We start from the raw sequence: 41,075 nt of genomic DNA on the forward strand, positions 1-41,075 counted from the left end.
GCCGTGGCGCCGCTGGAGCAGGCCAGGGAGATCTACCGCAGCCTCGGCAACGAGGCCGGCATGCGCCGTACCCTCGAGCTGCTCAGGCGCGCGGTGCCCCAGGTGTAGGCGCGCAGGGCGTAGCCGCTAGGTGAGCGGGGTCCTGAGCAGCTCTCCGGCCGCCAGCCTGGCCTGGGTGATGCTCTCCTCGAACATCTTGCGCGCATGCGCGGCCTGGTCGGCGAGCTCCCTGATGTGCTGGCGAGCCAGTTGGTCGTGCACGGTCTCGGCGATCAGCTGCTGGTACTCCGGGGTCTTGGCGGCCAGCGCCTCCAGCCGCTTGTGCGTGTGGTAGACCTTGTCGGCCTTGATCACCTGCTTGGCGTACTTCTCCAGGTGGCGCACCCGCTGCGACAACGACGTCCAGGCGGCGTCCAGCGCGCTCGTGTACGGCTTGAACGCGTCCTCCATGCCGGGCGGCAGCTCGCGGGGGATGAGCTTGCCGTGCTCGGCGTGCATGGACGACAACTTGCGGAGCCGCTGCGCGATCTGCCAGACCTCCTCCGGCAGCGTCACCTGGTTGTCGATGCTGTCGATCAGACCCGCCCGGTGCACCTTGGAGTTGAGTATCGCCTCGACCGCGTTCTGCGCGCGGCGCAGCAACATCTGGCAGGGATAGTCGAGGTCCTCGGCCATGATGTAGTGCTCGGCATGCGTCTGCGCCAGCCGGAGTCTTCGTTTGGTCGTGCGATGGGAGCTGTCCAACGCCATCCACCGGAGCAGCACGATCATGCCGATGCCGAGACTCGCCCCGAAAACGCCCTTCCAGTCGGTCACCAGGAAGATCATCAAGAGGAAGCCGGGGAGCACGAACAGCAGGGCGGGGTTGTACGTGGTGTCCATTCGCTTGCCGGTTCGAGCCATGCGGAGGATGTGCGGGCTCGACCGCAGCTCTACCGAGATCTCCGGGGGCAGCGAGGGATCGATCACCAGCCTTGGAGGCAGAGCTCGTGGATCCATACGTTCATGCTGCGTTATGAACCTCGAATCCGCTCATATTTGGTGGACATATAGGGTCGAGATAATGAGCGAGATGACAAGGTGGATTGATCTTGAAGGCGCGGTCAACGCGCGTGACCTGGGCGGGCTTCCCACACGTGACGGCGGCGTCACGCAGCGCGGGCGGATCTACCGCGCCGACAATCTCCAGGGGCTCACGCCCCGGGACGTGGGCCTGCTCGTCGGCGAGCTGAAACTGCGGCACGTCGTGGACCTCCGCTCCAACGCGGAGGTCTCGCTGGAGGGCCCGGGTCCGCTGACCCTGGTGCCGGAGGTGCGGCATCACCATTTGACGCTGTTCGCCGAGGGCGGCCGGCACACCGACGTCGAGGCCGATACCGCTCCTGGCACCATCGACGGTGACCGGGTGCTGCCGTGGGCGGAGCGGGTGCTGGACGAGGAGCTGCGGGTGACCGGCTTCTACTTCGGCTACCTGCGTGACCGCCCGTCCGCGGTGGTGGCGGCCCTGCGTACGATGGCGCTGGACGACGGGGCGGCGCTGGTGCACTGCGCGGCGGGCAAAGACCGCACGGGTGTGCTGTCGGCGCTGGCGCTCGAGGTGGCCGGCGCCACCAGGGAGGCCATCGTGGAGGACTACGTCGCCACGGGGGAGCGGCTGGAGCTGATTCTCAAGCGGCTGCGGGGCAGCGACACCTACCGCGGCGACCTGGACTCCAGGCCGGCCGACGACCACAGGCCCCGGGCGAAGTACATCGAGCAGTTCCTGGGCGTCCTGGACGACCGCTTCGGCGGCCCGATGGGCTGGCTTACCCAGCACGGCTGGACGACCACCGACAGCGAGGTTCTGCGCTCCCGCCTGCGGGACTGACCTTCGGCAGGTTCAGGGCAGCCGGACGACGACGCGCCGCTCGGCCGACATCCGCGCCGCCTCGATGACGGAGAGCGCCTCGACGACGCTCTCCGGATCCACGGGCGGCGCGGCACCGTCCCGCAAGGCCGCCACGACGCCGCGGTAGAAGTCCAGGTACGCCCCCGGCTCGGTACGCACGACCCGGTGCTCGTCGTCCGTGCCCAGCATCCCCCAGTGTGCCTCCTCGTCCTCCCCGAACCCGGTCGAGTCGGGCGCGACCCCCGCCCGCAACCGCTCCTCCTGCACATCCATCCCGTACTTCACGTACGCCGCCGCCGAGCCCAGCACCCGAAAGCGCGGCCCATGCTGCGCCGCCACGGAACTGACCCACAGATGCGAGCGCACTCCACCGGCATGCGTCAACGCGACGAACGTGTCGTCATCCGCGGCCACCCCGTCACGCCGGACGTCACTCTCGCAGTAGACCTCCCGCACCGGCCCGAACACCTGCAGGGCCTGATCGACGAGATGGCTCCCGAGGTCGTAGAGCAGCCCGCCGACCTCCTCCTGGCCACCGGACTCCCGCCATCCGCCTTTGGGCACCGGCCGCCACCGCTCGAACCGCGACTCGAACCGCCGCACCCCACCCAGCGCCCCCTCACCGATCATCCGCCGCACCGTGAGGAAGTCGCCGTCCCACCGCCGGTTCTGGAACACGGTGAGCATGACCCCACGCTCCTTGGCCAGCCGCACCAGCCCCCACCCTTCCTCGGCGGTCCTGGCGAGCGGCTTGTCCACGACGACAGGCAGTCCCCGCTCCATGGCCGCCGCGGCAAGGGAAACATGCGTCCTGTTGGGCGAAGCAACCACTACAAGATCACACCGCCCCCAAAGCTCCTCAACCTCCGCCAGCCCAAAGGCCCCGTATCGAGCACCGACTTCAGCCTGCCGCTCCACATTCCTGGTCACGACAGCAGCCAACGACAGCCCCGGCGTGGCATGGATCAAGGGCGCGTGAAAGTAGGCCCCCGCAACGCCATATCCGACAAGCCCCACCCGGATCTCACTCATCGGCCCAGGCTATCGAAACCACGTAGTCGGCCCAGAATGCGCTCCGTAACGGCGGCCCGCCGGTGAAGGGCTCAGAGGCCGTGTTCCTGGAGGGCCCTGAGCCGAAGTACGCCGAGCGGCGGCCCACGTGGCACCGCCGTAAAGGAAGAAAGGTTTTATGGGTTTTGGGGGTCGTCACGTTCTGCGAGGAAGCGCTCGAACTGGGCAGCGAGTTCATCCCCCGTCGGCATCGGGGTCGATTCGGCGATGAGGTTTTCGCGGTCGGTGCCCCCGGCGAAGGCGTCGTACTGCTGCTCGAGCCCCTTGATCGCCGTGGACAGCTCGGCGGAGGCCTGGATCTGCTCCTCGATCTCCACGTTCGTACGCTGTGCCGCGTCACGCAGCGCGTCCATCGGGAACACCAGCCCCGTCCCCCGCGTCACGGCCTCCAACGCGGCCACGGCGGCCGTCGGGTACTCGGCCTGGGACAGGTAGTGCGGCACGTGCACCGCGTACCCCAGCGCGTCGTGCCCCTCTGCCCCGAGCCGGAACTCGATCACCGCCGCCACGCTCCCCGGCACCTGGACACGCCCGAACGCGCTCGTTTGCGAATTTATTAGCTCGGGCCTGCTCGCGTGCATCGTGAGACCCAGCGGCCGGGTGTGCGGCACCGCCATCGGGATGCCGTGCATCGTCACCAGCTTGCTCACCCCCAGCCGCGCCACCAGCGTCCCCACGGCCTTGGCGAACAGCTCCCACTCCCTGTCGGGCTCGGGCCCGCTCATCACCAGGAACTGCGTCCCCGTCGAGTCCCTCATGACATGAACGGCCAGCTCCGGGCTCTCACACTCGACCCAGCGGTCGGTGTCGAAGGTCATGATGGGCCGGCGTGACCGGTAGTCGAGCAACCGGTCCACGTCGAACGTCGCCACGACCCGGTGCTCCAGCTCGGCCAGCAGGTGGCCCAGTGCGAGACGTCCGGCGCCGCCCGCGTCGACAAAGCCGTCGAAGTGGTACAGCAACACCGGATCATGCAGCTCGGGCGCGTCATCTGCGAGCTGGTATAGATCCTTCGGGTCGAACACGGTTGGACAGCCTTTCCGTAGGTACTTCACTCACAGAACCTATGGCGAGCCAGAACGATTCCGCGTCTATGGTGGGGCGGAACGATTCCGTGGGGGGCAACCCTACCGGGGCACAATGGGTGCATGGACGGGGACCCGGAGCTGGAGGAGTTCGCCACCAGGATGTTCGACCTGGCCAGGGTGGGCGACACCGAGACGCTGCGCGCGTACGTCGAGGCCGGCGTGCCGGTCAACCTGACCAACGGCAAAGGTGACACTTTGCTGATGCTGGCGGCTTACTACGGTCACGCGCCGACGGTGCGGATGCTCATCGAGCTGGGCGCCGAGGTCGACCGGCCCAACGACCGCGGCCAGACCCCCTTGGCCGGAGCGGTCTTCAAGAAGGAGCTCGAGGTGGTCAAAGCGCTGGTAGACGCGGGCGCCGACCCCCATGCGGGCGTGCCCTCGGCCGTGGACACCGCCCGCATGTTCGGGATAGAGGGCTTGTTCTAATCGAACGGGGCTTGTTCCAGTCGAACGGGGTCTAGTCGACTAACTCGCGCTGGAAGCCGGTGACCTGGCCTCGCAGCACCGGGTCGGCGAAGCGGCGCGTCTCCTTGGCCCAGTCGAGGTAGCCGCGCATCCAGTTCTCGAGCCCCATGACGCAGCGCAGGGTCCCGTGTCGCCGGTTGCGGTCGGTGCCGAGCTCGTCGAAGACGCGCAGGAGGTCTGCCTTGGCCCCCTCGAAGACGCCGATGCGCTCGGAGATCTTCTGGTTGACCATCTCGACGGCCTCCTGGAGGGGGCAGCTCAAGGCCTTCCAGTAGACGATGACGAGGTTGTGGAACTCGCCCTGCAGCAGCTCGCGCCGCAGGCCGATGAGGTCGTTGGTGCAGACGACCACGTGCCCGGCCTCGTGGACGAGAGTGCGGTACGCGGCCGATGCGCGGATCTCGTCCGGCACCTCGAACTGCTCGGCGAGCTCGATGAGGTCGAACGAGGGCGGGACGTAGGCGATGTTGAGCTTGTGCTCGACATAGCTGTCGGGGTCGGGGATCCGGCCCGTCGTGCGGTTGTCCACCTCCCACTGGGCGGTCTCGAAGCAGTCCTGGAGGTGGGTGGCGAAGCGGTGCCACCACTGCGCACCGGCGTGCAGACGCATGCGGTCGCGGATGTCGGCCAGCCCGTGCAATATCGGGCCTGCGGTGGTGTCGAGCGGCGCGCCGTCCAGGACCGCGCGGAACTTGTCGGCCATGCGCCGCGCCAGATCCGGGTCTGAGCCCACCTCGGCGAGCTCGAACTGGTCGTCGTAGACGTGGAACCAGCTGTTCAGATCGGCGGCCAGCGCGAGCACCGGCACCGAGGCCTCCGGGTAGAGCCTTGCGACGAGCCGGGAGTAGGACTCGCCTGCGAAGCGCGAGGTTGCGGTCTCGTCTTCGATGAGCTTCAACTTCCGAGCCCAGGCGATGGTGTGCTCGGCCACTACAGCCTCGAAGGGGTTGAGCTTGGCCGGGTACGGGATGAAAAGGTCAGGTAGGGATATAGGTGGGATTTCGGGCATGGGTGCGCAGCCTCCCCATGAGAAACAGTGGCAAATGCCCCCTCATCGGGACAAGATGTCGTTCTCGTGGGGCGTACCCGGAGCCGAATTTGCCCAATCGCTCACCTATTTACGGGCTATGGGCCGAAAGTATTGCGGTCTGGGCCCTGGAGATCGTCGAACTCTTCCTGTGCAAGAGTGACGGCTTCGTCCAGGTCTAGTTTTGTGCCCGCCTCGAATTCCAGTTTGTAGCCGTCCTCGCCGAGAGTCCTCTTGCACTCTTGGACGCACTTCTCGTGCTCGGCCGTGAGGAAAGGAGCGCCCAGCATGGGCAGGCCGGAGGAGCGCCAGTTCTGATGCAGCGCCCCGAGCAGCCGCGAGGCGCGCTCGATCTGGCCCTGAGTCGAGTAGATCTTGGCGACCGTCTCGAGCACCATGAGCGTGCCGACGGTGTCGTGGAAGTGACGCTTGATCCGCAACCCCTCCAGGGCGGTGCGCAACGCCTCGTCCGCCCTGCCCATCGCCAGCATCGGCAGCGACAGCGCCCAATGCGCGTACGAGCTCAGCCAGAGCTCGCCGCGCTCGCGGCAGACCTGGAGGCAGTCCTGCAGCAGCGACTCGGCCTCATTCAGCTCCCCTTGGGTGGTGAGGACGATGGACAGTTCGACAATGGCGGGGAGCAGCCCCGGGTTGAGCTCCTTGTTGTCGGGGTTGAACTCGATCGCCACGCCCAGCAGGGCGCTGGCCTTCTGGAGGTCGCCTTGCAGCATCGCGGCCGTGCCTTGCATCTTGGAGGCCAGGATCACGGCCCGGGAGTCCCCGACCCGGACGGCCTCGGTGCTGCACGTCTCGGCCGCCTCCCGCGCGCCAACGCTGTCGCCCTGGGCGCTGCGCACGTAGGAGAGCACCCACAGCGCCTTGCAGCGTTCCCTGCTGAGATCCGGGTTGGCCTCCAGCGCCCGCTCGAGGTAGAGGCGGCCCTCGCGGGCGAAGCCGCAGCACACCCACATGAACCACAACGACGACAGCAGGGTCAGCGCCAGGACCTCCTTGCCCGGCGTCTTGAGCGCATGCTCCAGGGCCACCCGCACGTTGTCGTGTTCCTGGCGCATGCGGACGAACCAGTAGATCTGCCGCGGCCCCGACCAGGCGTCCTCGCTGCGCTGGGCCAGGCTCAGGTAGTACTCCAGATGGCGCTGGCGCATCCGGTCCTTCTCCCCGAGCTTGTCCAGCCACTCGTCGCCGTAGTCCGCCAGGGTGTCGATCAACTTGTATCTGACCCCGGCGTGGTTGCTCCTGATCAGCAGGATCGACTTCTCCACCAGGCCGGTGACGAGGTCGGTGATCCGCCCGGACGGCAGTCGCGCGTCCGAGCACACGAAGCGCGCCGCGTCGAGCTCGAAGTCGTTGGCGAACACCGACAACCGCGCCCACAGCAGCCGCTCGGCCGGCTCGCACAGCTCGTGGCTCCAGCCGATGGCCGCACGCAGCGTCTGGTGCCGCGGCAGCGCCGTACGGCTGGCGCCGGCCAGCAGGCTGAACCGGTCGGCCAGCAGCCCCAGGATCTGCTCCACCGACAGCGCCCGCAGCCGCACCGCCGCCAGTTCGATCGCCAGCGGGATGCCGTCGAGCCGCCGGCACAGCTCGGCCACCGCGTTGATGTTGTCCTCGTCCAGGTGGAAGTCGGGCACGCTCGCCCCGGCCCTGGCCGCGAACAGCTGCACGGACTCGTTGACGAAATAGGTCTCGGCCGGGTCCTCTCCCGGAATCTGCAGCGGTGGCACGGGGAGCACGTGTTCGTAGGGCAGGTTGAGCGACTGCCGGCTGGTGGCCAGCACCTTGAGATTGGGCGCGGCCTCGAGCAGCTCCTGCACCAGCTCCGCGGCTCCCTGCACCACGCGGTCGCAGGTGTCGATGATGAGCAGCATGTCCCGCTCGCCCACCCACTCCGACAGCGTCTCGGACTCCGCGCGCGTGGACTGGTCGGCGATGCGCAGAGCCGAGGCGATGGTGTGCTTGACCATGCCCGTGTCCTGCAGCCGGGCGAGGTCGGCGAACCAGACGCCGTCGGGGTATTGGGCGCGCACCTGGTGGGCCAGCCGAAGCACCGTGCGCGACTTGCCGACACCTCCGATGCCCGTGACGGTCACCAGGCGTGATTCGCCGAGGTACCTTTTGAGGTTGGCAAGGAGACGCGTACGACCGATGAAGCTGGTGAGCTCCGCCGGCAGATTGCCTTCTCGCCGCCAGCCTGTAGGGGTGGCCATGGGGCAGCCTCACGAGGGGTAGGCGACACCTGCCCCCGCATCGTACCGCCGCGGCCGCGACATGTCCCTGGACCTGCGGACACACCGGGTGTTGGTTTGTCCATCTGGGTAGCATGTCACCCGTGGAAGATTTCTACCCCGAGCAGACGGCGGACGACAGGGACCTGGGCTGGGGCGACGACCTGCCGGAAGAGGACCCGGACGACTTCTTCGTGGAGAACCGGCCGCCGCACTGGGAGTGACTCCGTTGACCGGGCACGTGCTGCGCCCCGCCACGCCCGCCGACTACGACGCCGTGGCGGCCGTGGTCGACGAGTGGTGGGGTCGTCCCGTCCTGGCCTCCCTGCCCAGGCTCTTCCTCGACCACTTCCATGGCACGAGCCTGGTCGCGGAGGGCCCCGAGGGCATGGCGGGCTTCCTCGTCGGTTTCCTCTCGCCGTCGGCGGCGGACGAGGCGTACATCCATTTCGTCGGCGTCTCTCCCGCCGCACGGGGCGGGGGTGTGGCGCGGGCGATGTACGAGCGTTTCTTCGCCCTGGCCCGCGCCCACGACCGGCACGTGGTCAAAGCCATCACCTCGCCGGTCAACGAGGCGTCCATCGCCTTCCACCGGCGCATGGGCTTCACGGCGAGCGACCCGGTCCCTGACTACAACGGCCCCGGCACACACCTGGTCACCTTCGCACGCGCCCTCTGACACGCCGGACCGGGTCCAGGAGGTGGCCCGGCCCCAGGAAGTCCTCTGGTGCCGGGCGTCCGCTCACCCACGCGGTTCGTAGTCCTCGTCGCTCATCCTGGCCAGCGTGAGCGCCGCGGCGGCGAACCCGAGCGCGGTCAGCACCCACGCGCCCCCGTCCAGGAGCTTGGGGGCGCCGGTGAGCACGAAGACCAGGTGCAGCGGCTGCGAGGCGACCAGCGCCGCGCCCGCCCAGGCGGGGATCATCCGCGCCCGCCACAGGGCGGCGCCCAGCAGCACGGTCCCCAGCACGTGGCCGAGCACGAAGAGGCCGACGGAGAGCGAGAGGGCGGGCTGGGCGGCCAGCGCCTCCAGCACCGCCGTGCCGTCCGAAGGGCTCAGCCCGGCCGTCACCGCGGCCAGGGCGGCGGCGTCCGAGACGCCGAGCGCGGCCATCCCCAGGTAACCGGGCAGGGCGAGCGTGATCGCCGCGATCGCCAGCACCGGCGCACCGCGCAGCGCCAGCCGCGTCAGCACGAACAAGGCGGGGACCAGCGTGAGGACGGCGAGCGGAATGAGCCAGAGCACCGCGCCCTGCGCCCCCTGCCCGGCCGCCACCGCGGCCAGCTGGGCGGCGGCGTCGTCGGTCGTGCCGTAGGGGAGGATGGCGCGGATGACGGCCACGCACAGCGGGCCGAGCGGCAGGAGCACGGCGAGAGAGCGGCGGCGGAAGGCACGTGTGTCACGCACCCGCACGGTGGCGGAGCCGATGGTCATGATGTCTCCCAATCGAGTAGGTCCGGGTCCGGTGGTTTGGCCGTCCGGGGTCGGACCCGGCGCCACGGCCGTCCGGGCAGGCTCATGCTCGGTCGTTGACGGGTCGTCGCGGCACGGCGCACGCCCCCGCCCGGGCCGGGCGATCTTCCCGGCCGCTCTGGGGGCACGCCCCTATGCGCCGGGCTCCGCGAACGCCCATCATGACCGTATGAAGGTGCTGGCCTGGGGCCTGTTCGCGGTGGCGGTGACCGAGGCGATCACCGGCGTGACCGCCGCCGTAGCAGCGGGAATGACCTTCGAGGCCGCCACCGAGAGCTTCATCGTCACGAACTCCGCCATCGGTCTCTCCCTCGGCTGCGCGGGCGTCCTGCTCGCCTGGCAGCGCCCGCGCAACCCCATCGGCTGGCTGCTGCTCGCCGCCGCCGTCACCCAGGCCGGCACCGCCGCCGGGGCGGGACTGCTGGCGACCGGCGAGGCGCACGGCTGGTCCACCGCCGCGTTGCGGACCCTCGCCACGTTCGCCGCCTACGCCTGGCCGTGGTCGATCGCGTTGTGCTTACCGCTCGTCCTCCTGCTCTTCCCGGACGGCCGCCCGCCGGGCCCCGGGTGGAGGTGGCTGGTCCCTGTGACGGTCCTGACCGCGCCGCTCTTCGTCCTGGAGATGGGCGCCTCTCCGACCAGCCTGTCGATCGGCACGGACGTCGTCGGCTACCTCACCATCCCGTTCCATGACGACCTGGCCGTCCTCTGGACGGCGACCGAGGTGCGCGGCGCCGTTCTCGTCCTGGTCGCCCTCGCCGGCCTGGGGCTGCGCTACCGCCGGGGCGGCGAGCGTGAGCGCCGCCAGCTCCTGTGGCTCCTGCTCGCCGTGCTCCTGCTCGTGGCGATCATGGTCGTGTGGGGGGTGTTCCGGACCGGGCCGGTGCTGATGCTGCTGGCCATCCCGCTCGTCCCGATCGCGATCACCGTCGCCATCCTGCGCCACGGCCTGCTCGACATCCGCCTGATCGTTTCGCGGACGGTGCTGTACACGCTCCTCACCTCGGGCGTGATCGTCGTCTACGCCGTCCTGGTGACCGTGCTGGGCCGTGCCGGGCCCGGCGACTCGGTGCTCGCCACCGTGCTGATCGCCGTCGGGTTCAACCCGGTGCGGGTACGCCTGCAGCGCATCGTCGACCGGCTCATGTACGGCGACCGCGACGACCCGGCCCGCGCCCTGTCGCGCATCGGACGCCGCCTGGCCGATCCCGCCCCCGGCCTGGCGGGAGCAGTGGCCGCACTGTGCACAGTCCTGCGTCTGCCCTTCGCCGCGCTCCGCTCGACCGACTTCGGTGGCGTCCCGACGGCCGGCGTCGGAGGCGGTGCGGCGGCCGGCATCGGTGGTGCCGGCGCGGCCGTGGAACGCACCTCGTACGGCACGGCCCCCGAACGCCTTCACACCGTTCCCCTCGTCTACGGCGGCGACCGCGTGGGCGAGCTGATCGTCGGCCTGCGTCCGGGGGAGAAGGCGATCTCCGTGGCCGACGCCCGGGTCCTGGAGCTGCTGGCCGTGCCGCTGGCGGTGGCCGTGCACGCCACCGGCCTGTCCGAAGAGCTGCAGCGCATCCGCGAGCACATCGTGGTGGCCCGGGAGGATGAGCGCCGCCGGCTGCGCCGCGACCTGCACGACGGGCTCGGCCCGACCCTCACCGGTGTGGTGTACCAGGCCGATGCGGCGGGCAACGTGCTCACCGACGACCCCGCCCGCGCCAAGGAGCTGCTCCTCAGGCTGCGTGCCGAGGTGACGTCGGCCATCGAGGACATCAGGCGGCTGGTGTACGGTCTGCGCCCGCCCGCGCTCGACGATCTCGGCCTGGTGGGTGCGCTGCGGCAACAGGCCGAGCGGCTGTCGCTCGACGTCAGCATCCGCGCGTCCCGCAACCTGGCCTCGCTGCCCGCCGCCGTGGAGGTCGCCGCGTACCGCATTGTCACGGAGGCGCTGAACAATGTCGCCCGCCATGCCCGTACCGCGACCGCCCGCATCGACCTCAAGCTCGGGGACCGCCTCCACGTGGAGGTGAGCGACGACGGTGAGGGCGGCGGCGCTTGGCGGCCGGGGGTGGGCCTGCGGTCCATGCGCGAGCGCGCCGAGGAACTCGGCGGCACTTGCCAGGCGGGCCCGGGAGACGTCGGCGGGGGACGGGTGGTGGCACTGCTGCCGCTGGCGGTGGCGTCATGAGTAGCCTGCGCGTCGTCATCGCCGACGACCATCCCATCGTCCGCGACGGGCTCGCGGCCCTGCTGTCCACCGTGCCGGGCATGAACGTGGCCGGGACCGCGTCCAGCGGACGGGAAGCCGTGCGGGCGGCGGTCACCCTGGCGCCTGACGTCCTCGTCCTCGACATCCAGATGCCCGAAATGTCGGGCATCGACGCTGCCCGCGAGGTGGCCGCGGCCGCGCCGGGGGTGGCGGTCCTGATGCTGACGATGTACGAGGACGACGAGTCCGTGTTCGCGGCCATGCGGGCCGGGGCACGCGGATATGTGCTCAAGGGCGCGGAACAGGATGAGATCGTCCGCGCGATCCGCGCCGTGGCCGCCGGCGAAGCGATCTTCGGTCCCGGTGTGGCCCGCCGCGTACTCGGCCACCTCACGGCCCCTCAACCCCCGGGAGAGCCCTTCCCGGAGCTCACGCGGCGGGAGCGGGAGGTGCTCGACCTGATCGCCGCCGGCCACGGCAACGCCTCCATCGGGACCCGGTTGTCACTGGCGCCCAAGACGGTCGGCAACCACATCTCCAGCATCTTCGCCAAGCTCCAGGTCGCCTCCCGCGCCGAGGCCATCATCCGCGCCCGCGACGCGGGCCTCGGCCGCTAGCTGACCACGTCCTTGCGCCGGAAGCGGCGGAAGGCCACCGCGATCAGGATGGCCGCGTACGTGATCGACACCGAAGCGCCCTTCGCCATGCCGCTCCAGTCCAGCTCCGGCACCAGGGCATCGACCCAGGAGTTGTTCCAGAACGTGGGCAGGAACTCGCGCAGCACGCCCAGCGCCTCGACCGCCTGCAGGATGTTGCAGACGATCCAGAGCCCGACCGCCCCGCCGACCGCACCGAGTGGGGAGTCGGTGACGGTCGAGATGAAGAACGCCAGCGCGGCCACCACGAGCTGGCTCACCAGGGCGTACCCGATCACGATGCCGAAGCGCGGCAGCACGTCGAACGCCGGGATCGTCTCACCCGTGCCGGGCACCTGGATGTCGTTCCACCCGAACGCCAGCGTGCCCGCCAGCAGCGCCATCAGCGGCAGGCAGATCACGGCCGCCGCCGAGTAGCCCAGCGCCACGATCAGCTTCTGCCGCAGCAGCCGGTCCCGGGGGATCGGGGCGGCCAGCAGATAACGCAGCGACGACCAGTTGGCCTCGCTGGCCACGGTGTCGCCGCAGAACAGGGCGACCGCGACCACCAGCAGGAAGCTGGCCGACACCGACAGGGCGAACGCGGCGAAGTTGAGTCCGCTCTCGGTCGCCAGGTCGGAGATGCGGAGCGACGACTGCTGCGGCGCACTGGACTGCGGCCCGAACTGGAACGCGATCACCAGGATCCACGGCAGCGCCAGCAGCAGCCCGAACATGACCATCGTCCGCCGCCGCTTGAACTGCCTGATGATCTCCACCCGCAGCGGCAGCGTGCGGCGGGGCGCATAGCCCGGCGCGGCGGTCATGACTTGTCTCCAATGAGGTCGAGGAACACGTCTTCCAGCCGCGGCCCGTGCCCGTTGCCGGTGGCGGCAGAGGTGAGCAGCCGCGACACCGGCCCGGCGGAGACCAGCCGGCCCCGGTGCATGACGACGACGTGGCTGCAGGTCTGCTCCACCTCGGCGAGCATGTGACTGGAGACGATCACGGTACGGCCGTCGAGCGCGTAGCGCTTGAGCACCTCGCGCATCTCCCTGATCTGGGGTGGGTCGAGACCGTTCGTGGGCTCGTCGAGCACGAGCAGGTCCGGCAGCCCGAGCATGGCCTGCGCGATGGCCAGCCGCTGCCGCATGCCCTGGGAGTAGGTGCGTACGGCACGTTCCAGCGCCTTGCCCAGGCCGGCGATCTCCAGCGCCTCGTCGAAATGGGCGTCGGCGGCCGGGCGGCCGGTGGCGGCCCAGTAGAGCTGGATGTTGTCCCGTCCGGACAGGTGCGGCAGGAAGCCGGGGCCTTCGACGAACGACCCGAGCCTGGAGAGCACCGGCGCCCCCGGCGTCACGCGGTCGCCGAAGATCCGGATCTCGCCGTCGTCCGGCCGGATGAGTCCCATCATCATCCGCATCGTGGTCGTCTTGCCTGCGCCGTTCGGTCCGAGCAGGCCCAGCACCTGGCCCTTCTCGACCCGGAACGACAGACCGTCGACGGCCAGCTCCCCGTTCCTGTACGCCTTCGTCAGCCCGCTGATCTCCAGCGGCACCGGCTCGCCGTCCTGTTCGGGTTCGAGTGAGGCGTTGTGGGCGCTCGGCGCGGCCTCGCGCACACCCGCCTGTCCGGCGCCCCCGCCCATACTGTCACTCGCCACGTGGCCGTCGTTGCCCGCGAGACCGTACGCGCCGGCGGACACGTCCGCCGGCTCGGAGTCAGGCACAACGGCGGCAGCAGCGTCGTGTGCCTGGCCGTTCGGGCTGGCGTGGTGCGCCTCTGGCGCGTTGCCGTTCGGGCTGGTGGCCGGCGTGTCGTGAGCCTGACCGTTCAGGGTGATGGCCGGTACGTCATGTGCTTGCCCGTTGGGAGTCAGGGCTGGTGCGTCATGCGTCTGCCCGTTGGGAGCCAGGGCAGGTGCGTCATGCGGCTGCCCATCGGGAGCCGGTGCGGGCGCCGAGTCTTGGCGGCCCTCCATCGCGGGCACGGGCCGGCGGCGCGCCCTGGCGCCCGCCGGTACGAGGGACGAGGTACGGCCGGTCGCCAACAGGGCGGCGGCGATCACCACGGCGGCCAGCGGCATCGCCCACACCCACCACGCGACCCCGGTCGGCGGTGCCGCGAGCGTGCGCACCGTCGGGACGGCGAGGGTGGGTGAGGCCAGCGACACCTGGTACGTGGCGGGCTCGGCAGGAGTCGCGAAGCCCATGTCCGTCGTGGCCACCACCAGGCGGAGCCGGTGTCCGACGGCGAAGCGGTGGTCCACGGCGGGCAAGGTGATCGTGGCCTCCACGCTGCCCGCGCCCTCCGGGATCGTCACTCGGATCGGCGCCACCAGCCCGGCGGGCAAGGTCGGCGGCTGTGTGGTGTCGGCAACGTCGTACAGCTTCGCGAACAGCGTCGCCTCACCCTTGCCCGACACCTTGATCGTGGTTGTGGTGCTGCCGGTGAGCTGGAGCGGAGCCGTCAGGGGCCGCGACTCGAACGCGGCGCTCTGGCCGGGCATGTCGATCGACACGCCGGCGGTGTTCTGGCCGCCCAGCAGGCCGCCGATGCCGGGCACCGTCGAGATCGAGGCAGGGGCGCCGCCGGGAGGGTTGACGATGTTCTGCTCGGGGCCGCTCAGCTCCACGGTCGTGGTGTCGGTGCCTGTGATACCGGGGTAGGAGGCCGCCTCCGGGTGCAGGCGGATGCGCTGGCGGGTGCCGGGGTCGCGCCCGCCGTCGCGCGTCACCGTGAACGCGCTGACCGGCGGCGCCGTCTGAGCCGAGCCGTCACCCTTCAGGTAGCGGGCGAACCAGGCCGAGGACTGCTCGAAGAGCCAGTCGGCCTCGCCGTTGCCGCCGTCGTGCCCGCCGTCGAACCACGCCATGCTGACCGGGGTGCCGGCGGCGGCGATCGCCTTGGCGTTGGCGTCGGCGTGGCTGAGCGGGAACAACGAGTCGCGCTGGCCCTGGAGAAGCAGCGTGGGCGCCTTGATCTGGCCGGCCACGGTGATCGGGCTCGACTTGCGCAGCAGGGCGACGGCCTCCGGCGTGGCCTTTCCATCCGTGGCGACCTGCTGGTACATGTCGCAGATCGCGGGCAGGAACCTGCCGCAGCGTGCCTGCTGGGGCGTCAGCGCCCCGGCCGCCTGCCGCTGCCCCTGGCCCTGCAGCGCGAAGCTCTCCAGCGAGACGCCCTGACCGAAGAAGATGCCTGCCCACATGCGCTTGAACACGCCGCTCTCAGGCTGCCCCAGGCCGGTCGCCGTTTGCTGACCGGTGGCGGCGGCCGCGTTGGGGAAGAGCGCGTCGGCCAGGTCGGACCAGGTGATCTGCGGGACGATGGCGTCGACCCGCTGGTCGTGGGCCGCCGTCATCAGGGCGATGGCGCCGCCGTACGAGCCGCCCACGATGCCGACACGCGGGTCGCCCGAGGCGTCGAGCAGGACCTCCGGACGCTTGGCCAGCCAGTCGATCAGCTGCTTGACGTCCTTGACCTCGTAGTCGGGCGAGTTGAGCGCGATCTCACCGGTCGAGCGGCCGAAGCCGCGCGCCGACCAGGTCAGCACCGCGTAGCCGTCCTGGGCGACGCGCGTCGCCTGCTGCCGGACACTCTGCTTGCTGCCGCCGAAACCGTGGCCGATCAGCACGGCAGGCGCCTTCCCGCCACCTGGCGGCGGGAAGAACGTCGCATCGAGCTCGACCCGTTGGTCGTCGGCTGGTCCGTCGACGACGGTTATCTTCTGGTCCTGGGCCCGCACTTCCGGAGCCGACGGCCACACCAGCCACGTCGTCACCCCGATGAGTGCGAGTGCCGTCACCAGCGCGGCCACACGCTTCATGACGAGGAGCTTACTTTCCGCACCTGAGAGAACCCTGAGACGGCGTTCACCGCCGGCTCTCCCGCGTGTTGTCAGATGCCGCTGAGCTGCGAATACGCGGAGATCAAAAAGTCGGCTCGTCAGCCCAGGACGGCGTAGACCGTCGTGGCATGGGCGGCCGTCTCCGCGCTGCCCTCGGCCGTGAGCGTGATCTCCGAGAAGGCCAGCGTGCGGCCCAGCTTCGTGATGCGGACGTCGATCAGCACGTCCTTGCCCATCACCGGCCGCTGGAACGTGGTGGACTGCTGCACCGTGGTCATCGGCACGAACTCGCCCCGCGCCGAGGAGATGGCGAGTGCCGTGGCCGTGTCGGCGGCCGCCATCATCGCCTGGCCGGACAGCCCGCCGCCCTCTCGGGCCAGATCGTCGGACCACGGCAGCCGCACGACCGCATGGCGCTCGCCCACCTCCTCCACCTGCAGTCCGAGCTGCTGGATCCAGGGGGCGAAGTGTTCCTGGAGTATCGCCTCTGCGTCTTCGGGAGTCACGCGCTCATCATGCACGCCCGGCCGTCCGGGCGGGACGCCGAGCAACGGTCCTGTGGATAAGTCGCTTGCGGACGAGGCGCGGGTAAGTGTCGAGAAGGGGGTCTGCTCACCCTCCTTCAGCACCCAGCCGAGCTGGCCCGCCTGCGCGAGGACTCCTCCTTGCTGGACTCCGCCATCGAGGAGATGCTCCGCTTCTGGCCGCCCGTCATCTACTTCCGCCGTACGGCCATCCGCGACCTCACCCTCGCCGGCCGACTCATCAGGGCGGGCGACAAGGTGGTCGTCTACCACGCCGCCGCCAACCGCGCCCCGTCCGTCTTCCCCGACCCCGACCGCTTCGACATCGCCCGCGCCCCGAACGACCACGTCAGCTTCGGCTTCGGCCCGCACTTCTGCCTCGGCGCCCATCTGGCCCGCGCCCAGTTCCGCGCGATCTTCCGTGAGCTGCTCTCCTGGGACGTCGAGCTCGCGGGCGCCCCAAGCCGCCTGACGTCCAACTTCCAGAACGGGCTCAAACACCTCCCCATACGCCTGCGCCCCCGATGAAAACCACAGGCGCCGTGATCCACGCTCCCTCTACGCTCGGTCGCCATGGACTACCTGGAGATGAACAGGGCCAACTGGAACGCGCGCGTCCCCCTCCACGTCGGCAGCGACTTCTACGACGTCGACGGCTTCAGGACGAGCGGCCGGAGCGTTCTGAGGCCGTTCGAGGTAGCGGAGGTGGGCGAGGTGTCCGGCCGCCGCCTGGCGCATCTACAGTGCCACCTCGGCCTGGACACGCTCTCCTGGGCCAGGCTCGGCGCCGAGGTGACCGGCTTGGACTTCTCGGCCGCCGCAATCCACCAGGCCAGGGACATCGCGGCCGGCTGCGGCATCCAGGCGAGGTTCGTCACCGCCGACGTGTACGCCGCGGCCGAGGCGCTCGGCGAGACCTACGACATCGTCTACACCGGCATCGGCGCCCTCGTGTGGCTGCCCGACCTCACCCGGTGGGCCGAGACGGTCGCCGCGCTGCTCAACCCGGGCGGATTCCTGTATCTCGCGGAATTCCACCCGTTCGCCGACATCCTGGACGACGAGACCGGCACCACAGTCACCCACGACTACTTCGCCCGCGGCCCGCACGTCTGGGACGAGCCGTACACCTACACCGGCGGCGAGCTGACCGAGCACCGCACCTCTGTGCAGTTCCAGCACGGCCTCGGCGAGGTCGTCAGCGCAGTGGCGGCGGCCGGCCTGCGGGTGGAGTTCGTGCACGAGCACGACCACACGCTCTTCCGCCGCTTCGCCACGCTGTCGAACGACGGCACCGGCTACCGCCTGCCGGAAGGCGCGCCCAAGATCCCCCTCATGTACTCGTTGCGCGCCGCCGCCCCTGCCTGACGCGGCAGGCGCGGACCCGCCCCGCGATGACCGTAAGATTCCTTCCCGTGAAGTCTCCAGCATCGTTCAAGAGGGCCGCAGAGTGGGCCTTGCCGTACTGGACCAGAGGCCAGGCGGGGCGTGAGACGCCGCAGGAACTGTTCAGGGTGCTCTACTTCGGCTGGCTGGCGGCGTTCACGCTCAAGGTGCTCGGCTCGGCCTGGGACGTCTCGTGGCACTTCAAGTGGCTGCGCGACGACCTCGCCCCGCCGCACCTGCTCAACTCCGCCGGCACGGCCCTCGCCCTCGCGCTGACGATCATCCACGGCTATACCGGCTACGGCGTCGACAAGGTGGCGCTCAGGACGATCCAGTGGGGCACCGGGATCTTCCTCGTCGCGGTCCCGCTCGACCTGATCAACCACCGGGTCAACGGGCTCGACATCACCTCGTGGAGCCCGTCGCACATCATGTTGTACGTTGGAACGTTCTTCATGATCGCCGGCGTGATCCGCGGCTGGTTCATGGGCGCCGGAGCTCGGCCCCCCGGCAGGGAACGCACGGTCGTGCTGGGCGCGCTCTTCGCGTTCTTCCTGGAGAACGTGCACTTCCCCGAGCAACATCAGGAATACGGCATCCTGTCGATCGGCGCCTGGGACAACAAGGCCGTCTACGCCGAGCCGATCCTGCTCCAGTTCGCCGCCGACCAGATGGAACGGCCGGTGGACCGGACGATGATGACCGGGTTCGCCCTGCCCGTGCCGGACTTCCTCTACCCGGTCTACGCCGTGGTGGTCGGGCTGTCGGTGCTGGTGGTGGCGCGGTTACTCATCGGCAGATTCGGCGCGGCCACTCTCGTGGCCGCCGCCTACGTGGGCTTCAGGACGCTGGTCTGGCCGCTGCTGACGTTCACCGGGTTCCCGCCGTCGGCGGTGCCGTTCTTCTTGGTCGTGGCCGGGCTCTTGGTGGACGTCGCGTTCCTGGTGCGGGTGCCGGTGGCACGCGCCGTGCTGGGGGCCGCCGGCGCGACCGCCGCCGCGTACGGCACGCTGGTGGCGCAGAGCGCGATCATGGGCCAGGTGTACGGCGCCGTCAAGGGCCAGGAAGGGCTGCTGGGCGCGCCGCCCCTGGCCACGTCGTCCGCCGTCTGGGCCGGGCTCGGCCTGCTGGCCGCCTGGCTGGCCGTCGAGTGGATCGCCGGCAAACGCGACCTTCAGCCGATCGAGGCCCGCGTGATCGCCACCGCCACCCCGTAAGCCAGGCCCATCACCGACACCTCGGCCGCCGCCCACCCCACCAGGGCGGTGGCCCGGCCCCGGCGTACGGCGGGCAGCAGGCGGAAGCGGATGTGCGCGGCCAGCGGCACCAGCGACGCCATCAGCAGTGTCTTGACGACGACCAGGACTCCGTAGGGGCTGGTCACGATCGCGCCGGGCAACGTCACACCCGGCGTCAGCGCCATCGTGCCCAGCCCGGTGATCAGACCGGACAGGCCTACCAGGAGCAGGCACACCGTCGCCATCCTGGAGAACTTCGGCAGCACCACGGCCAGGAGCTCCTTGTGCGGCGCCACGAACACGGCCGTCGCCACCAGCCCGCCCGTCCACGCCGCCGCGCCCATCACATGGATCTCCATCGAGACCATGAGGGGGTCGTGCCAGACCGAGTTCACGGCGTGCCCGGTGACTGGGATGGGCAGCAGCCCGAACAACGCCACGATCACCCGCAGCTCGGCCGGCACCTTCTCGCCGAACCGCACCGCCATGAGCCCGATGCCCGCCGCCGCCAGTGCGCACGCCGCGCTGAACAGCAGGCCCTGGCCCGTGCCGACATCGCCGACATATGCGGCGATCATCCCGAACGTCGGCACGCCGCCCGGGTTGAGCTCCGCCGTCTGGAACACGATCGTGAGCAGTGCGCAGATCGCCCACGCCCAGGCGGCCATCACGGCCAGCGGCCGCACCCTGAGCAGCACCGGCTCCGTGCGCTCCGGGTCATCGAAGCCGAGCAGCTTGGGCAGCAGGCTCAACCCGACCACCACCACGGCGGCCACGTCGAGCAAGACCCGGACGATCGGCAGCCCAACGGACACGATGGGACTCGGCATGGCAATGCCGGGCACCGGGTCCTGACCCGTGAACGAGCTCGCCGCCACGGCCGCGACCACCGCGCACACACCGAACCCGCCGGCCACCAGCCGCCCGCCGACGCGCCGGCGGGGGAGAGGCGGAGCCTCGACAGTCACGACCGCGCCCTCTCGTCCCCGGGCACGTGGACGTCGGCCGGTTCGGCCGTAGTCCGAGCCCCCACCGGGCCGGACGCCGCGCCGGGCCCGCCGGCCGCTGCGGAGCGGCGGAGGGCCACGGCCGTGCCCGCGGCCAGCACCAGCAACGCGCCCACGATCCACACCACGGCCATCCCGGCCCCGCCGTTCGCCGCCGCCTCGGCGGCTGTCGCACTGGAGCCTCGGGTGGTCTCACCGGCGCCGGCTCCGGGAGCATCGGCGCTGGAGCCCTGGGCCGGCTGATCGGCAGCGTCCGCGCCGGGCCCCTGGGCCGGCCGGCCGGCGGCGGCCCCAGAAGCGTTCGCGGCCAGCTTGAAGATGATCTTCCCGGTCACCGGATGCCCGTCGGCCGACAGGATTCGGTACCCCACCACGTACGACCCTCCGGCCGGCAACGGCTTGACCTTCACCGACACCCGCTCGGCAGCGACCACGGCCGCCCCGTCGGCCCACGCGGACCCGTCCGCCCCCGTCACGCCCACCTGCGCGTACCCCTGCCGCACCGCCTGGTCGAACACCAGCGTCACCCGCTCGGGTGAGGCCGTCAGCGTGGCTCCGTCCCGGGGATCGCTGCCTATCAGCACGTTGTGTGCCTGAGCCGCGGGCGGGACGACCCCCACCGCCACGCAGGCGAGCAGCAGGACTGTAAGTAGCCGCCTCAAGAGCTTGAAGCCTTCCGTCGAACTTCCGAACCGAACGCGTCAAGGACATCGGACATGTCCCGAACCTGTATATGGTCGCATCCATGAAGGACCTGTTCGGCGGCGCGGCGCCGTACTACGCCAGATACCGGGCCGACTACGGCGACCAGGCCATCGAGCACCTGGCCACCACGTTCGGCCCGGACAGCAGCATCCTCGACCTCGGCTGCGGCCCTGGAACGGTGGCGATCCCGCTCGCCGGCCGGGTCCGCGAGGTCACGGCCGCCGACCCGGACGAGGAGATGCTCGCCGAGGGCAGGCGCCTGGCCGCGAACATCCCCAATATCCGCTGGCTGCGCGGCGACTCCACGATGCTGCGCGAGTTCCCACCGTTCGACCACGTCGTCATGGGCAGGTCGTTCCACTGGATGGATCGCCGCACGGTGCTGGCCGAGCTGGACGAGCTGCTCCCGCCGGACGGCGTCGTGGCGCTCGCCGGCCCGACCCGCGACCCCGGCGAAGAGCCGTGGGAGCCCGCGATGCGGCGGGTACGCGAGGAGTTCGGCCTGGGCGCGATGACGGCCACGAACTCCTGGGAGGCGACCGGCGAGCACCCCCACGACGTGCTGGCGACCTCGTCCTTCTCAGACTTGAGCTCGATCATGTACGAACGCCGCCTCGTCTACGACCTGGAAGCCGTGATCGGCCTGCAGCTGTCCTACTCCTACAGCTCCCCCGCCCGCCTCGGCGACCGGCTGGAGGCGTTCACCGACGTGGCGAGGAAGGCGCTGCTGGCGAGCAACCCCTCAGGCAGGTGGGAGTACGTGACGGAGACAGAGGTTCTCGCCGCCAGGCGCGCCCCCGCCTGAGGCCGGTCAGCGCGGGTCCGCCCAGATGCCCATGGCCCGCCAGATCCGCCGGGTGACGGCGTTGACCAGCCCGAGCTCGGCGCACAGCTCCCGCGTCTTGCCGACCGAGTCGCGGATCTCGTCCTTGGCGGCCGCGTTGCGCAGGTAGACCTCGGACACCACGTTCGAGGGGATCCTGAAGTGCCTGATCATCGCCATCGGAGGCGACAGCATGATGCGGGCCATCACCCCGAGGATGATCGGCGCGGCGATGCCGAGCATGAGACGCCGGTACGCGGGCATCCGGGGCACCCGGTTACGCAGGTAGTGCCGGGCGAACGAGATGTGCCTGGCCTCCTCCGCGATGTGGATGCGCATGATCGTCTCTTCGAGCGGGTGATGCGCCCGCCCGTCCTTCAGCACCTTGCGCTGCACGTGGTCGATCGGGTCCTCGCCGCCCAGCACGAACACGAAGAACAGCTCGGTCGAGATCAGCGGGATCCACGGCGCGACCTGGGCGACCGCCGACAGCGGCCCGGGCATGCCGCGGATCGGCAGACCGGTACGGTTCACGAACTCCTGGAACATCATCCCGTGATGTCCCTCTTCGATGGTCTCGTGGTAGACGTACCGGAACTCCGGCGACCCGTTCGGCAGCCGGTAGGCGTAGTTGAGCAGGCCGCGCTTGAGCAGGTTCTCGAACTGCAGCCCGATCTTCATGGCGGTGGCCACCCGCCACAGCCCGATCGTGGCACGCACCTCGGGGGGACGGCTGCGGTACCAGGGATGGCCGCCCAGCTTGTCCACCTCGGGTAGCTCCCACCGCGGGTCGGCGGGGTCCACCAGGAACTCTGGGTCGTCCCACGGGATGTCCCGGTACGGCTCCCAGTGTTTGTCGACCGACGCCTTCGAGAGTCGTTCGATGACCGCTTCGTAGGCGCTGCGGCTCGCGACCCGCTCGTCGCGCTCGTGGGCGGTGGTAGAGCTCGGTGCAGGTGTCATCGCGTGCACTCCTCTCCTCGCCCAGTAATTGTACGAAGCGTCCAATAACTCGGGAAGAGTGGTGTCACAGCTTTTCTGGCGACACCCCGAGCTCGTTCGCCGCGGCCTCGCGGATGAGCACGTTGACACGGCGCCGCGACAGCGCCTTGGGATGCACGTGCGTCTGGATCGCGAACCCGTCGATGAGCGCGAGGATCCGCCAGGCAGCCCCATCGGGGTCGCGGCAGTCGAACTCGCCGCACTCGACCCCGGCCTCGATGATCGCGCGCAGCAGCAGGCGCCCCCGCGTGTCGATCCGCCGCGAGATCTCCTCCAGTTCCGCGCTGCGCATCGCCTCCGCCCAGGCGTCGATCCACAACCGCCAGCCCTCAGTGGGGATGGCCGGGGAGCAGAGCCTGAGCAGGGAGACCAAGCGTTCGAGCGGTGTGCCCGCGGAGTGTTCCACGTCGTCGAGCGCGTTCATGTGGAGGCGGGCCGCGTACGTGAAGGCCTGCGCGAACAGTCGTTCCTTGTTCTCGAAATGGTAGAAAAGCAAGGCCTGGCTGACGCCGGCGGCTCTGGCGATGTCGATGGTCCTGGTATGGCCGAACCCTTGCTCCGCGATCACCTCGCAGGCCGTCTTGAGAAGATCCTCACGCCTTAAGCGGCTGAAACCTGATGTCACTGCGAGTAGCTCTTGCTTCTGATCATTGGTTTTTGTGGGACAAACCGGGCGTCGAGCGCCTCCGTGTCGGCCGGTCCGCTCCTCCTTCTGGACTTCATAGTGATCATGGTAACGACACCGTCGGAAAACCTTTCATTACCCGCTCCTGGGTCCCGTCAGTCCTTTCTGGTCGGCATTCGTAGTACGAAACGGGCACCCGTCTCGGAGTCCTCGATCGTGAGCGTGCCCCCGTGGGCCTCCGCGATCTGGCGGGCGATGGGCAGCCCGAGCCCGGTGCCGCCGGCGTCGCGGTTGCGTGCGGCGTCCAGCCGGGTGAAGCGTCTGAAGACGTCCTCACGGTGTTCCGGCGCGATGCCCGCCCCGTCGTCGACGACTTCCAGCATGGCCTCGCCGTCCCGCCGCACGGCCACGGTGATCGTGCTCTCGGCGTGCCGCTCGGCGTTGTCGAGCAGGTTCGTCAGCAGGCGGGCCAGCCTGAGCCGGTCGCCCATGACGATCACATCGGACTGCAGGGAGGTGACGACGCGCTTCATGCGCGGCCTGGCGGTCTCGGCGGCGACCAGCTCGGCCAGGTCCACGGGGTCGCGTACGCCGGGTGCGTGGGCGTCGAGCTTGGCCAGCGTCAGCAGGTCGGTGACGATGTTCTGCAGCCGGTCGAGGCTGATCAGCAGCTTGGCGCCGGCCACCTGCCAGTCGGTCTCGTCCGGGGCGAGCATGGCCTCCTCCAGCTCGGTGCGCATCGCGGTGATCGGGCTGCGCAGGTCGTGCGAGGCGTCGGAGGCGAACCTGCGCTGCCGCTCCATCGAGTCCTCGAGCCGGGCGAGCGTCCGGTTCGCGGTCTCGGCGAGCGCCTTGATCTCGTCGGCGTTCTCGGGCACGGGCACACGCATCCGCTCGTCGCCGGCGGTGATCTCGGCGAGCCGGTCGGTGATCACGTTCACCGGCGCGAGCGTCCTGGCCACCACTCTGGACACCCCGAACCAGGCCAGCGCGACCAGCGCCACGGAGCCGCCGGCCAGGAAGGCGAACAGGACCGGATGGACGTACCAGGGCACCATGGAGCCGAAGGCGTAGACCAGCCAGTCGCCCTCCGGCTCGTACACCCGCAAGGCGATCATGATGTGGCAGTCGCCGGAGAACTGGGGCAGGCCGCAAATCGTGTTCACCCTGTTGGTGTTGTCCTTGTCGGGGGTCACCGTGGTCAGGCGGGGCGCGCCGGCAAGGTTCGGCGTCGAAGCCACCACGCTGCCGTTCACATCGACGACCTGGAGTCCCTCCAGGTCCGTGGCGAGCAGGCCGGGGAGGTCGTCGGTCTTGACCAAGTGGACCACCCGCAGCGCGGCGCTGATCACCTCGTTCCTGCGGATGTCGACGGCCGTGCTGTGCGCCGCCGACAGCAGCAGCGTGCTCGTCACCAGGCAGAGCAGTGCCGTTGCCACGCCGGCGAACAACGCCAGCCGTGCGCGAATGGAGCGGCCCAGCCGTGCGATCACACCTATCCTCCAGTAATCAGGTGATCACACTAGGTGGCTTGGCCTCGAATTAGCGGAGATTCCGGGATAAATCAGGTTAAAAGACCAACAGAACACTGCTCTATGCGTGATGCGGTCGTCTGATTAGAGTAAGTGGACACTGATACCAAGGAGGCGACGTGGACCTTGCTGAGTATCGGCGTGCCGCCAGGGCCTGGCTCCAGGAAAACACCCCGACGGACGAATCCCCTGAAGCGGGCGGCATCGCGCGGGCCAAGGAATTCATGGCCAAGCTCTACGACGCCGGTTATTCAGGCATCACCTGGCCTGAGCGATGGGGCGGCCAGGGGCTGACGCAGGCGGAGGAGCGCGCGTTCGCCGTCGAGGCACGCGACTTCACCCTCCCCACGTACGTCTTCTCGATCGGCCTCGGCATGACCGGCCCGACGCTGGTGGACCGGGGCACTGACGCGCAGCGCGAGCGTTTCCTCAGGCCGCTGCTGCGCGGCGAGGAGATCTGGTGCCAGCTGTTCTCCGAGCCGGGTGCGGGCAGCGACGTCGCCAGCCTGCAGACCAGGGCGGTCCGTGACGGCGACCAGTGGGTCATCAACGGCCAGAAGGTGTGGACCTCCGTCGCCCACCACGCCGACTGGGGCCTGCTGCTGGCCCGCACCGACGTGGAGGTGCCCAAGCACAAGGGCCTCACCATGTTCGTGGTGGACATGCACCACCCGGGCGTGACGGTCAGGCCGCTCAAGGACATGTCGGGCAGAGCCAATTTCAATGAGATCTTCTTTGACAACGTGACGATTCCAGACGAGCACCGCGTGGGCGAGGTCAACGACGGCTGGAGCGTGGCCGTCACGACCCTGCTGCACGAGCGGCTGTCGATCTCGGCCGGCGTCGGCATGGGCGGGCAAAAGGACAATCCGGCCTCGCTCGAAGCGCTGCGCCGGGCCGTGGACACCGGCGATCCGCTGGTCCGCGACCAACTCGTCGAGCTGCACATCCGCAGCCGCGCGCTCGCGCTGTTCAACCAGCGCCTGGCCCAGGAGACCGAGGCCGGGCAATTCCCCGGCGCCCGCGGCAGCGCGGCCAAGCTGCTGCTGGCCGAGCTGACACTGTTCCAGGCGGACCTCGCCACACAGCTGGTTGGGCCGGAGTCCGTGCTGGCCGATCATCCGCTCGCCCAAGCGATCTCCCTGGCTCCGGGCATGGCGCTGGGCGGCGGCACGAACGAGATCATGCGCAACATCGTGGGCGACCGGGTGCTCGGCCTGCCGCCCGAGCCTCGCGTGGACAAGACCGTGCCGTTCAAGGACCTGAAGGTGGGGACGCAGGCGTGAAGCTCACACTCAGCCAGGAACAGCAGCAGCTGCGCGAGTCCGTGCGGTCCTTCCTGCGCGCGGCCTCACCGCTGCCCAAGGTCCGCCAGGGCTACGACCCGCAGGTGTACGCCCGGCTCAACGGCGAGCTCGGCCTGTCGGGCCTGATCGTTCCCGAGGAGTACGGCGGCGCCGGCGCGGGCCTGGCCGAGCTGGCCGTCGCGCTGGAGGAGACGGGCGCGGCCCTGCTGCCGGGGCCGTTCCTCGCCACCACGTTCGCCACGATCGCCCTGACCAGGGTGCCCGACAAGGAACTGTTGACCGGCATCGCCGAGGGCCGGATCGCGGCCACGCTCGCCGGTGACGAGATCGCTTACGACGGCGTTGCCGTGCGCGGGAGGCTGGCTCAGGTCCTCAGCGGCATGGAGGCCGACGTGCTGGTGGCGCCGGCGCGAACCGCCGACGGCATCGTGATGGTCGCCGTGGATCTGGCCGGGCCCGGCGTCACCAGGACCGCCCTGGAGACGCTCGACCTCACCCGCGGCCAGGCCGAGGTGGTCATGGACGGCGCGCCTTGCCGGGTGCTCGGGCCGCGGCCGGAGACCGGCCCAGGAACGAGCATTGCCGACCGGCTGTGCGTGGCGCTGGCGGCCGAGCAGCTCGGCGTGATGCGGGCGGCGCTGGACGCCATCGTCGCGTACGCCAAGATCCGCGTCGCCTTCGGCCGCTACATCGGCTCGTATCAGGGCGTCAAGCACAAGCTCGCCGACATGCACTGCAAGCTCGAACAGGCAGAGTCCATCGTCAGGTACGCCGCCTGGGCCGCCGACGAGTCGCCCGCCGAGCTGCCCGGCGCCGCCGCGCTCGCCCAGGCGTACGTGGGACGCGCCTGCTTCGAGGTGGCCCGCGACCACCTGCTGCTGCACGGCGGCATCGGCTTCACCTGGGAGCACGACGCGCACCTGTTCTACAAGCGGGCCAAGGCCGACGAGGTACTGATGGGCCCGCCCCGCATCCACCGCGCCCGTCTGGCTGAGCTTTTGGAGCTGCTGTGATGGATCCGCAGCGGAGCGAGGCCATCGATCACAGCCCTCCGAGCGGAGCTCGGCAATCAGGCGCTGACCCGAGCGAGACGCCCGGTTTCTACGCCATCGCCGCCGCCGACCCCGACCGCCTCGCGGTGATCGACACCGACGGCTCCCACACCACGTACGGACAGCTGCTCGCCCGGGTCAACCAGGTCTCGCACGGGCTCAGAGCCCGCGGACTCGGCACCGGGGACGTGGTGGCGGGTGTGCTGCCCAACGGGATCGACGCGGTCATCATGCTCATGGCGACCGGCCAGATCGGCCTCTACTACGTGCCGATCAACTGGCATCTGACCGCGTCCGAGGTGGCGTACATCATCCAGGACTGCGACGCCAAAGTCGTCGTCACCGAGGAGATCGGCACGGCGGAGCTGGCCGAAGGGCAGCCTGCGGACGCGCCGGCGGACCGCACCTCCGGGGCGGTCATGTGGTACACCTCGGGCACCACCGGCTTCCCCAAGGGCGTGCAACGGCCCCTGCCGGGTGCCCCGCCGGAGGCGATCGTGCCGCTGTACACGTGGTTCCTCGGTGAGGTCGTGGACCTCAAGCCGGGCGACGAGGTGCACCTGGTGACCTCGCCGATGTACCACTCGGCGCCGTGCGCGCACACCCAGTTCGCGCTGCACCTCGGGCACACCGTGGTGATCACGCCGCGGTTCGACCCGATCAACATCCTGGAGCTCGTCGAGCGGCACCGGGTGTCCAACGCGATGATGGTGCCGACCATGTTCCACCGCATGCTGCAGCTGCCGGAGGACGTCCGTGCCAAATACGACGTCTCCAGCCTGCGCCAGGTGATCCACACGGCCGCGGCCTGCCCGGTCGCGGTCAAGCAGCGCATCATGGACTGGTGGGGGCCGGTGCTCTACGAGTACTACGGCTCGACCGAGTCGGCGATCGCGTTCGCCGTCAAGCCGCAGGAGTGGCTGGCCAAGCCGGGCACCGTGGGCCGGCCCGCGCCCACGTTCGAGGTCAGGATCCTCGACGAGGCAGGCGAGGAGCTGCCGCCGGGCGAGCCCGGCATGATCTACGTCAAGTCCAGCCTCGGCACGTTCGAGTACCGCAAGGACCCGGCGAAGACGGCCGCCAGCATGCGTGGGGAGTGGTACACGCCGGGCGACATCGGCTACCTGGACGCGGACGGCTACCTGTTCCTGTGTGACCGGCGCACGGACCTGATCGTCTCCGGCGGGGTGAACATCTACCCTGCCGAGATCGAGGCGGCCCTGCTCGAGCACCCCGCGGTGGCGGACGTGGCCGTCATCGGGGTGCCCGACGTGGAGTGGGGTCACAACGTGGTCGCGCTCGTGCAGCCCGCCGAGGGCGTCACGCCGGGGCCCGAGCTCACCGCCGAGCTGCTGGAGCACTGCGGGCCCCGCATCGCCAGGTTCAAGCACCCGAAGGTGGTCGAGTACCGCGAGCGGCTGCCGCGCACGCCCACCGGCAAGCTGTCGCGCTCCAAGGTGCGTGCCGCCTACCTCGCGGAGAACACCAGCTCCTCGCTGTAGCGCCCGCCGTCGCCCAGGTAGAAGCGGGTCGACAGGGTGCGGTCGGCGGTGTCGAAGACGGTGCTCCACAACGTGCGGAACGGCACGGCGGGATCCTCGGCCTGCGCGACCGCGCGCAGGCTGTCACGCAGGTCCTGCGCTGACAGCGTGGCGCCCTTGCTGCGCTCGTACAACGTGCGCAGCCGGCCGAAGCTGCCGAACGACGCCTCGCTGTCCGCGGGCAGGTTCATCGGGTCCGGGTTGCGGTGCAGCAGGTGGTTGGTGACGCACAGCGGGCCGTCGCCGAACTCGACGATGTGCTCGCTGCCGTCCCTGCCGCGCTCCCACACGAACGCCTGCCCGCCCGCGTCGGCCACCAGGAAGTGCAGGGGCGTGCCGTAGTCGTAGTGCTTGGCGCCCAACAGTGCCTGCTTGGCCTGGTCGACGTTCTCGCACGTCTCGACCAGGAACCGGGGCAGCTGCACGCTGGCCAGCCCGACCTGTGGCAACACGCTCTCCGGCGGGGCCGCGGTCTCGAAGTCGGCGATCAGCAGCATGACCGCCAGGCCCGCCGAGTTGATGCCGTCCATGCAGCCGTCGAACTCGTTCATGGTGATCACGGTCGTGGACAGCCCCTCGTCGGGCACCGTCGTGATCACGTAGGGGCGCGAGGCCATCGGCAGCTCGTTGGGCCGCGGGGTCCCGCCCATGATCTCGCTCGTGGTCCATGGGAAGAAGTCGTAGTTGCGGCCCACCCGGCCGTGGCCGTCCACGGCCGCCGACGGCGGGATCCACAGGGCCGAGCAGCCCGAGCCCTCCGGGATGAAGCTCAGCCCGTCCAGGGCCAGCGCGTCCTGGTCGGGGTCGAGGCCGAGGGCCGCCGCCGCGCCGTCCATGCGGGCGTGCTGCTGCGGCCAGTGCCGCTCGAACCAGGTCCTGCGGGCCCGGCCCACGACCGGATCGACGTGCATGGGGGACCAGCCGAGCCTGCGGGCCTCCTCGGTGAGCGCCTGGCCGATCTCGAACTGGCTCCCGGTGAGCGTGAGGTGGTGGACGAGCTGGAAGTCGCCTGTGCCGCCGGCGACCTGCGTCATGTTCTTCATGCCCCTGAGCCTGCGGGTGGGCGCTGACCGGCTCCTTACCGGCCGCTGACCGCCCGCCGGTAACGCTCCGACAGCCGCAGCACGTGCTCGGCCAGCTCCGGCGGGTCGAGCACCTCGAAGTCCACGCCGATGAACCCGATCCACACGGCCATGCCGTTGAGGTCGTCGCCGCCCAGCTTGAGCAGGCAGGTCGAGTCGTCGACCGGCTCCACCTCCAGCCCGAGCGGCAGCGCGGTGACCTGCTCGGCCGGGGCGTGCAGCAGCACGCTGCCGCGGTAACGCCACATGGCCGTGCTGACGCCCTTCTCCACGTACGCCGCCACGTCGCCGTTCTCCGGCAGCTCGCGGGGGACGAACCGGGGCCCGCCCGGCGTGCGCAGGAGCACCCGGTCCACCCGGAACGTCCGCCAGTCCCGCCGCTCGACGTCGTATCCCACGAGGTACCAGCGGCCGCGCCGGTGCACCAGGCGGTGCGGCTCGACGTTCCTGACCGTGGGTTCGCCGTCGTGGCCCGTGTAGTCGAAGCGGAGCCGCTCGTGGTCGCGGGCCGCGTTCGCGATCGTCGTCAGCACCTCAGGGTGCACCGACGGGCCGCTGCCGGCGATCTGCACGGTGTAGGTATTGAGCGCGTTCACCCTGCGGCGCAGCCGGGACGGAAGCACCTGCTCCAGCTTGGCGAGGGCGCGTAGCGACGTCTCCTCGATGCCCTCGACGCCGCCGCCCGCCGCCCTGCCGAGCCCGACCGCGACCGCCACGGCTTCCTCGTCGTCGAGCAGCAGCGGCGGCAGGGCCGCCCCCGCGCCCAGCCGGTAGCCGCCCGCGACGCCCGGCGTGGCGTGCACCGGATACCCCAGCGAGCGCAGGCGCTCGATGTCGTTGCGAATCGTCCTGGTCGAGACGCCGAGCTTGGCCGACAACTCGGGACCTGACCATTCGCGGTGGGCTTGGAGGAGGGAGAGCAGTTTGAGCAGGCGGGCCGAGGTTTCCAGCATGGCACCCAGTCTGCCTGCTCATGCGGAAGGATTTCTTCCGCATTCGAGCTCTCGTAAGCTCAGGTCGTACGCCGTCTGGTGGCGCGGCTCGTACAGGCCGAGCCGCCCGCCTCCGGGCAGCGTGATCGCCGTGAGCAGCCCCCATCCCTGGTCGCTGACCGGATCGGCGAACTCCACCCCCTTGGCCCTGAGCTCCTCCATCGTGCGCTCCAGGTCGTCGCACATCAGGTAGAGCTCGTGGGCCTCGGCCGCGTCCGTGGGATGCACGGCGACCTCGGCGGGCGGCAGCTTGAAGATCAGCCAGCCGCCGCCCGCGTCGACGTTCGGATAGCCGAGCACGTCGCGGAGGAATGTGCGATCGGCATCCGCGTCCCGGGTGTACATGATCAGATGCGCTCCGTTGATCATCTGACCACAATACGCCCCCGGGTCAGAGGACCGTCACGACCCGCCGAATATCCGCTGCGCCTGCTGGATGACGACGATCACGGTCAGCGTGCCGAAGAAGGCCACCGACCAGATCAGCGCCCCCAGCCGGTACGAGCGCACCTTGATGGCCTCGGGCAGCGCCCGCCGGTTCAGGATGATCAGCAGGATCGAGTACACGAACATCATCACGGCCGCGAAGGACGCTGAGAACACCAGCAGGATCAGCGGCTGGTCGAAGCCCAGCAGCAGGATCCCGATCCCGATCAGCACCATCGCCCAGACGGTGTAGAAGTAGATCGTGTTCACGGACGCCGGCTTGTCGCGCAGGTAGACCGTCTTGATCGTGTCAGAGGCCAGCCGCGAGGTGTAGTCGACGATGCCCATGGCCGAGGCGAACAGGGCCAGCGCCCCGATCACCCAGAACAGCACCCCGAACCAGGGGCCGACGACGCTCTGCAGCGCCTCGCCCTCGACCTTCAGGAAGCCGATGCTGTTGGCCAGCCCTTCCTTACCGAAGACGGTGGAGTACGCCAGCATCGACATGAGCGCGATCGTCACGAAGGACACCATCGCGAACGTCGACGCCTGCTCTACGTTCGCGAAGCGCCACCACTGCCGCCACCGCGCCAGGTTCTCCTTGGTGGGCGCGAACTGGAAGCCGGTCGACGCGGCCGCTTCCTCGTGCCCGGTCACGGGGCTGACCAGGCGCGGCACGTACGCGCCCATGCCGAAGCCCTTGTCGCGGATCCAGTTGCTCTGGCACAGGTTCTGGCCACCGCCCGCGCCGGCGTACGCGATGGCGCCCATCAGCAGCGCGAACTCCAGCGGCGGCACCGGGAACCTGGCCCCGACGGTGAGCCCCTTGCCGAGCTCGACCCAGCTGTCGGCGTTGATCGCGAAAATGATCGATACCACGATCAGCGTCGCGACCAGTGCGATCTTCACGAAGATCACCCGTTCGAGCGCTGTGTAGATCACCGGCGCCAGCGTCAGCCCGAGCGCGATCACGATGAGCATGCCGATGGCGATCCACCGCACGCTGTCCGCGTTGGAGCCGGTCAGATAGGTGACCATGGTCGCCGAGCTGGTCACCCATCCCGGCCACAGGTTGGAGGCGAGCGTCATCAGCACGAAGACGAGTCCCCAGTGCCGCCACATCCGGCTGAAACCGGTCAGCGCGGTCTCGCCGGTGGCCAGCGTGTAGCGCTCGATCTCCATGTTGAGGAACCACTGGGTGATGATTCCGATCGCGGCTCCCCAGACGAAGATGAGCCCGACTTGGGAGGCGATGTAGGGCCAGAGGATGAATTCGCCCGATGCCAGCCCCACCCCGGCGCCCACCAGGCCGGGGCCGATGATGCGCCACTTCGAGGAGGGCGGGTCGGGGAGGTCGCGGAGGGTAACGGGGGGCAGGACACGCGCAGGAACAGTGGGGGTGAACTCCGCCATGCGGATCTCCTTGTTCGACTTACCTATCCGCCACATTACAGAGACCCGAAACGCTGGTGGAATAGCTAGTTAACCACCACCATGTATTCACCGCGGTCGGTGAATCCCACCACTCGTCCACCCCCGCCCATCAGGCCGCCGAGCACGGTTCGCAGTGCCGTACGCCACTCCTTCGCAGCCGCCGGATTCGTTCGTCGCAATGCCTCGATGTCGTGCGGCGTCCCCACCAGAACCACGTCCCCCTGCACTCCTGTGACGACGGGCCGCTCATCCTCGGAGCCCAGCAGGACAGGCAGGGTCTCGACCTGCACGTCACGCCGGCCCTGATCTTCCTGGGCCACCTGCCACACCGCGAGCAGCCGGTCGGACACGTCCCCCTCGTTGATCGCATCCGTCATCGCCCCGTAGAAGTCCTCCAGGTACGCCTTTGGCATGGCGCCCAGTTTGACCAGGTTGAACCGGGCGTTCCTCCGCACGAGCGGATCGAACGTCCACGTGATCTTCTTCAGCCCGCGCTCCAGGCACCAGTCCCGCTGGTGCAGCTTCAACGCGTACCCGATGCCCCGGCTCATGAGGGCGCCGGTCACATGCGAGTGCAACGCCCCTCCTTCGGCCAGGAACCCGACGGACGCGCCGACGAGCGTGGTCCCTTCGAAGGCGCCGGCCACGTAGTTGCCCGTGTGCGCGAACCCGATCATCAGCTCCACGGAGACGGGCGCGTTGTGCGGATCCGGATGCCATATCTGGTCGAAGAGCCGGTAGACCTCGCGGAACTCGTCGATCTCCCGCAATTCCCTGACCACCACGCCGGCCTTGGCCGCCGCTTCCTCGCTGCTCTGCCTGGTCATGCCCCCCATTGTGACCGTGTCGCCGTGATGAGATGGACCATCCACTCTCGGTCGTGGTCCAATTACTCCATGTAGTCGCCTTCGATCAGGGGGGTTTCATGAAGGTCGGACTCAATGCCACCCGCAGGACAGCCGCGCTCGGGATCTGCGTCGCCGCGATCCTGGCCGCGCCGTTCGGCACGCTGCCCGCCGGCGCCGCCGTCGCGGGCGCGAGGATGCACATCTCCGTCACTCCCGACGCCGGTGGCGGCGCGTACGCGCTGCGGCTCATGTGTGATCCAGACCGAGGGGGCCACCCGCGTCCGACGGCGGTGTGTGATGCGTTGCGTGCGGTCGACGGGCACATCGAGCACCTGGACGCCAATCCCGGTGCCTGCCCGATGGTCCATCTACCGGTCGAGGTGAAGGTGGACGGGGCCTGGTACGGCCGGCCGATCGCGTACCAGAAGGTGTTCTCCAACACCTGTGTGATGGACAGGGCGCTCAGCCCGCTCGTCTAGCCGCGTGCGCGTCCCGGCCTGGTCGGAGGCTCCGCCGCCGATCAGGCCAGCCGCTCACCGAAGAACCGGTGCACGTTCCCGCCGATGATCTTCACGACGTCCTTCTCCTGCAGGCCGCGGGCGAGCAGGCCCTGGGTGACCATGGGCAGGCCGGAGGGCCCCTCCAGGCCGGGCACCGCGGACTTCGGGTTCACCCCTCTGGAGAACACACCCTCGCAGCACGGTGGCGTCAGGTCCTCCATGACCTCGCGGATGAAGTCAGGGCCGAGGCCCACGTGGTCGATGCCGGCGACTTCGGCGATGTGCTCGATGTGGTCGAGCAGGCGGTCGAGCGTCATGTCCTCCTCCCGGTCGGCGAGGAAGGGGGCGAAGAAGTTGACGCAGACCACGCCTCCGGTGGCGGCCACCCCGCGCAGTTGCTCGTCGGTGAGGTTGCGGTGGTGGTCGCGGAGCGCGCGGGCGGCGGAGTGGGTGGCCATCACCGGTTTGGCGGCCAGCTCCAGGACATGCGCGACGCCGGAGGCGCCCAAGTGGGAGACGTCGAAGACGATGCCGAGCCGCTCCATCTCCGCCAGGGCGGCGACGCCGTGGGAGGTCAGCCCGCTGCCCGTGGCGTCCTCGCCGCTGCCGTCGGCCAGCGGCGTGCGGCCGAAGTGCGCGATGGAGGCCACCCGTACGCCGAGGCGATGCATGGTCGAGATCAGCTCGACGTTCGCATCCAGCCCCGGCATGCTCTCCAGCGCCAGCAGCAGGGCGATCTTGCCGTCGGCGAGCGTTCTGTCGATCTCGCCCGCGTCGAAGCAGATGCGGACGTGGTCGGCGTTGCCCTCGGCGAGCACGTGCGCGCACTCGATCATCCGCAGCGTCTGCCGCAGCGCGCCCTCCGGCCGGTATTGGTCGTCGATGAAGACGGGCAGCACCTGCAGATCGACCCCGCCCTCGACGAGCTGGGGCAACCATCGCTCACGGAAGAACGAGGCCCACTGCTGCGGGGGCCGGGCGGAGACGGCCATCAGCAGATCGTTGTGTGTGTCGGCCACGACGGCGCGCTGGTGGAGGGCAAGCGTCATATGTGGACGTTATCGCGGGTGCCGGCGTGCTCATAGCCGGCGGCCCGAGCCCGTGATCGCCTAGCCCGCGGGTGCCGGCTGGTAGGCGGGGAGCGGCGGCTTGGCCGTCAGCCTGCGGTAGAGCGTCGTGGGGCCGGGCCAATTGTTCGTGACGCGGCCCTGCGGCGTCTTGTACCAGCTGTGACAGCCTTCGCCCCACACCATCCGGCTCATCGCCGCGTCGAGTTGCCTGCTCCACGCCGCCATCGCCGCGGGCCGCACCTCGATCGGGCCGTGTGCCGACAGGTGCGGCAGGCACCCCATGATGTGGTTCACCTGGCATTCGATCATGAAGACGATGGAGTTGTGCCCGAGGTTCGTGTTCGGGCCGTACAGCAGGAACAGGTTCGGGAAGTTCGGCACGGAGATGCCCAGGTACGCCTCAGCCCCGTCGGCCCACTGCTCCCGCAGCGCCCGGCCGCCGCGCCCGGTGATCTCCATCGGGGCCAGGAACTCGGTGCTCATGAAGCCGGTCGCGTACACGATCGTGTCGACGCCGCGCAGGCCCTCCGTGGTCTCGACGCCCTCAGGCGCGATCCGGGCGATCTTTTCGGTGACCACTTCGACGTTGTCCCTGGTCAGCGCCGGATAGAAGGTGCTGTCGATGACGACCCGCTTGCAGCCGGGCGGGTAGTCGGGCGTGAGCTTGGCCCGCAGGTCAGGGTCGGGCACCTGGTCGCGCAGGTGCCGCAGCGCCCGCTTCTTCAGGAGCCCGGCGCTCCAGCCCTGGGCGAGCGCGGGGTAGAGGGTGGCCTCGGCGTACCGGTAGATCCACTCGCGGTAGGCCCGCTGAAGGCCGGGGACGAAGCGGAGCGCGCGCGTGGTCAGCGGTCCGAACGTGGCGTCCGGCTTGGGGATCACCCAGTTGGGGGTGCGCTGGAAGACGTGCAGCCGCTCGGCCTGCTCGGCGAGGCGCGGGATGAGCTGGGCCGCCGACGATCCGTTCCCGATCACGGCGACGCGCCTGCCCGTGAGGTCGTGGTCGTGGTTCCAGCGGGCGGAGTGGAAGGAGACACCCGCGAAGTCCGACAATCCCGGAATGTCCGGCAGGCGGGGGCGGTTGAGCTGCCCGACGCCCATGACCATCACGTCGAACGCCTCTGTACGCTCCTCGCCGGCGCCTGAGGCGGTGGCGATCCGCCACTGGGAGTCGTGGAAGACGGCTCGGCGGACCTCGGTCTCGAAGCGGATTTTTCGCCTGACGTCATATTTATCGGCGCAATGCTCTAGATATCCGAGAATTTCCGGCCGTGCCGGGTAGCGACGGGTCCAGCTCGCGTACTTCTCGAACGAGTAGGAGTACAAATGCGATGGAATGTCGCAGCCCGCCCCTGGATAACTGTTGTCACGCCACGTGCCGCCGAGCTCCCCTGCCTTCTCGAACACGGTGTAGGAGCGGATCCCGGCCCGTTCGAGCTGGATCGCCATGCACAGTCCGCCGAACCCCGCTCCAACGATCGCGACGTTTGGTGCCATGCCGTCCTCCGCATGTCAGTATCCGCTTACACTACGCCGAACCCCCGTACCGGCGACACCCCTTCCAGAGCCCCGCGAACCCCTCCCGCGTGCAGATAGTCTTCGCAGGTGGCTGCTGTGACGTTGACGGACGTGATCGAGGTGCTCGAGGCGGCCTACCCGCCCGCCCGGGCCGAGTCATGGGACGCGGTGGGGCTGGTCTGCGGGGACCCGGCCCTGGAGGTGCGGCGGGTGCTGTTCGCGGTCGATCCGGTCGCGGCCGTGGCCGACGAGGCCCTGGAGTGGGGCGCTGACCTGATCGTCACCCACCATCCCCTCTACCTGCGCGGCACCACGAGCGTGGCCGCGACCACCCCCAAGGGCCGGCTCGTCCACACCCTGATCAAGAACGACGTCGCCCTCTACACCGCCCACACCAACGCCGACGTCGCCAACCCCGGCGTGTCGGACGCGCTGGCCAGAGCCGTCGGGCTGACCGGCGACCTGGTGCCGCTCCAGCCCTTCCCCGACGACCCGTGGCGCGGGCTGGGCCGCGTAGGGGAGCTGCCGGAGCCGGCGACGCTGGGCGAGTTCGCGTCCGAGGCCGCCAAGGGGCTGCCGCGGACATCGTGGGGGATCCGGGTGGCAGGCGATCTGTCCAGGCCCGTGCGCCGTGTGGCGGTCAGCGGCGGCGCGGGCGACTCGCTCCTCGGCACGGCCGCGGCCGCCGGGGTCGACGTCTTCCTCACCGCCGACCTGCGCCACCACCCGTCGAGTGAGTTCATCGAGGCGGGCGGGCCTGCGCTGATCGACGCCGCGCACTGGGCGACCGAGTGGCCGTGGCTCGACAGCGCGGCGTCCATCCTGCACGCCAGTGGCGTTAACGTTGAAACGCGTGTCTCCGCCACGGTCACCGATGCTTGGACAAGAGGATATTGATCATGAAAGCAGCCCCTGAGGCCCAGAAGAGACTGCTCGACCTGGCAGAGCTCGACTCCGTGATTGATCGGCTGGCCCACCGCCGCCGCACCCTTCCCGAGCTGGCCGAGATCGACGAGAGGTCGAAGCAGTACGCCAGGCTCGCCACGCAGGTCATCGAGGCCGAGACCGAGGCCGGCGACCTGGCCCGCGAGCAGACCAAGGCGGAGAGCGACGTGGACGCCGTCCGCACGCGCGCCGACCGCGACCAGAAGCGTCTCGACTCCGGCGCCGTGACCTCGCCGCGCGATCTGGCGAGCCTCCAGTCCGAGATCGCCTCACTGCAGAAGCGCCAGGGCGATCTGGAGGAGATCGTCTTGGAGATCATGGAGCGCCGCGAGGCCGCGGACACCAAGGTGACCGACCTGGTGGCGCAGCGCGACGAGGTGGCCGCCGCCGTGGCCGCCGCCGAGAGCCGGCGCGACGCCGCGCTCAAGGAGATCGACAAGGAGGCGGCCGAGGTCCAGGGCCGCCGCTCCGCCGTCGCCGGCTACATCCCCGCCGACCTGATGGCGCTCTACGTGAAGCTCAGGGACCAGTATGGCGTGGGCGCCGCCATGCTGCGCGGCGGCCGGTGCCAGGGCTGCAAGGTGGCCCTGTCCATCGCCGAGATGAACCGCATCAAGGCCGCACCCCACGATGAGGTGCTCCGCTGCGACGAGTGCCGCCGCATCCTCGTACGGACGGCAGAGTCAGGGCTGTGACGCACTACGTCATCGAGGCCGACGGCGGCTCGCGCGGCAATCCGGGCCCCGCCGGCTACGGCGCGGTCGTCATGGACGCCGCGGACGGCCAGGTGCTGGCGGAGTCGGCCGAGGCCATCGGCGTCACCACCAACAACGTCGCCGAATACCGCGGGCTGATCGCCGGCCTCGAGGCCGTGCTCCGGCTGGGCGGCGAGGGCGCGCAGGTGGCCGTGCGGATGGACTCGAAGCTGGTCATCGAGCAGATGGCGGGCCGCTGGAAGGTCAAGAACGAAGGGCTGCGCCCGCTCGCGCTGGAGGCGGCGGCGCTGGGCCGGCGGCTGCGGGTGACCGAGTGGACCTGGATCCCGCGCGAACGCAACAAGCACGCCGACCGCCTGGCCAACGAGGCCATGGACGCCGCAGCCAAGGGTCTGACCTGGAAGGCGGGCGGCGCCACCGACTCCCACGCGCAGGAGGGGGTGCGCACCCCGGCCACCCGCCAGACGGACCTCCTCGACGCCGGCGACATTTCCGAAATATCCGCCCCAGCGGCCTCCATCGCCGCGGCCCAGCAGCGCGTCACCAGGACCGGCACGGGCACCGGCACCGGCTGGGCCCCGCCCACCCGCGTGGCCACCTCGCTGCTCCTGCTGAGGCACGGCGAGACCGAGCTGTCCCTGGAACGCAGGTTCTCCGGCCTGGGCGACGCCGAGCTCACGCCCAACGGCCTCGCGCAGGCGTCGGCCGCCGCGGACCGGCTGTCGCGGGAGCCGTACCGGCCGGATGTGATCGTCACCTCCCCGCTCACACGGGCCCGCCAGACCGCGGCCGCCGTCGCCGGGCGGACCGGCCTCGACGTCGAGGTGGCCGAGGACCTCAGGGAGGCCGACTTCGGCGCCTGGGAGGGCCACACGTTCACCGAGGTCCAGCGGAAGTGGCCGGCCGAGCTCGCCGCCTGGCTCGCCGACCCCGCCACCGCCCCGCCCGGCGGAGAGAGCTTCGCCACGGCCGCACAACGCGTCCAGGCGGCTGGGGAGCGGCTGGTGGAGCGGTACGAGGGCAAGACCGTGCTGGCGGTCTCACACGTGACCCCCATCAAGATGCTGCTGAGACTCGCCCTCATGGCTCCACTGGAGTCGATTTACCGCATGCACCTCGACCTGGCGTGCCTGTCGCTGATCGAGTACTACGCGGACGGCCCGGCCGTGGTGAAGTCGTTCAACGACACCTCGCACCTGCACTGAGGTGTCGCGGTCGTGCCGGGTTCCGCCAGGAGCACCCGGCACGGCCGCGGACGCATCGCCCCCCTCAGGCGATGACGTGCCCATTCCAGCAGTTCGATCTTGTAGCTGGGTTGGGAGTTGCTTGGGACTTGATAGAGTTCTGCAGACGAGTCGGCCAGGCGACCGCGTCGAGCCCGCAAGGGCTCGCCGAGGAAGGTCCGGGCTCCACAGGGCAGGGTGGTCGGTAACGCCGACCCGGGGTGACCCGCGGGACAGTGCCACAGAAAGCAGACCGCCTCCCGATACCCGGGAGGTAAGGGTGAAAGGGTGGTGTAAGAGACCACCAGCGCCCACGGTGACGTGGGCGGCTAGGTAAACCCCACCCGGAGCAAGGTCAAGAAGGGACGCTCTTCGGAGCGTTCCGCGCGCGACGTTCGAGGGCGGCCCGCCCGAGCCGCGCGGGTAGACCGCTCGAGACCGCCGGCAACGGCGGTCCTAGATGGATGGTCGCCCCTTCACACGAAGGACAGAACCCGGCCTACAGGCCGACTCGTCACTCTCCGCCCCTTTGACCAGGGGCGGAGCACCTTTCAAGATTGTCTGTTCCGTCCCTGTTCCGTGATACTAGGGAGGAGGAGAGCGTCAATCGCGCCACGTCCAAGGTCGTCTTGGTCCGGGAAGAGATGGCCGTAGGTGTCCATCGTCTCCGCAATGGTGGCGTGGCCAAGCCGGGTTTGGATCACCTTGGGGTTGAGAATGGCCTTGATCAATCCTGAGGCAAGCCCTAGCAGACCAGCCGCGGGGCCGCCTCCGTTCCATCACAGCCCTGGACACCGGGCGCGCGGCCGGGCAGCCCCGCGGCTGGCCCGCTACCTCTTCGGGTGGACGACGGCAGACGGGCAGGCTCGGGAGCTCTTGTCCTGGCTTACGTAGGAGCACGGCTGTCTGACGCAAGCCTTGATACTGGCGACATACCAGCGACATACCGCGTCTCCCTAGTGTTGAGACGACCTTGACAAAGATCTAAGGAGCAGCGATGCGAAAGATCGTACGCCGTGCAATGGGTATGGGGATCGCTACGATCGCAGTGGCAACCGTCAGTCTGACAACGGCACCTGCTGCTTCTGCTGCCCTCGGCGATGGCAGCTGGCGTCCTTACGGCAACACAAACCCGATCACCTCCAGCTCCAGTACGTGGAAGTGCGGCAGCACGAAAGCGATCGTCGCCAATGTGAGCGCGCAGGTTTGCGCCATCAGGTCGCCCAGTGGGGGCTCCGTACAGGGGGCGGTGATCGTGCGTAACAACCGATCCAGCCTCCACCTCGTCACGGCAGGAATGGTTCTGGTGGGGTCGCACAACATGGGCTATTGGGAATGCCCGCGCTCTGGGGTCGGGGCGAACTCGTGGTCGGTGTGCTTCGGGAGAACCATCTCCCACAGTGCCGCAGTGCACTCACAGGGCTCCGCGAACGGTGTAGTCCCCGACCCATCACCATGGGTCTAAACAGCGCCACTCGATTGGACGTCGAGACTGCTAATCGGCGCTCCGGAACCTGTCAATTTGATCAAGGCAGTTGAGCTGGGCTAATTCTGTGTCGGCTTCTCTGTGGTCTCCTTCTGGTCCTCGTTCTTGGGCTTGTTGATCCACACGGGACCGGGTAGATCGGGCGGTGT

The 41,075-nt window shown here is 69.6% G+C and carries 39 protein-coding genes and 1 other RNA gene (1 of these 40 only partly in view); 18 read left to right on the forward strand and 22 right to left on the reverse strand.

Annotated elements, in window-relative coordinates; all coding sequences use genetic code 11:
* A protein-coding gene (locus ACTWPT_RS47450; protein ID WP_443184131.1) for an ATP-binding protein crosses the window boundary here: on the forward strand, positions 1-108 show its end. Its footprint begins 2,382 nt before the window's first position; only the last 108 of its 2,490 coding nucleotides appear in the window; the start codon falls outside the window, past its left edge; it ends in the stop codon at positions 106-108.
* An 18-nt stretch (positions 109-126) separates the two neighbouring features.
* Here ACTWPT_RS47450 and ACTWPT_RS47455 read toward each other — a convergent pair whose 3' ends face one another.
* Positions 127-999, reverse strand: coding sequence for a hypothetical protein (locus ACTWPT_RS47455; protein ID WP_443184132.1), 873 nt, complete (start codon positions 997-999; stop codon positions 127-129).
* A gap of 73 nt (positions 1,000-1,072) precedes the next feature.
* On the opposite strand from ACTWPT_RS47455, the gene ACTWPT_RS47460 reads away from it, so the two are divergent.
* Positions 1,073-1,867, forward strand: a complete 795-nt coding sequence (locus ACTWPT_RS47460) for a tyrosine-protein phosphatase (protein WP_443184133.1) — start codon at positions 1,073-1,075, stop codon at positions 1,865-1,867.
* Between the two features lie 12 nt (positions 1,868-1,879).
* On the opposite strand, the gene ACTWPT_RS47465 is transcribed toward ACTWPT_RS47460, so the two are convergent.
* Together ACTWPT_RS47465 and ACTWPT_RS47470 are read right to left on the reverse strand one after the other, a co-directional pair.
* Positions 1,880-2,920, reverse strand: a complete 1,041-nt coding sequence (locus tag ACTWPT_RS47465; protein WP_443184134.1) for a Gfo/Idh/MocA family protein — start codon at positions 2,918-2,920, stop codon at positions 1,880-1,882.
* A 155-nt stretch (positions 2,921-3,075) separates the two neighbouring features.
* On the reverse strand, positions 3,076-3,984 hold the full coding sequence (locus tag ACTWPT_RS47470; RefSeq protein WP_443184135.1) for a proteasome assembly chaperone family protein: 909 nt from the start codon (positions 3,982-3,984) through the stop codon (positions 3,076-3,078).
* 123 nt (positions 3,985-4,107) lie between these two features.
* Between ACTWPT_RS47470 and ACTWPT_RS47475 the strand changes: the two genes are divergently transcribed.
* Entirely contained in the window at positions 4,108-4,476 is a 369-nt protein-coding gene (locus ACTWPT_RS47475; RefSeq protein ID WP_443184136.1) for an ankyrin repeat domain-containing protein, read from the forward strand.
* 31 nt (positions 4,477-4,507) lie between these two features.
* On the opposite strand, the gene ACTWPT_RS47480 is transcribed toward ACTWPT_RS47475, so the two are convergent.
* Both ACTWPT_RS47480 and ACTWPT_RS47485 read right to left on the reverse strand, forming a co-directional pair.
* Complete coding sequence (locus tag ACTWPT_RS47480) at positions 4,508-5,524, reverse strand: terpene synthase family protein (RefSeq protein WP_443184137.1); 1,017 nt, start codon at positions 5,522-5,524, stop codon at positions 4,508-4,510.
* Between the two features lie 116 nt (positions 5,525-5,640).
* A complete protein-coding gene (locus ACTWPT_RS47485) occupies positions 5,641-7,770 on the reverse strand; it encodes an ATP-binding protein (RefSeq protein ID WP_443184138.1) in 2,130 nt (709 codons plus the stop codon).
* Between the two features lie 247 nt (positions 7,771-8,017).
* Between ACTWPT_RS47485 and ACTWPT_RS47490 the strand changes: the two genes are divergently transcribed.
* Complete coding sequence (locus ACTWPT_RS47490) at positions 8,018-8,467, forward strand: GNAT family N-acetyltransferase (protein ID WP_443184139.1); 450 nt, start codon at positions 8,018-8,020, stop codon at positions 8,465-8,467.
* Between the two features lie 63 nt (positions 8,468-8,530).
* On the opposite strand, the gene ACTWPT_RS47495 is transcribed toward ACTWPT_RS47490, so the two are convergent.
* Positions 8,531-9,223 carry a hypothetical protein gene (locus ACTWPT_RS47495; protein WP_443184140.1) on the reverse strand — a complete coding sequence of 231 codons (693 nt, stop codon included), beginning with the start codon at positions 9,221-9,223 and terminating at the stop codon, positions 8,531-8,533.
* Positions 9,224-9,431: 208 nt separating this feature from the next.
* Between ACTWPT_RS47495 and ACTWPT_RS47500 the strand changes: the two genes are divergently transcribed.
* Together ACTWPT_RS47500 and ACTWPT_RS47505 are read left to right on the forward strand one after the other, a co-directional pair.
* On the forward strand, positions 9,432-11,441 hold the full coding sequence (locus ACTWPT_RS47500; RefSeq protein ID WP_443184141.1) for a sensor histidine kinase: 2,010 nt from the start codon (positions 9,432-9,434) through the stop codon (positions 11,439-11,441).
* Complete coding sequence (locus tag ACTWPT_RS47505; protein ID WP_443184142.1) at positions 11,438-12,079, forward strand: response regulator; 642 nt, start codon at positions 11,438-11,440, stop codon at positions 12,077-12,079. Before ACTWPT_RS47500 ends, ACTWPT_RS47505 begins: the two co-directional genes overlap by 4 nt.
* Here the strand turns inward: ACTWPT_RS47505 and ACTWPT_RS47510 are convergent.
* The 3 genes from ACTWPT_RS47510 to ACTWPT_RS47520 form a co-directional block, all read right to left on the reverse strand.
* On the reverse strand, positions 12,076-12,924 hold the full coding sequence (locus ACTWPT_RS47510; RefSeq protein ID WP_443184143.1) for an ABC transporter permease: 849 nt from the start codon (positions 12,922-12,924) through the stop codon (positions 12,076-12,078). The genes ACTWPT_RS47505 and ACTWPT_RS47510 overlap by 4 nt on opposite strands.
* Positions 12,921-15,926: a CocE/NonD family hydrolase gene (locus ACTWPT_RS47515; protein ID WP_443184144.1), complete on the reverse strand. Its 3,006-nt coding sequence runs from the start codon at positions 15,924-15,926 to the stop codon at positions 12,921-12,923. The genes ACTWPT_RS47510 and ACTWPT_RS47515 overlap by 4 nt, the downstream gene beginning before the upstream one ends.
* 119 nt (positions 15,927-16,045) lie before the next feature.
* Entirely contained in the window at positions 16,046-16,453 is a 408-nt protein-coding gene (locus ACTWPT_RS47520; protein WP_443184145.1) for a PaaI family thioesterase, read from the reverse strand.
* 159 nt (positions 16,454-16,612) lie between these two features.
* Between ACTWPT_RS47520 and ACTWPT_RS47525 the strand changes: the two genes are divergently transcribed.
* From ACTWPT_RS47525 to ACTWPT_RS47535, 3 genes are read left to right on the forward strand one after another with little or no spacing between them, the layout of a single operon-like run.
* On the forward strand, positions 16,613-16,999 hold the full coding sequence (locus tag ACTWPT_RS47525) for a cytochrome P450 (RefSeq protein WP_443184146.1): 387 nt from the start codon (positions 16,613-16,615) through the stop codon (positions 16,997-16,999).
* Positions 17,000-17,044: 45 nt separating this feature from the next.
* Complete coding sequence (locus ACTWPT_RS47530) at positions 17,045-17,839, forward strand: class I SAM-dependent methyltransferase (protein ID WP_443184147.1); 795 nt, start codon at positions 17,045-17,047, stop codon at positions 17,837-17,839.
* Positions 17,840-17,886: 47 nt separating this feature from the next.
* Positions 17,887-19,074 (forward strand): hypothetical protein, encoded by a 1,188-nt coding sequence (locus ACTWPT_RS47535; RefSeq protein WP_443184148.1) that lies wholly within the window; start codon positions 17,887-17,889, stop codon positions 19,072-19,074.
* On the opposite strand, the gene ACTWPT_RS47540 is transcribed toward ACTWPT_RS47535, so the two are convergent.
* The gene (locus ACTWPT_RS47540; RefSeq protein ID WP_443184149.1) at positions 19,032-20,063 is read right to left on the reverse strand and encodes a copper resistance D family protein; all 1,032 of its coding nucleotides are present in this window, start codon (positions 20,061-20,063) and stop codon (positions 19,032-19,034) included. The genes ACTWPT_RS47535 and ACTWPT_RS47540 overlap by 43 nt on opposite strands.
* A complete protein-coding gene (locus tag ACTWPT_RS47545) occupies positions 20,060-20,764 on the reverse strand; it encodes a copper resistance CopC family protein (RefSeq protein WP_443184150.1) in 705 nt (234 codons plus the stop codon). The genes ACTWPT_RS47540 and ACTWPT_RS47545 overlap by 4 nt, the downstream gene beginning before the upstream one ends.
* 83 nt (positions 20,765-20,847) lie before the next feature.
* Between ACTWPT_RS47545 and ACTWPT_RS47550 the strand changes: the two genes are divergently transcribed.
* A complete protein-coding gene (locus ACTWPT_RS47550) occupies positions 20,848-21,612 on the forward strand; it encodes a class I SAM-dependent methyltransferase (protein WP_443184151.1) in 765 nt (254 codons plus the stop codon).
* Positions 21,613-21,618: 6 nt separating this feature from the next.
* Here the strand turns inward: ACTWPT_RS47550 and ACTWPT_RS47555 are convergent, their stop codons facing one another.
* From ACTWPT_RS47555 to ACTWPT_RS47565, 3 genes are all read right to left on the reverse strand, one after another.
* On the reverse strand, positions 21,619-22,593 hold the full coding sequence (locus tag ACTWPT_RS47555) for an AurF N-oxygenase family protein (protein WP_443184152.1): 975 nt from the start codon (positions 22,591-22,593) through the stop codon (positions 21,619-21,621).
* A gap of 64 nt (positions 22,594-22,657) precedes the next feature.
* The gene (locus tag ACTWPT_RS47560; protein WP_443184153.1) at positions 22,658-23,257 is read right to left on the reverse strand and encodes a TetR/AcrR family transcriptional regulator; all 600 of its coding nucleotides are present in this window, start codon (positions 23,255-23,257) and stop codon (positions 22,658-22,660) included.
* A gap of 155 nt (positions 23,258-23,412) precedes the next feature.
* The gene (locus tag ACTWPT_RS47565) at positions 23,413-24,750 is read right to left on the reverse strand and encodes a sensor histidine kinase (protein ID WP_443184154.1); all 1,338 of its coding nucleotides are present in this window, start codon (positions 24,748-24,750) and stop codon (positions 23,413-23,415) included.
* Positions 24,751-24,908: 158 nt separating this feature from the next.
* Between ACTWPT_RS47565 and ACTWPT_RS47570 the strand changes: the two genes are divergently transcribed.
* Genes ACTWPT_RS47570 through ACTWPT_RS47580 form a run of 3 tightly spaced genes read left to right on the forward strand, consistent with a single transcriptional unit; the run spans position 24,909 to position 28,650 of the window.
* A complete protein-coding gene (locus ACTWPT_RS47570; protein WP_443184155.1) occupies positions 24,909-26,075 on the forward strand; it encodes an acyl-CoA dehydrogenase family protein in 1,167 nt (388 codons plus the stop codon).
* On the forward strand, positions 26,072-27,109 hold the full coding sequence (locus ACTWPT_RS47575; protein WP_443184156.1) for an acyl-CoA dehydrogenase family protein: 1,038 nt from the start codon (positions 26,072-26,074) through the stop codon (positions 27,107-27,109). Before ACTWPT_RS47570 ends, ACTWPT_RS47575 begins: the two co-directional genes overlap by 4 nt.
* Entirely contained in the window at positions 27,109-28,650 is a 1,542-nt protein-coding gene (locus ACTWPT_RS47580) for an AMP-binding protein (protein WP_443184157.1), read from the forward strand. The genes ACTWPT_RS47575 and ACTWPT_RS47580 overlap by 1 nt, the downstream gene beginning before the upstream one ends.
* On the opposite strand, the gene ACTWPT_RS47585 is transcribed toward ACTWPT_RS47580, so the two are convergent.
* From ACTWPT_RS47585 to ACTWPT_RS47605, 5 genes are all read right to left on the reverse strand, one after another.
* Positions 28,617-29,732: a C45 family autoproteolytic acyltransferase/hydolase gene (locus ACTWPT_RS47585; protein WP_443184158.1), complete on the reverse strand. Its 1,116-nt coding sequence runs from the start codon at positions 29,730-29,732 to the stop codon at positions 28,617-28,619. The genes ACTWPT_RS47580 and ACTWPT_RS47585 overlap by 34 nt on opposite strands.
* A gap of 35 nt (positions 29,733-29,767) precedes the next feature.
* Positions 29,768-30,724, reverse strand: a complete 957-nt coding sequence (locus ACTWPT_RS47590; protein WP_443184159.1) for a helix-turn-helix transcriptional regulator — start codon at positions 30,722-30,724, stop codon at positions 29,768-29,770.
* 18 nt (positions 30,725-30,742) lie between these two features.
* Entirely contained in the window at positions 30,743-31,132 is a 390-nt protein-coding gene (locus tag ACTWPT_RS47595; protein WP_443184160.1) for a VOC family protein, read from the reverse strand.
* Between the two features lie 33 nt (positions 31,133-31,165).
* A complete protein-coding gene (locus ACTWPT_RS47600; RefSeq protein ID WP_443184161.1) occupies positions 31,166-32,602 on the reverse strand; it encodes an Nramp family divalent metal transporter in 1,437 nt (478 codons plus the stop codon).
* A gap of 65 nt (positions 32,603-32,667) precedes the next feature.
* Positions 32,668-33,450: a GNAT family N-acetyltransferase gene (locus tag ACTWPT_RS47605; RefSeq protein WP_443184162.1), complete on the reverse strand. Its 783-nt coding sequence runs from the start codon at positions 33,448-33,450 to the stop codon at positions 32,668-32,670.
* Between the two features lie 98 nt (positions 33,451-33,548).
* Here ACTWPT_RS47605 and ACTWPT_RS47610 point away from each other — a divergent pair, with 98 nt between their 5' ends.
* Complete coding sequence (locus tag ACTWPT_RS47610; RefSeq protein ID WP_443184163.1) at positions 33,549-33,950, forward strand: SSI family serine proteinase inhibitor; 402 nt, start codon at positions 33,549-33,551, stop codon at positions 33,948-33,950.
* A gap of 41 nt (positions 33,951-33,991) precedes the next feature.
* On the opposite strand, the gene ACTWPT_RS47615 is transcribed toward ACTWPT_RS47610, so the two are convergent.
* Both ACTWPT_RS47615 and ACTWPT_RS47620 read right to left on the reverse strand, forming a co-directional pair.
* Positions 33,992-35,020 (reverse strand): dipeptidase, encoded by a 1,029-nt coding sequence (locus ACTWPT_RS47615; RefSeq protein ID WP_443184164.1) that lies wholly within the window; start codon positions 35,018-35,020, stop codon positions 33,992-33,994.
* A 60-nt stretch (positions 35,021-35,080) separates the two neighbouring features.
* Positions 35,081-36,535: a flavin-containing monooxygenase gene (locus ACTWPT_RS47620; protein WP_443184165.1), complete on the reverse strand. Its 1,455-nt coding sequence runs from the start codon at positions 36,533-36,535 to the stop codon at positions 35,081-35,083.
* Positions 36,536-36,652: 117 nt separating this feature from the next.
* Between ACTWPT_RS47620 and ACTWPT_RS47625 the strand changes: the two genes are divergently transcribed.
* From ACTWPT_RS47625 to rnpB, 4 genes are all read left to right on the forward strand, one after another.
* Complete coding sequence (locus ACTWPT_RS47625) at positions 36,653-37,453, forward strand: Nif3-like dinuclear metal center hexameric protein (RefSeq protein WP_443184166.1); 801 nt, start codon at positions 36,653-36,655, stop codon at positions 37,451-37,453.
* A gap of 2 nt (positions 37,454-37,455) precedes the next feature.
* Complete coding sequence (locus ACTWPT_RS47630; protein WP_443184167.1) at positions 37,456-38,196, forward strand: zinc ribbon domain-containing protein; 741 nt, start codon at positions 37,456-37,458, stop codon at positions 38,194-38,196.
* Positions 38,193-39,422: a bifunctional RNase H/acid phosphatase gene (locus ACTWPT_RS47635; RefSeq protein ID WP_443184168.1), complete on the forward strand. Its 1,230-nt coding sequence runs from the start codon at positions 38,193-38,195 to the stop codon at positions 39,420-39,422. The genes ACTWPT_RS47630 and ACTWPT_RS47635 overlap by 4 nt, the downstream gene beginning before the upstream one ends.
* Before the next feature lie 146 nt (positions 39,423-39,568).
* Positions 39,569-39,958: RNase P RNA component class A (gene rnpB / locus ACTWPT_RS47640), an RNA gene on the forward strand.
* A gap of 598 nt (positions 39,959-40,556) precedes the next feature.
* Here rnpB and ACTWPT_RS47645 read toward each other — a convergent pair.
* Positions 40,557-40,730 carry a hypothetical protein gene (locus tag ACTWPT_RS47645; protein ID WP_443184169.1) on the reverse strand — a complete coding sequence of 58 codons (174 nt, stop codon included), beginning with the start codon at positions 40,728-40,730 and terminating at the stop codon, positions 40,557-40,559.
* Between the last annotated feature and the right edge of the window lie 345 nt (positions 40,731-41,075).

Source organism: Nonomuraea sp. 3N208 (genome assembly GCF_052245935.1).
Taxonomy (GTDB): Bacteria; Actinomycetota; Actinomycetes; order Streptosporangiales; family Streptosporangiaceae; genus Nonomuraea.

What these genes read in the sequence shown, in the direction of transcription:
- ACTWPT_RS47455 (WP_443184132.1), bottom strand. Translation starts at nt 999, where the DNA reads ATGGATCCACGAGCTCTGCCTCCAAGGCTGGTGATCGATCCCTCGCTG.
- ACTWPT_RS47460 (WP_443184133.1), top strand. Translation starts at nt 1,073, where the DNA reads ATGACAAGGTGGATTGATCTTGAAGGCGCGGTCAACGCGCGTGACCTG.
- ACTWPT_RS47465 (WP_443184134.1), bottom strand. Translation starts at nt 2,920, where the DNA reads ATGAGTGAGATCCGGGTGGGGCTTGTCGGATATGGCGTTGCGGGGGCC.
- ACTWPT_RS47475 (WP_443184136.1), top strand. Translation starts at nt 4,108, where the DNA reads ATGGACGGGGACCCGGAGCTGGAGGAGTTCGCCACCAGGATGTTCGAC.
- ACTWPT_RS47480 (WP_443184137.1), bottom strand. Translation starts at nt 5,524, where the DNA reads ATGCCCGAAATCCCACCTATATCCCTACCTGACCTTTTCATCCCGTAC.
- ACTWPT_RS47485 (WP_443184138.1), bottom strand. Translation starts at nt 7,770, where the DNA reads ATGGCCACCCCTACAGGCTGGCGGCGAGAAGGCAATCTGCCGGCGGAG.
- ACTWPT_RS47495 (WP_443184140.1), bottom strand. Translation starts at nt 9,223, where the DNA reads ATGACCATCGGCTCCGCCACCGTGCGGGTGCGTGACACACGTGCCTTC.
- ACTWPT_RS47500 (WP_443184141.1), top strand. Translation starts at nt 9,432, where the DNA reads ATGAAGGTGCTGGCCTGGGGCCTGTTCGCGGTGGCGGTGACCGAGGCG.
- ACTWPT_RS47505 (WP_443184142.1), top strand. Translation starts at nt 11,438, where the DNA reads ATGAGTAGCCTGCGCGTCGTCATCGCCGACGACCATCCCATCGTCCGC.
- ACTWPT_RS47510 (WP_443184143.1), bottom strand. Translation starts at nt 12,924, where the DNA reads ATGACCGCCGCGCCGGGCTATGCGCCCCGCCGCACGCTGCCGCTGCGG.
- ACTWPT_RS47515 (WP_443184144.1), bottom strand. Translation starts at nt 15,926, where the DNA reads ATGAAGCGTGTGGCCGCGCTGGTGACGGCACTCGCACTCATCGGGGTG.
- ACTWPT_RS47530 (WP_443184147.1), top strand. Translation starts at nt 17,045, where the DNA reads ATGGACTACCTGGAGATGAACAGGGCCAACTGGAACGCGCGCGTCCCC.
- ACTWPT_RS47550 (WP_443184151.1), top strand. Translation starts at nt 20,848, where the DNA reads ATGAAGGACCTGTTCGGCGGCGCGGCGCCGTACTACGCCAGATACCGG.
- ACTWPT_RS47555 (WP_443184152.1), bottom strand. Translation starts at nt 22,593, where the DNA reads ATGACACCTGCACCGAGCTCTACCACCGCCCACGAGCGCGACGAGCGG.
- ACTWPT_RS47580 (WP_443184157.1), top strand. Translation starts at nt 27,109, where the DNA reads ATGGATCCGCAGCGGAGCGAGGCCATCGATCACAGCCCTCCGAGCGGA.
- ACTWPT_RS47585 (WP_443184158.1), bottom strand. Translation starts at nt 29,732, where the DNA reads ATGAAGAACATGACGCAGGTCGCCGGCGGCACAGGCGACTTCCAGCTC.
- ACTWPT_RS47590 (WP_443184159.1), bottom strand. Translation starts at nt 30,724, where the DNA reads ATGCTGGAAACCTCGGCCCGCCTGCTCAAACTGCTCTCCCTCCTCCAA.
- ACTWPT_RS47595 (WP_443184160.1), bottom strand. Translation starts at nt 31,132, where the DNA reads ATGATCAACGGAGCGCATCTGATCATGTACACCCGGGACGCGGATGCC.
- ACTWPT_RS47600 (WP_443184161.1), bottom strand. Translation starts at nt 32,602, where the DNA reads ATGGCGGAGTTCACCCCCACTGTTCCTGCGCGTGTCCTGCCCCCCGTT.
- ACTWPT_RS47605 (WP_443184162.1), bottom strand. Translation starts at nt 33,450, where the DNA reads ATGACCAGGCAGAGCAGCGAGGAAGCGGCGGCCAAGGCCGGCGTGGTG.
- ACTWPT_RS47610 (WP_443184163.1), top strand. Translation starts at nt 33,549, where the DNA reads ATGAAGGTCGGACTCAATGCCACCCGCAGGACAGCCGCGCTCGGGATC.
- ACTWPT_RS47615 (WP_443184164.1), bottom strand. Translation starts at nt 35,020, where the DNA reads ATGACGCTTGCCCTCCACCAGCGCGCCGTCGTGGCCGACACACACAAC.
- ACTWPT_RS47620 (WP_443184165.1), bottom strand. Translation starts at nt 36,535, where the DNA reads ATGGCACCAAACGTCGCGATCGTTGGAGCGGGGTTCGGCGGACTGTGC.
- ACTWPT_RS47630 (WP_443184167.1), top strand. Translation starts at nt 37,456, where the DNA reads ATGAAAGCAGCCCCTGAGGCCCAGAAGAGACTGCTCGACCTGGCAGAG.